General features: G+C 69.6%; 56 protein-coding genes and 1 riboswitch (1 of these 57 running past the window's edge). Of the genes, 29 read left to right on the forward strand and 27 right to left on the reverse strand.

The genetic code is table 11. From position 1 onward, the window contains the following. Positions 1 to 170: helix-turn-helix domain-containing protein (locus tag BGO46_RS04920; RefSeq protein WP_299985683.1), on the forward strand; the 170-nt coding region annotated here is incomplete at its 5' end. A gap of 395 nt (positions 171 to 565) precedes the next feature. On the opposite strand, the gene BGO46_RS04925 is transcribed toward BGO46_RS04920, so the two are convergent. Both BGO46_RS04925 and BGO46_RS04930 read right to left on the reverse strand, forming a co-directional pair. Next, positions 566 to 907 (reverse strand): YciI family protein, encoded by a 342-nt coding sequence (locus BGO46_RS04925; protein ID WP_292677206.1) that lies wholly within the window; start codon positions 905 to 907, stop codon positions 566 to 568. Positions 908 to 1111: 204 nt separating this feature from the next. Then, on the reverse strand, positions 1112 to 2518 hold the full coding sequence (locus BGO46_RS04930; RefSeq protein WP_292677208.1) for an FAD-dependent oxidoreductase: 1407 nt from the start codon (positions 2516 to 2518) through the stop codon (positions 1112 to 1114). Between the two features lie 55 nt (positions 2519 to 2573). On the opposite strand from BGO46_RS04930, the gene BGO46_RS04935 reads away from it, so the two are divergent. Both BGO46_RS04935 and BGO46_RS04940 read left to right on the forward strand, forming a co-directional pair. After that, a complete protein-coding gene (locus BGO46_RS04935) occupies positions 2574 to 2933 on the forward strand; it encodes a zinc ribbon domain-containing protein YjdM (protein ID WP_292677210.1) in 360 nt (119 codons plus the stop codon). Positions 2934 to 2952: 19 nt separating this feature from the next. Beyond that, complete coding sequence (locus BGO46_RS04940) at positions 2953 to 3231, forward strand: antibiotic biosynthesis monooxygenase (RefSeq protein WP_292677212.1); 279 nt, start codon at positions 2953 to 2955, stop codon at positions 3229 to 3231. A 10-nt stretch (positions 3232 to 3241) separates the two neighbouring features. Here the strand turns inward: BGO46_RS04940 and BGO46_RS04945 are convergent, their stop codons facing one another. The 3 genes from BGO46_RS04945 to BGO46_RS04955 all read right to left on the reverse strand — a co-directional run bounded on the left by BGO46_RS04945 (position 3242) and on the right by BGO46_RS04955 (position 4865). Next, positions 3242 to 3736 carry a tetratricopeptide repeat protein gene (locus BGO46_RS04945; protein WP_292677214.1) on the reverse strand — a complete coding sequence of 165 codons (495 nt, stop codon included), beginning with the start codon at positions 3734 to 3736 and terminating at the stop codon, positions 3242 to 3244. A gap of 92 nt (positions 3737 to 3828) precedes the next feature. Then, positions 3829 to 4494, reverse strand: coding sequence for a dihydrofolate reductase family protein (locus BGO46_RS04950; protein WP_292677216.1), 666 nt, complete (start codon positions 4492 to 4494; stop codon positions 3829 to 3831). A gap of 20 nt (positions 4495 to 4514) precedes the next feature. Beyond that, on the reverse strand, positions 4515 to 4865 hold the full coding sequence (locus BGO46_RS04955; RefSeq protein ID WP_292677218.1) for a LysR family transcriptional regulator: 351 nt from the start codon (positions 4863 to 4865) through the stop codon (positions 4515 to 4517). A 122-nt stretch (positions 4866 to 4987) separates the two neighbouring features. Between BGO46_RS04955 and BGO46_RS04960 the strand changes: the two genes are divergently transcribed. Continuing rightward, positions 4988 to 5842, forward strand: coding sequence for a PhzF family phenazine biosynthesis protein (locus BGO46_RS04960; protein WP_292677557.1), 855 nt, complete (start codon positions 4988 to 4990; stop codon positions 5840 to 5842). A gap of 248 nt (positions 5843 to 6090) precedes the next feature. Further along, positions 6091 to 7416, forward strand: a complete 1326-nt coding sequence (locus tag BGO46_RS04965; RefSeq protein ID WP_292677219.1) for a CotH kinase family protein — start codon at positions 6091 to 6093, stop codon at positions 7414 to 7416. Positions 7417 to 7458: 42 nt separating this feature from the next. Here BGO46_RS04965 and BGO46_RS04970 read toward each other — a convergent pair whose 3' ends face one another. Beyond that, positions 7459 to 8946 carry a DHA2 family efflux MFS transporter permease subunit gene (locus tag BGO46_RS04970; protein ID WP_292677221.1) on the reverse strand — a complete coding sequence of 496 codons (1488 nt, stop codon included), beginning with the start codon at positions 8944 to 8946 and terminating at the stop codon, positions 7459 to 7461. A gap of 147 nt (positions 8947 to 9093) precedes the next feature. Between BGO46_RS04970 and BGO46_RS04975 the strand changes: the two genes are divergently transcribed. Together BGO46_RS04975 and BGO46_RS04980 are read left to right on the forward strand one after the other, a co-directional pair. Then, the gene (locus BGO46_RS04975) at positions 9094 to 9744 is read left to right on the forward strand and encodes a DUF1345 domain-containing protein (RefSeq protein WP_292677223.1); all 651 of its coding nucleotides are present in this window, start codon (positions 9094 to 9096) and stop codon (positions 9742 to 9744) included. 28 nt (positions 9745 to 9772) lie between these two features. Next, positions 9773 to 11812: an ABC transporter ATP-binding protein gene (locus BGO46_RS04980; RefSeq protein WP_292677559.1), complete on the forward strand. Its 2040-nt coding sequence runs from the start codon at positions 9773 to 9775 to the stop codon at positions 11810 to 11812. Positions 11813 to 11825: 13 nt separating this feature from the next. On the opposite strand, the gene BGO46_RS04985 is transcribed toward BGO46_RS04980, so the two are convergent. From BGO46_RS04985 to BGO46_RS05015, 7 genes are read right to left on the reverse strand one after another with little or no spacing between them, the layout of a single operon-like run. Then, positions 11826 to 12023, reverse strand: a complete 198-nt coding sequence (locus BGO46_RS04985; RefSeq protein ID WP_292677225.1) for a hypothetical protein — start codon at positions 12021 to 12023, stop codon at positions 11826 to 11828. 23 nt (positions 12024 to 12046) lie between these two features. Further along, positions 12047 to 13015, reverse strand: a complete 969-nt coding sequence (locus tag BGO46_RS04990) for a glycosyltransferase family 2 protein (protein WP_292677561.1) — start codon at positions 13013 to 13015, stop codon at positions 12047 to 12049. Continuing rightward, positions 13015 to 14157, reverse strand: coding sequence for a cysteine desulfurase family protein (locus BGO46_RS04995; RefSeq protein ID WP_292677227.1), 1143 nt, complete (start codon positions 14155 to 14157; stop codon positions 13015 to 13017). Before BGO46_RS04995 ends, BGO46_RS04990 begins: the two co-directional genes overlap by 1 nt. Before the next feature lie 35 nt (positions 14158 to 14192). Further along, a complete protein-coding gene (gene nadC / locus BGO46_RS05000; protein ID WP_292677229.1) occupies positions 14193 to 15062 on the reverse strand; it encodes a carboxylating nicotinate-nucleotide diphosphorylase in 870 nt (289 codons plus the stop codon). Further along, positions 15056 to 16801, reverse strand: a complete 1746-nt coding sequence (gene nadB / locus BGO46_RS05005; RefSeq protein WP_292677231.1) for an L-aspartate oxidase — start codon at positions 16799 to 16801, stop codon at positions 15056 to 15058. The genes nadC and nadB overlap by 7 nt, the downstream gene beginning before the upstream one ends. Further along, positions 16798 to 18105 (reverse strand): quinolinate synthase NadA, encoded by a 1308-nt coding sequence (gene nadA, locus BGO46_RS05010; RefSeq protein ID WP_292677233.1) that lies wholly within the window; start codon positions 18103 to 18105, stop codon positions 16798 to 16800. The genes nadB and nadA overlap by 4 nt, the downstream gene beginning before the upstream one ends. 16 nt (positions 18106 to 18121) lie before the next feature. After that, a complete protein-coding gene (locus tag BGO46_RS05015) occupies positions 18122 to 18817 on the reverse strand; it encodes an NUDIX domain-containing protein (protein WP_292677235.1) in 696 nt (231 codons plus the stop codon). Between the two features lie 160 nt (positions 18818 to 18977). On the opposite strand from BGO46_RS05015, the gene BGO46_RS05020 reads away from it, so the two are divergent. From BGO46_RS05020 to gcvP, 4 genes are all read left to right on the forward strand, one after another. Next, complete coding sequence (locus BGO46_RS05020) at positions 18978 to 20162, forward strand: MarP family serine protease (RefSeq protein ID WP_292677237.1); 1185 nt, start codon at positions 18978 to 18980, stop codon at positions 20160 to 20162. A gap of 69 nt (positions 20163 to 20231) precedes the next feature. Continuing rightward, a riboswitch (glycine riboswitch) is annotated at positions 20232 to 20340 on the forward strand. Positions 20341 to 20491: 151 nt separating this feature from the next. Then, positions 20492 to 21589, forward strand: a complete 1098-nt coding sequence (gene gcvT, locus BGO46_RS05025) for a glycine cleavage system aminomethyltransferase GcvT (protein ID WP_292677239.1) — start codon at positions 20492 to 20494, stop codon at positions 21587 to 21589. Further along, complete coding sequence (gene gcvH, locus BGO46_RS05030) at positions 21586 to 21966, forward strand: glycine cleavage system protein GcvH (protein ID WP_292677241.1); 381 nt, start codon at positions 21586 to 21588, stop codon at positions 21964 to 21966. The genes gcvT and gcvH overlap by 4 nt, the downstream gene beginning before the upstream one ends. Next, a complete protein-coding gene (gene gcvP, locus BGO46_RS05035; protein ID WP_292677243.1) occupies positions 21963 to 24887 on the forward strand; it encodes an aminomethyl-transferring glycine dehydrogenase in 2925 nt (974 codons plus the stop codon). The genes gcvH and gcvP overlap by 4 nt, the downstream gene beginning before the upstream one ends. Positions 24888 to 25032: 145 nt before the next feature. On the opposite strand, the gene BGO46_RS05040 is transcribed toward gcvP, so the two are convergent. Together BGO46_RS05040 and BGO46_RS05045 are read right to left on the reverse strand one after the other, a co-directional pair. Continuing rightward, positions 25033 to 25932 (reverse strand): hypothetical protein, encoded by a 900-nt coding sequence (locus tag BGO46_RS05040; protein WP_292677245.1) that lies wholly within the window; start codon positions 25930 to 25932, stop codon positions 25033 to 25035. Between the two features lie 296 nt (positions 25933 to 26228). After that, complete coding sequence (locus BGO46_RS05045) at positions 26229 to 26993, reverse strand: CPBP family intramembrane glutamic endopeptidase (RefSeq protein WP_292677563.1); 765 nt, start codon at positions 26991 to 26993, stop codon at positions 26229 to 26231. A gap of 204 nt (positions 26994 to 27197) precedes the next feature. Between BGO46_RS05045 and BGO46_RS05050 the strand changes: the two genes are divergently transcribed. The 3 genes from BGO46_RS05050 to BGO46_RS05060 all read left to right on the forward strand — a co-directional run bounded on the left by BGO46_RS05050 (position 27198) and on the right by BGO46_RS05060 (position 32003). Continuing rightward, positions 27198 to 29069 carry an ABC transporter family substrate-binding protein gene (locus BGO46_RS05050; protein ID WP_292677247.1) on the forward strand — a complete coding sequence of 624 codons (1872 nt, stop codon included), beginning with the start codon at positions 27198 to 27200 and terminating at the stop codon, positions 29067 to 29069. A gap of 203 nt (positions 29070 to 29272) precedes the next feature. Continuing rightward, positions 29273 to 30808 (forward strand): ABC transporter permease, encoded by a 1536-nt coding sequence (locus BGO46_RS05055; RefSeq protein ID WP_292677249.1) that lies wholly within the window; start codon positions 29273 to 29275, stop codon positions 30806 to 30808. 1 nt (position 30809) lies between these two features. Further along, complete coding sequence (locus BGO46_RS05060) at positions 30810 to 32003, forward strand: ABC transporter permease (RefSeq protein ID WP_292677251.1); 1194 nt, start codon at positions 30810 to 30812, stop codon at positions 32001 to 32003. On the opposite strand, the gene BGO46_RS05065 is transcribed toward BGO46_RS05060, so the two are convergent. Next, positions 31994 to 32599: a PH domain-containing protein gene (locus BGO46_RS05065; RefSeq protein WP_292677253.1), complete on the reverse strand. Its 606-nt coding sequence runs from the start codon at positions 32597 to 32599 to the stop codon at positions 31994 to 31996. The two genes, BGO46_RS05060 and BGO46_RS05065, sit on opposite strands and share 10 nt — an antisense overlap. Before the next feature lie 29 nt (positions 32600 to 32628). Here BGO46_RS05065 and BGO46_RS05070 point away from each other — a divergent pair, with 29 nt between their 5' ends. Further along, positions 32629 to 34380 carry an ABC transporter ATP-binding protein gene (locus tag BGO46_RS05070; RefSeq protein ID WP_292677255.1) on the forward strand — a complete coding sequence of 584 codons (1752 nt, stop codon included), beginning with the start codon at positions 32629 to 32631 and terminating at the stop codon, positions 34378 to 34380. A gap of 94 nt (positions 34381 to 34474) precedes the next feature. Beyond that, complete coding sequence (gene typA / locus BGO46_RS05075) at positions 34475 to 36382, forward strand: translational GTPase TypA (protein WP_292897048.1); 1908 nt, start codon at positions 34475 to 34477, stop codon at positions 36380 to 36382. 204 nt (positions 36383 to 36586) lie between these two features. Here typA and BGO46_RS05080 read toward each other — a convergent pair whose 3' ends face one another. Continuing rightward, complete coding sequence (locus BGO46_RS05080; protein WP_292677565.1) at positions 36587 to 36928, reverse strand: DUF2200 domain-containing protein; 342 nt, start codon at positions 36926 to 36928, stop codon at positions 36587 to 36589. A 53-nt stretch (positions 36929 to 36981) separates the two neighbouring features. On the opposite strand from BGO46_RS05080, the gene BGO46_RS05085 reads away from it, so the two are divergent. The 6 genes from BGO46_RS05085 (at position 36982) to BGO46_RS05110 (ending at position 41427) form a co-directional block, all read left to right on the forward strand. Further along, a complete protein-coding gene (locus BGO46_RS05085; protein WP_292677567.1) occupies positions 36982 to 37728 on the forward strand; it encodes an AzlC family ABC transporter permease in 747 nt (248 codons plus the stop codon). Continuing rightward, positions 37725 to 38039: an AzlD domain-containing protein gene (locus BGO46_RS05090; protein ID WP_292677259.1), complete on the forward strand. Its 315-nt coding sequence runs from the start codon at positions 37725 to 37727 to the stop codon at positions 38037 to 38039. Before BGO46_RS05085 ends, BGO46_RS05090 begins: the two co-directional genes overlap by 4 nt. A gap of 63 nt (positions 38040 to 38102) precedes the next feature. Next, positions 38103 to 38567, forward strand: a complete 465-nt coding sequence (locus BGO46_RS05095) for a histidinol dehydrogenase (protein ID WP_292677261.1) — start codon at positions 38103 to 38105, stop codon at positions 38565 to 38567. Between the two features lie 23 nt (positions 38568 to 38590). Next, positions 38591 to 38911: a ferredoxin gene (fdxA, locus tag BGO46_RS05100; protein ID WP_292677263.1), complete on the forward strand. Its 321-nt coding sequence runs from the start codon at positions 38591 to 38593 to the stop codon at positions 38909 to 38911. Between the two features lie 6 nt (positions 38912 to 38917). Further along, entirely contained in the window at positions 38918 to 40033 is a 1116-nt protein-coding gene (dapC, locus tag BGO46_RS05105; protein ID WP_292677265.1) for a succinyldiaminopimelate transaminase, read from the forward strand. 101 nt (positions 40034 to 40134) lie between these two features. Next, positions 40135 to 41427, forward strand: coding sequence for a citrate synthase (locus BGO46_RS05110; RefSeq protein ID WP_292677267.1), 1293 nt, complete (start codon positions 40135 to 40137; stop codon positions 41425 to 41427). Between the two features lie 45 nt (positions 41428 to 41472). Here BGO46_RS05110 and ppk2 read toward each other — a convergent pair whose 3' ends face one another. Together ppk2 and dapD are read right to left on the reverse strand one after the other, a co-directional pair. Then, positions 41473 to 42288, reverse strand: coding sequence for a polyphosphate kinase 2 (gene ppk2 / locus BGO46_RS05115; protein ID WP_292677269.1), 816 nt, complete (start codon positions 42286 to 42288; stop codon positions 41473 to 41475). A gap of 19 nt (positions 42289 to 42307) precedes the next feature. Next, on the reverse strand, positions 42308 to 43267 hold the full coding sequence (gene dapD, locus BGO46_RS05120; protein WP_292677271.1) for a 2,3,4,5-tetrahydropyridine-2,6-dicarboxylate N-succinyltransferase: 960 nt from the start codon (positions 43265 to 43267) through the stop codon (positions 42308 to 42310). A 71-nt stretch (positions 43268 to 43338) separates the two neighbouring features. Here dapD and dapE point away from each other — a divergent pair, with 71 nt between their 5' ends. From dapE to BGO46_RS05135, 3 genes are all read left to right on the forward strand, one after another. Then, positions 43339 to 44415 carry a succinyl-diaminopimelate desuccinylase gene (dapE, locus tag BGO46_RS05125; RefSeq protein ID WP_292677273.1) on the forward strand — a complete coding sequence of 359 codons (1077 nt, stop codon included), beginning with the start codon at positions 43339 to 43341 and terminating at the stop codon, positions 44413 to 44415. Next, positions 44397 to 45623 carry a hypothetical protein gene (locus BGO46_RS05130; RefSeq protein ID WP_292677275.1) on the forward strand — a complete coding sequence of 409 codons (1227 nt, stop codon included), beginning with the start codon at positions 44397 to 44399 and terminating at the stop codon, positions 45621 to 45623. Before dapE ends, BGO46_RS05130 begins: the two co-directional genes overlap by 19 nt. Positions 45624 to 45746: 123 nt before the next feature. Further along, positions 45747 to 45920 (forward strand): DUF3117 domain-containing protein, encoded by a 174-nt coding sequence (locus tag BGO46_RS05135; RefSeq protein WP_141379163.1) that lies wholly within the window; start codon positions 45747 to 45749, stop codon positions 45918 to 45920. A gap of 68 nt (positions 45921 to 45988) precedes the next feature. Here BGO46_RS05135 and BGO46_RS05140 read toward each other — a convergent pair whose 3' ends face one another. Continuing rightward, positions 45989 to 46630: a class I SAM-dependent methyltransferase gene (locus BGO46_RS05140; RefSeq protein ID WP_292677277.1), complete on the reverse strand. Its 642-nt coding sequence runs from the start codon at positions 46628 to 46630 to the stop codon at positions 45989 to 45991. 72 nt (positions 46631 to 46702) lie between these two features. Between BGO46_RS05140 and BGO46_RS05145 the strand changes: the two genes are divergently transcribed. Then, positions 46703 to 47089: a Sec-independent protein translocase TatB gene (locus BGO46_RS05145; RefSeq protein ID WP_292677279.1), complete on the forward strand. Its 387-nt coding sequence runs from the start codon at positions 46703 to 46705 to the stop codon at positions 47087 to 47089. A gap of 11 nt (positions 47090 to 47100) precedes the next feature. Here BGO46_RS05145 and BGO46_RS05150 read toward each other — a convergent pair whose 3' ends face one another. Genes BGO46_RS05150 through BGO46_RS05160 form a run of 3 tightly spaced genes read right to left on the reverse strand, consistent with a single transcriptional unit; the run spans position 47101 to position 50047 of the window. Next, positions 47101 to 48246, reverse strand: a complete 1146-nt coding sequence (locus BGO46_RS05150) for a P-loop NTPase (protein WP_292677281.1) — start codon at positions 48244 to 48246, stop codon at positions 47101 to 47103. Further along, positions 48243 to 48779 carry a DUF1003 domain-containing protein gene (locus tag BGO46_RS05155; RefSeq protein WP_292677569.1) on the reverse strand — a complete coding sequence of 179 codons (537 nt, stop codon included), beginning with the start codon at positions 48777 to 48779 and terminating at the stop codon, positions 48243 to 48245. The genes BGO46_RS05150 and BGO46_RS05155 overlap by 4 nt, the downstream gene beginning before the upstream one ends. Then, positions 48779 to 50047 carry a CBS domain-containing protein gene (locus tag BGO46_RS05160; protein WP_292677283.1) on the reverse strand — a complete coding sequence of 423 codons (1269 nt, stop codon included), beginning with the start codon at positions 50045 to 50047 and terminating at the stop codon, positions 48779 to 48781. Before BGO46_RS05160 ends, BGO46_RS05155 begins: the two co-directional genes overlap by 1 nt. An 84-nt stretch (positions 50048 to 50131) precedes the next feature. Between BGO46_RS05160 and BGO46_RS05165 the strand changes: the two genes are divergently transcribed. Further along, positions 50132 to 50746 (forward strand): general stress protein, encoded by a 615-nt coding sequence (locus BGO46_RS05165; RefSeq protein ID WP_292677285.1) that lies wholly within the window; start codon positions 50132 to 50134, stop codon positions 50744 to 50746. 2 nt (positions 50747 to 50748) lie between these two features. Further along, entirely contained in the window at positions 50749 to 51426 is a 678-nt protein-coding gene (locus tag BGO46_RS05170) for an alpha/beta family hydrolase (protein ID WP_292677571.1), read from the forward strand. A 19-nt stretch (positions 51427 to 51445) separates the two neighbouring features. On the opposite strand, the gene BGO46_RS05175 is transcribed toward BGO46_RS05170, so the two are convergent. Both BGO46_RS05175 and BGO46_RS05180 read right to left on the reverse strand, forming a co-directional pair. After that, entirely contained in the window at positions 51446 to 52867 is a 1422-nt protein-coding gene (locus tag BGO46_RS05175; RefSeq protein ID WP_292677287.1) for an aminopeptidase P family protein, read from the reverse strand. Between the two features lie 44 nt (positions 52868 to 52911). After that, a complete protein-coding gene (locus BGO46_RS05180; protein WP_292677289.1) occupies positions 52912 to 53943 on the reverse strand; it encodes an endonuclease/exonuclease/phosphatase family protein in 1032 nt (343 codons plus the stop codon). 100 nt (positions 53944 to 54043) lie between these two features. Between BGO46_RS05180 and BGO46_RS05185 the strand changes: the two genes are divergently transcribed. After that, positions 54044 to 54907, forward strand: coding sequence for a PHP domain-containing protein (locus BGO46_RS05185; RefSeq protein ID WP_292677291.1), 864 nt, complete (start codon positions 54044 to 54046; stop codon positions 54905 to 54907). A 34-nt stretch (positions 54908 to 54941) separates the two neighbouring features. Here the strand turns inward: BGO46_RS05185 and BGO46_RS05190 are convergent, their stop codons facing one another. Together BGO46_RS05190 and BGO46_RS05195 are read right to left on the reverse strand one after the other, a co-directional pair. Further along, complete coding sequence (locus BGO46_RS05190; RefSeq protein WP_292677293.1) at positions 54942 to 55358, reverse strand: SHOCT domain-containing protein; 417 nt, start codon at positions 55356 to 55358, stop codon at positions 54942 to 54944. A gap of 109 nt (positions 55359 to 55467) precedes the next feature. After that, positions 55468 to 56300, reverse strand: the 3' portion of a protein-coding gene (locus BGO46_RS05195) for a DEAD/DEAH box helicase (protein ID WP_292677295.1). 679 nt of this gene lie beyond the right edge of the window; the window shows 833 of its 1512 coding nt (coding positions 680–1512); the start codon falls outside the window, past its right edge — the gene reads right to left on this strand; it ends in the stop codon at positions 55468 to 55470.

Genomic DNA, 56300 nt, shown 5'->3' on the forward strand with positions numbered 1-56300 from the left:
CGGCGCTCAACCTCACTCCGCTCGGCTTCGTCCAACGGCTTCGCATCGAACGAGCTCGGCACCTCTCAGCAACCACGGACTTCACCTCCGCCGAGATTGCGCTACGGGTCGGCTACGCGAACGCCGAGACTCTGCGCTCTCTCCTGCGTAGGGAGCGACGCCGTTCCTGACCTATCGCCATGGCTGTAGCCGGTGTCCTAGCGCTCGACTGGAACCACCTCTCAGCACGTCGCGTCGACGCTCCTGCGTCGCCCCTGGACGACCCACTCGACACGCCCGCAGCACAGGTCATGTGACGTGTCCCGGCTTCCCGGACGGTCCGGGTTGGGTGGCTGTGATGTCGCGGCGTTCTCGTCGAGAGGGTCAGCAGACTTGATCAGGGTCGACTGGGATGAGACGCGAAGGCGGTCAGGTCAGGGCGGCCGAAGCCGGCCGGCGGGGTAGCCTCGGTCACGTCGAGGTCTTTCGGACGGATGGCGTAGGAACCTCCGTCGTCGGGAGACCTCGACGTCTATCTGCGGACCGACGCTCCCGGCCGACCTACACCCTCATCTGGGAAGAGCCGTCAATAGACGCGACGGATCTCCTGCGGCCAGCCGCACGCCTCGGCGATCTTTCCGCCCCACATCTTGGCGGCCTCATCGTCATCGACGTCGACGATGGTCAACCCGCCGATGCGCGCCTCTTTCACCGGCACCGGTCCGTCGGTGACGACGGGCGCACCGCTGGTCGCATCCGCGCCGAACGCGCGGGTCTCGTCTTCGTCGACGCCAGCGGCGAACACGTAGGCACCCGCGGCTTTGATCTCCTCGACGACGGCGTTCGCGAGGGGGCCGCGCGAAGCGAACCACTCCTCGGAGTGATCGCCCACCCACGTCTGGTTGAAATAGATGATGTACTGCGCCATGTCGCTCCTCGTCGAACGAGTCAGCCGGCGCGAAGACCGCGCCGGTGCGACACTACTCCCGGGGCCGTGCGGACGGTGCACCATGTCCCAAAAGATCTCGCTTCGGCGGGGCCGCACCAGCATTATCTGGGACATGGTGCGCAACAAGTGGGACATGGGGTGCTGTCAGTGGGACACGGGCGGGGCGCAAACGAGGGAGGATGCCTACTGCAGCGCCCCGAACAGGTCGTTGAGGGCTTCGGTCATCGACGGATGTGTGTAGATGCCGTCGCGCAGCTGGGCCGCGGTCGCGCCGAGGCGCATCGCGACGGCGACCGTGTTGATCGCCTCGTGCGCGTCGTGCGCGAGCATCGTCACCCCGAGGATCTCGCCCGTCGCGGCATCCGCCACCGCCGTCATCACGCCACGCGTGTCGCCCACGATCCGGGCACGCGGCACCGTCGCCATCGTCGCCATCTCGCGCACGGCCGTCCGCACGGAACGCCCCGTCGCGCGCGCCTCGCGTTCGGTCAGCCCGACCCGCGCGAGCGGCGGTGTCGTGAACACCACGTGCGGCACCGCGACCCGGTCGGCCGTGGAGCGCGCGCCGGTTCCGGTGAGCTGGTCGAGCACGATGCGGTAGTCGTCGAGCGACACGTAGGTGTGCTGAGGTCCGCCGTTCACGTCGCCGACGGCGAAGACGTGCGCGAGGCTCGTGCGCAGGTGCTCGTCGACGACGACGGCTCCACGGTCGTCGGTCGCGATGCCCACGGCATCCAGCCCCAGGTCATCGGTCAGGGGTCGGCGCCCGAGAGCCGCGAGCACGAGGTCGCCCTCGACGGAGGTCGCGGTGCCGTCGGCGGTCGCGTAGTCGACGCGCACGCCCGCGGTCGTGTCGTGCACGCCGGTCAAGCTCGTCGACGTGACGACGCGCACGCCGCTGTCCTCCAGCAGGGCGGTGACGCGCTGCGAGATGTCCTCATCCTCCGCCGGCAGGATGCGCGGTCCGCGCTGGAGGACGGTGACTTCCACGCCGAAGGATGCCTGCATCGACGCGAACTCGACCCCGATGTAGCCCCCACCCAGCACGACCAGGCGGTCGGGCCTGGTCGGCAGCGAGAGCATCTCGGTGCTCGTCACGACGTGCGAGCTGTCGCGCAGGCCCGGGATGTCGGGCAGCACCGGCGCCGCGCCCGTGTTGATCACGATCGTCTCCGCCCGCACGATCAGCTCATCATCGCCCGCCGTGACCTGCAGCGTGTGCGGGTCCGCGAACCGGGCGCGCCCCGTGACGACGGTGGCGGTGTCGGGGGTGTCGAGCATGGCGAAGTTCTTGCCGCGCATGAGGGCGGTCAGCTCGCTCGTCGCACCGACGGCGGCCGCCCAGCGCGCGCTGCCGTCGGCGGGCGCGCCCTCGAGCAGCTCGGGATGCTCGCCGCGGTAGACGAGAGCCTTCGTCGGGACGCATCCGATGTTGATGCACGTGCCGCCGTACATCTGCGCCGACTGCTCGATCATCACGACCCGTTTCCCGGTCTTAGCGAGCGTCGCGGCGAGGGTCTTGCCGCCCTTGCCGAAGCCGATGACGGCGAGATCGACGTCGAGAGGAGCTGCAGAGTCTTCAGAAGCCATGCGCTCAGTCTGACCCGTGAGTCGGGGGACACGCCACCGGTAGACTCACCCTTCGATGTCTGAGAATCTTCCCGACTGCCCCGCGTGCGGCGAGTCGTACACCTACGAGCAGGGCGCGCTGCTGGTGTGCCCGATGTGCGGTCACGAGTGGTCGGCGGATGCCGCGCCCGAGGCGACCGGCGCCGAGACCGTGATCACGGATGCCGTCGGCAACCCGCCCGCCGACGGCGACTCCGTCACGGTCGTCAAGGACCTCAAGGTCAAGGGCGCCGGCGGCGGCACCGTCAAGGTCGGCACTAAGGTCAAGGGCATCCGGCTGATCTCGGACGGCGTCGGCGACCACGACATCGACGCGAACGTGCCCGGCTTCGGCCGGATGCAGCTCAAGTCGAGCGTCGTGAAGAAGGTCCTCTGACCTGGGCGCTCGCGCAGTCATGAGCGATGCGATCGAACTCACGGGCAGACTCGTCTGCGCGTCGCCCGCAGAGGCGGAGGTCGTCATCCGTCACCTGCCGCGGCACGTCGAGCTGACCCGCTCCGAACCGGGCTGCGTGCGGTTCGAGGTCGAGCGGACGGATGATCCGCTCGTGTGGAGCGTGTCGGAGCGCTTCGTTGACCGCGCGGCGTTCGACGCCCACCAGGCGCGCGTCCGCGAGAGTGAGTGGGGTCGGGAGACCGCGGCGATCGCGCGCGACTACGTCATCGAGGGCTGACGACGCGGCGTCATTCCGCGTTCTCGGTGAGGGCAGCCGCGTAGGCGCGCATCGAACGCTGATACCGGGGGAGAGCGTCGATCTGCGCTTCGATCGCGACGCGCAACGCCTCGTCGACACGTCCCGCGCTGTGCAGGGCCAGTGCCAGCATGACGCGGGGCGCGGTGCCCGTCGACGGATGCGCGGGTGCCGCCTCGAGCACGGCGATCGCCTCGTCGAATCGGCCGAGATTGCGCAGGGTCGACCCGTACTGCACCGCGAGCTGCGCATGCCGGTCATCGTCGAGGCCGAGTTCCAGCGCCCGCTCGTACTCGCCGCCGGCTTCGGCCTCGAAGCCCATGGAGTCATACATCCCGGCGAGTTCGAACGCTGCTCGGCCGTCACCGGCGGGGCAGGATGCGGCGAGCACCCGCATGGCTTCGACGCCCTCCTCGCGTCCGAGCGAGTCGGCCCGATTCCAGAGCTCGGTGACGGAAGCTTCCCACTGCGCGATGTCGACGGTCATGCGATCGAGTCTCGCAGAGCGACCGCGTGAGCTCGTCACAAGTGGATGCCCGGGGTCGATGATGTGCAGGTGCGCATCGAACACGCGCCGCGTCAAGCGTCGGCCCTACGCGTGAGGGTCAGATGGGTGACCCCGCTGGGCGAGGACACCGCCTCGATGTCGTAGCGCTCGTCGAGTGCTTCCAGCCCGTGCCACAGCCGCTCGCCGCGGCCGAGCAGGATCGGCACCTGCACGATGTGGGCCATGTCGACCAGGCCCGCCGCGAGGAAGTCCCGCAGCATCCGCACACCACCGCCGATCCGCACGTCGAGGTCGCCCGCCGCTTCGCGAGCGAGTGCGAGGGCCTCGTCGGGGGTTGCTTCGATGAAGTGGAAGACGGTGCCGCCCTCCATCTCGATCGAGGGTCGCGGGTGATGCGTCAGGACGAACACCGGCGTGTGGAACGGCGGGTTCAGTCCCCACCACCCGCGCCACTCGTCGTCGGTGCCGAGATCCGTCCACGCCCCCGTCGACGGGCTGAACTTCCCGCGTCCCATGATCTCGGCTCCGACGCCGGATGCGTGGCGCCGCGCGAACGCGTCGTCGACGCCGGTGGAGCCGCCCTGTTCGCCGACCATCTCACCCCAGAACCGGGTCGCGGTCATCCACTCGTGCAGTCGCTCGCCGGCGTGCCCGAACGGAGCCTCGAGCGTGAGGCCCTCGCCCGTGCCGAAGCCGTCGAGCGAGATGGAGAAGTTGTGCACAACGACCCGTGACATGGATGCCTCCGTGATGTCGGTCAGCGCCCCTGGCGCTTCTTGTATGGCTTGGGCTGGCCCTTGACGATCGGGGCGCGGCCCTTGCCCTTGGATGCCTTCGCCTTGCCACCCGCCGGTACGGTCGGCTTCGCGGCCGGAGGCGGCGTGGCGGCGATGCGCGCGCGTGGCTCGTCGAGCAGCAGGGCGCCGGCGGGCGTCAGCTGCCAGCCCGCGCCCTGGCGGGCGAGGGTCGCGTGCCCGACCTCCTCGTCGAGCTTCTCGACCGTCGTGTACAGCGCGGCCAGCGGGAGCCCCAGCGCCGCCGCCGCGCGCGGGAAGTGCAGGTCGGCGTCGACGAGGGCCACGAACCGCCGCAGCGCGGTGATGTTCATCGACGGTCCTTCCGGTGGGTCTCGCCTCAGGCTACCCGGCGAGTGGGTACCTCGCCGCCCCGGTCCACGGATCCGCAATCGGCCCCGTCACGCACTGCACGGGCACCCGTACGCTGTCGATCATGACGACGCCCGAGATCCTGCGTTACGCGGCTTTCACGACGCGACCCGATGGCGGCAACCCCGCGGGCATCGTGCTCGACGCGACTGGGCTTGACGACTCTCAGATGCAGCAGATCGCCGCCGACGTCGACTTCGCGGAGACCGCGTTCGTGACGGGCACGACATCCGACGGCGCTGTCTCCATCCGCTACTTCTCGCCGATCGCCGAAGTTCCCTTCTGCGGGCACGCGACGATCGCCACTGCGGTCGCCCTTGCGGAGCGGGGACGGACGGATGGCGGTGAGATCCGGTTCGCGACGCCCGTCGGGCCGCTGCAGATCGCGGTGACGACGGATGCCGCGGGCGTGCGCGCCGCGTTCACGAGTGTGGCGCCGTCGGTGTCGCCGCTTTCGGCGGACGACCTCACGGCGATCCTGCGCCTGCTGTGTCTCGAAGCTGCCTCGCTCGACCCGAGCCTGCCGCCGCGGATCGCGAATGCCGGCAATCCGCATCCGCTTATCGTGCTTGCAGATCGTCCGGCATTCGATGCGTTTCGCTTCGACGCGTCATCGGTGCGAGCCCTCATGGACGATCGCGGTTGGCCGGCCACGATCACCGTCGCGCACCGGGTCAGCGTTGACCGGTTCGCCGCGCGCAATCTCTTCCCTGTCGGCCGCATCTCGGAAGACCCGGCGACCGGTTCCGCCGCGGCGGCGCTCGGTGCGTACCTGCGCGCGCTCGGCGCGGTCGAGACGCCCGCGCGGGTCACGATCGAGCAGGGCGGCCACGTCGGTCGGCCCGGCGTACTCACCGTCGACATCCCCGACTCCGGCGGCATCGTGGTCAGCGGCACGGCCGTGCAGATGGCGCCCTGAGAAGCCCTCGTGTCCGCTACGGGCGTAAGCTGAGGGCATGGCGACTTCGAACCTTCCCACCCCGACGCTGCAGCCGATCTCCGACGAGCAGAACCTGCTCACGGTCATCGAGGACGGCGCGTCGTGCTGCGGCGGCGGGTGCTGCAGCACCAACTGATCCGTCCCCCAGGGCAGTTGCGGGGCAGACGCTCCGCGCGACGATAGCGCGCGCATAGTCCGCGCTGAAGCGTGATGGCTTGACTGGATCGATGTCCGATCGCCGTCACCCCCTCCTCGCTGTCCCTCTCGCCGTCGTCCTGACCGTCACCGTCGCAGGCTGTGCCGTGACGGCGACGACGTCGTCTTCCGCCTCGTCGTCGACATCGACGTCGACGACGGTGGAGACCTCGACCGACACCTCGGCATCCACCCTCTGGGACAGCTCGACCGTGCACGAGATCTCGGTCGACTACGACGCGTCCGACTACGACGCGATGATTCAGGCCTATCTCGATTCGGGTGACAAGGAGTGGATCTCCGCGACCGTCGTGATCGACGCCGTCACCTACGAGAACGTCGGGCTCAAGCTCAAGGGCAACTCGACGCTGCGCAGTCTGTCGACGGATGCCGACGCGACGCTCAGCTCGCAGAACCCCGAAGACCTGCCGTGGATCATCCGTCTCGACAAGTACTTCGACGGGCAGAACTTCGACGGGACGACGGAGCTCGTCGTCCGCGGCAACTCGACCGAGACCTCGCTGAACGAGGCGGTCGCCCTCGGGCTGCTCGAGGACACGGGCCTCGCCGCCGAGCAGGCGATCGCGGTCCGCTTCAGCGCCGACGGGTCGGAGGAGGCGCTGCGTCTCGTGATCGAGAACCCCGACGACGAGTGGACCGAGCGTGAACTCGGTGACGGTCTGCTCTACAAGGCGGACGCCAGCGGCGACTACAGCTATCGCGGTGACGACCCGGCCTCGTACGACGACGTGTTCGATCAGGAGGCGGGCGAGGATGACCTCACGCCGCTCATCGACTTCCTGCAGTGGATCAACGAGTCCGACGACGCGACGTTCGCGGCGGAGCTGGACCAGCACCTCGACGTCGACGCGTTCGCGACGTATCTGGCCTTCCAGGAGCTCGTCGACAACTTCGACGACATCGACGGGCCCGGCAACAACTCGTACCTCTACTACGACCCTGACACCGGCAAGATGACCGTCGTCAACTGGGATCTGAACCTCGCGTTCGGCACCTCGAACGTCGGCGGTGGTGGAGGGGGCGGCCAGATGGGCGGTGGTGGTCGCGGCGGCGCCGGCGCGGATCGCACCGATGGTGCCGCCGTGACCACCGCCGCGCGCGGTGGTGGCGGGGGCGGGTCGAACATCCTCTCCGAGAGGTTCCTCGCGAACGCCGACTTCCAGCAGCTCTACCAGGACGCGCTCACGACGCTGCAGGCCGAGCTGTTCGATTCCGGTACGGCATCCGAACTGCTCGAGGCGTGGACGACGACCCTGACCGAGGGTGCGTCCGACCTCGTCGACGCCGCGACGATCGCCTCCGACGCTGCCGCGATCTCGGCGAAGTTCCCGTCCTGACCGGGCCGCAGCGGGTGGCTGGCAGCCCGGTCAGGAGGCGGGTCAGTGCCCTGCCGGCATTCCGTCCGGAGCGTCGGCGGGCTTGCGGATGAGGAACGCGCTGATCAGCAGTGGCGTCGCGATGATCGCACCGAGCAGGAACGCACCGCGCGCTCCTGCCGCGCCGGCGGCTGCCGCCCCCGCGCCGGATGCCGCGGCGTTGGCACTGACCGACGACATGACCGTGATGAGCAGGGCGATGCCGGCGGCGCCGGCGACCTGCTGCACGGTCGAGACCGTCGCACTGCCGAACGAGTAGTACTTGGGCTCGAGCGACCCGAGCGACGCGGTGAACAGCGGCGTGAACGACATCGCCAGACCGATCGACAGGAGCGTCTGGGTGACCACGAGCATCCACACCGGCGTCGTCTCGGTGAGCGTCGTGAACCACCACAGGATGACGAGCACGCCGATCGTGCCTGGCACGAGCAGCACACGGGTGCCCCAGCGGTCGTAGATGCGGCCGATGACAGGACCCAGGAGGCCCATCGCGAGCGCACCCGGCAGCACGACCAGGCCCGACTCGGTCGCGGACAGACCCAGTGTGCCCTGCAGGTAGAGCGGCAGCGCCGTGATCACGCCGAAGAACGCGAGCGACATGACGGCGAAGTGCGCGACCGACAGCGAGAAGTTGCCCGAGCGGAAGATGCGCAGGTCGAGCAGCGCGTCGTCGACCCGCTGCAGCACCAGTTGGCGCCACACGAACAGACCGAGCGAGACGATGCCGACCGACAGCGAGATCACGAGGGTCGCGGTCACGACCTGGTCCGCCGCGGCGGACGCACCGCTCTCGGCGCCGCCGATCTGACTGAGCCCGTAGACGAGGCCGCCGAAGCCGAGCGCCGACAGGATCACCGAAAGGATGTCCAGCGGCGCGTGCGAGGTCTCGCCGAGGTTCTGGATCCAGCGCACGCCGACGATCAGCGCCGCGAGCGCGATCGGCAGGACGATCGCGAAGATCCAGCGCCAGCTGAGCGTGTCGAGCACGATGCCGGCCATCGTCGGGCCGATCGCGGGCGCGAGCGAGATCACGACGCTGACGCGGCCCATCATGCGCCCGCGCAGGTGCGGCGGCACGACGTCCATGAGGGTCGTCATGAGCAGCGGCATCATGATCGCCGTGCCGGATGCCTGGATGACGCGCGCGATCAGCAGCACCGTGAATCCGGGCGAGACAAGTGCGACGAGCGTGCCGAGTGAGAACAGCCCCATCGCCGTGGCGAACATGGCCCGGGTCGAGAAGCGGCGCAGCAGGAAGCCGGTGGTGGGGATCACAACCGCCATCGTGAGCATGAACGCGGTCGTGAGCCACTGGGCGTCGACGGCGGTGATGCCGAGATCACCGATGAGGTGCGGGATCGCGACGCCCATCGTGGTCTCGTTGAGGATCGCGACGAAGGCGGCTGCCAGCAGCAGCCAGATGACGCGGTTCTCTTTCGCGCCCACCGTCGTGGGCGGGGTATGGACGGAGCCGGTGGGAGCGGAAGTCATGGGTCTCCTCGGATCGGCGCGGATCAGCGGTGCAGCAGAATGTGCGGAAGGCGGGCAGGGGAGGCCGTGCCCGGGATCCGGGACGAACTCCAAGGGTAACCGCCGGGTCGGACATGCTATTCCCGATCCCGGTGAGACGATCGCGCCATGGCATCGCATCGTCACTCCCGCCTCGCCGTGCGCGGACCCGTCTCGATCGCCGCCGGCGTCGTCGTCGCCGCGGCATCCGTTCCGTTCCTCGGCTGGATCGTGGGCCTGCTCGCCGGCTGGAGCGTGCTCGCGATCGTAAACGTCGCATGGCTGCTGAGCACGATCTGGCCGATGGATGCCGCGCAGACCCGCGCCCACGCGACGCGGGACGACCCCGGGCGGGCGACGGCCCGCGTCATCGCGCTGGTCGGCAGCCTCGCGAGCCTCCTCGCCGTCGTCGCGGTGCTGATCCGCCAGCACGGTCAGCCGGCGATGACATTCGCCGTGGCCGGCATCGCGATCATCGCGGTCGTGTCGTCGTGGGCGCTCATCCAGGTCGACTACCTGCTGCGCTACGCGCACCGTTACTACGCGCACGGCGAACTCTCCGGCGCAGCGCGCGGCATTGACTTCAATCAGGAGGAAGACCCGATGTACTCCGACTTCGGCTACTTCTCGGTCGGTCTCGGCATGACCTATCAGGTGTCGGACACCAACGTCACGACGAACGAGATCCGCCGGATCGTCGTCGCCCAGACGCTGCTCGCGTACCTGTTCGGAGCGGTGATTCTGGCATCCGTCATCAACCTCGTCGCGGGGCTCGGGTGATGCGCGTGGCTAGAGTGACCGCATGAGTATGGGCGGCCACGGCGGCGGAATGGGCGGACGCGGGCCGGGGCCGGGCAGGGGTATGGATGCCGCGGCGCAGCGCAGACTCAACGCCGAGGCGCCGAAGATCCCGCACCTGGGGCGCCGCGCGATGGCGCTGTTCCGCCCGTATCTCGGCCGGATCCTGATCACCGGCATCCTCGTCATCGTGGGCGCTGCGATCGCCGTCATCCCGCCGTTGATCGTGCAGCGCATCTTCGACGACGCGCTCTTTCCGGTCGACGGATCGGCGCCCGACCTCGGCCTGCTGTGGCGGCTCGTGGGCATCATGGTCGGCCTGTTCCTGCTGTCGGCCGCGCTCGGCGTCACCCAGACGTGGTTCACCGCGACCGTCGGCAACGCCGTGACGGGTGACCTGCGCGTGAAGCTCTTCGACCACCTGCAGGCGATGGAACTGGGCTTTTTCACCCGCACGAAGACCGGCGTCATCCAGTCGCGCCTGCAGAACGACGTCGGCGGCGTCTCGGGTGTGCTCACCAACACGGTGACGAGCATCCTCGGCAACGTCGTGACGGTGATCTCGGCGCTCGTCGCGATGCTCCTGCTCGACTGGCGGCTGACGATCATCGCGGTCGTGCTCATGCCGATCCTCATCTTCGTGCAGCGGCGCGTCGGACAGGGGCGGGCCCGCATCGCGGGGCAGACGCAGGAGTCGCTGTCGGAGCTCACGAGCATCACGCAGGAGACGCTGTCGGTCTCCGGAATCCTGCTGTCGAAGTCGTTCAACCGGCAGCGCGCCGAGTCGACGCGGTTCCGCGACGAGAACGCCAATCAGGTGCGGCTGCAGGTGCGGCGGGCGATGAGCGGACAGGGGTTCTTCGCGGTCGTGCAGGTGCTGATGGCATCCGTTCCCGCCGTCATCTACCTCGTCTCGGGGTACTTGATCACGGGCGGCGACGGCGCGGCAGTCATCACGGCCGGCACCGTCGTCGCGTTCACGACGGTGCAGGCGCGGCTGCTGCAGCCGCTGATGGGACTCATGCGCGTCGCACTCGACGTGCAGACCTCGGGGGCGCTGTTCGCGCGCATCTTCGAGTACCTCGACATGGTGCCCGCGATCCAGGATGCCCCGGGTGCCATCACCGTCGCTGCCGCGCCCGGACCGATCGGGCGCATCGAGTTCCAGGACGTCACGTTCCGCTATCCCGATGCGACGGCCGAGGCGCGGCCGACCCTCGACGGGGTGTCGTTCGTCGCCGAGCACGGCCAGCACGTGGCGTTCGTCGGACCCTCGGGTGCGGGCAAGACGACCGTGCTCTACCTCGCGCCGCGCCTGTACGAGGTGTCGGGCGGGAGCGTCCTGTTCGCGGGGGAGGATGTCCGCCGGCTGACGCACGAGTCGATCATCGACCACATCGGCATCGTGTCGCAGGAGACGTACCTCTTCCACGCGACGATCCGCGAGAACCTGCGCTACGCGAAGCCCGATGCGACGGATGCCGAGATCGTCGCGGCCTGCACGGCGGCGAACATCCACCACATCATCGAGGGGTTCGCGCAGGGCTACGACACGGTCGTGGGGGAGCGGGGCTACCGGCTCTCGGGCGGCGAGAAGCAGCGCATCGCGATCGCCCGCGTGCTGCTGAAGGACCCGCCCGTGCTGCTGCTGGACGAGGCGACGAGCGCGCTCGACACCGTCTCGGAGCGTGTCGTGCAGGAGGCGCTCGAGGCAGCGGCATCCGGTCGCACGACCCTGTCGATCGCGCACCGCCTGTCGACCATCGTCGGCGCCGACGTCATCCACGTCGTCGACGCAGGGCGGATCGTCGAGTCGGGCACGCACGCCGAGCTGCTGGCCGCGGGTGGCCTCTACGCCGAGCTCGCCGCCGAGCAGATGGCCGCGGCGCGGATCGAGGGCATGGATACCGGGGCACAGCCGGCGGCGCTGCCCGACCGGCGCGCCGATCGGGCGCCGGCGGGCGCCGCGGGTGAGGACGCCGCGCGACTCGTGGCCGACCCGCCCGATCCGGAGCACATCGCACCCGCGGACTGGGCGGGCGCCGAGTAGACCCGCGGTTCGATCAGGGTGCTTCGTCGCCCCAGTCCTCGGAGCCGATCGCGTCGGTCGGCTCGGGGGTCGCCTCGCGGTCCTTCAACACCTCGGGCGTCGGGTTGACGAGCTCCTCCGGGGACTGGCTCTGCAGGTCGTCGATCTCTTTCCGCAGCTTGGCGAGGTCAGGGACGGCGGGCGTCTCGGGCAGGTTCTCGGGAGTGCTCATGCCGCCACCCTAGTCGGGTCGGATCACCAGAGGGAGGCGGCGGCGCGGAGGTCAGCCGTCGCGGCATCCAGCTCGACGGCGTCGAGTGCGGCGCGAGCCGTGAGCTCGCGCACGAACGCGCCGAGTGCGCGACGGTACGCGGCATCCGGATGCGTCTGCGCGATGCGCACGAGCGACGGGGTGTCCATCTCGAGGATGAGGCGCACGCGGGCGCGCGCAGCCGTGCGCTGCTCGGCCGCGTCGAGCACGGCGATGCCTCCGCGCATGGCTTCGAGGTAGTCGGCCAGCACGGGCAGCGTGCCCTTGCCCTGGGTGATCGAGGTGCCGTCGGCGCGCTCGCGCCAGTGCACGACGACGTCGGGCAGGACGTCGATCGCGCGCGCATGCACGTACAGGCGCTGCGTCACGATCTGGTCTTCGTAGAGCTTGCCCTCGGGGAAGCGCAGGCCGTGCCGGCGCCACAGCTCGATGCGGCTGACCTTCGACCAGGCAACGATGTTGCCCGACACCTCGGGGTGGTCAGTCAGGGTGGTGCGCGTGCGCGCGGGAACGGTCGCCGCGGTGACCCAGGGCTGCACGACGCCCGCGCGGTAGGCGCCGCCGGCGTCTGCGCGCAGCCGCACGTAGGCGCCGACTGCGATGTCGCTGCCCGATGCGGTCAGGGCGCCCGTGAGTACCTCGAGGGCCGTCGGCGTCATGACGTCGTCGGCGTCGAGGAACCCGACGAACGGCGTCTCGACGAGGTCGAGCCCCTGGTTGCGGGCGGCGCTGAGGCCGCGCGAAGTGTCGTTGCGGACGAGCGTGAAGCGCGGGTCGGATGCCGCGGCATCCGCGAACAGCTCGCTCGTTCCGTCGCGCGAGCCGTCGTCGACGAGGATCGCCCGCCACGCCGTCAGCGTCTGCGCGCGGAGCGAGTCGAGCGCTTCGGCGGCGTAGGCCGCGACGTCGCGTCCGGGGACGATCACGGTGACGACGGGGGGAGCGGGGAGGATCACGCGCCCGATCGTACCGCCGCGACGGAGGCTGCCAGCGCGTCGGCGACGGATATGACGTCGCCCCGCTCGCGGTGGTCGAACGTGAACCGCACGGCGGTCTGGGCGACCTCGGGGGCGATGCCGCACGCGAGCAGGACGTGCGATGGCTCGTCGCTGCCCGCCGCGCACGCCGATCCGCTCGAGGTCACGAACCCGCGCCGCTCGAGTTCGAGCAGCACCGCCTCGCCGCTCGTTCCGGCGAACGTGAAGCTCGCCGTGCCGGGGAGGCGACGCGTCGGATGCCCCGTGAGTCGCGCGCTGGGGACGCGCTCGAGGACGCGGGCGATGAACGCGTCACGCAGCGCGCTCACGCGGGATGCGGACTCGGCGCGCTCGGCCTCGGCGAGTTCGAGGGCGGTTGTGAGCCCGATGATGCCGGCGAGGTTCTCCGTGCCGCTGCGGCGGTCGCGCTCCTGCCCGCCGCCGTGGAGGACGGGCTCGAGCGGCAGCCGCGACCGCACCGCGAGCAGGCCGATGCCCTGCGGTGCGCCGACCTTGTGTCCCGCCAGCGACAGCGCGTCGGCGCCGGTGCCGGCCAGCGGCAGCCAGCCGGCGGCCTGGACGGCGTCGAGGTGCAACGGCACGCCGGCCGCTGCGGTGACGGATGCCAGGGCCGCGGCATCCTGCACCGTGCCGATCTCGTTGTTGGCGTACCCGATGCTGACGACGGCCGTGTCGGGGCGGATCGCCGCGGCGAGGTCGTCGGGGTCGACGGTGCCGGTCGCGTCGACGGGTAGGCGCGTGACGGCGAAGCCGTGCACACGCTCGAGGTAGTCGCACGAGGCGAGGATCGCCTCGTGCTCGATGGCGGTCGTGATGACGTGCACGGGTGCCCGACGGCGCAGGGCCGCGCCGATTGCGAGCCCCTTGACGGCGAGGTTGTCGGCCTCGGTGCCGCCCGAAGTGAACACGATGTCGGCGGGGCGGAAGCCGAGCACGCGCGCCACGCGCGCGCGGGCGTCGGCGAGGGCCGCGGCGGCGGCCTCGCCGACCGTGTGGTGGCTCGACGGGTTGCCGAAGCGCTCGGTGAGGTACGGGAGCATCGCCTGCAGCACCTCCGGGCGGACGGGGGTCGTCGCGGCGTGGTCGAGGTAGCGCATGGTTCGTTGCTGGCTGTTGGCGTGTTCGTCGTTCGTCAGGCGTCCAGGCGCACGTCGAGGCCGAGGTCGAGCGCACGCGCGGAGTGCGTGAGCGCGCCGACCGAGATCACGTCGACGCCCGTTGCCGCGATCGCGGGGACGCTCTCCAGGGTCACGCCGCCGGAGGCCTCGACGATCGTGCGGCCCGCGATGCATTCGACGCCCGTGCGAAGGTCATCGATGCTGAAGTTGTCGAGCATGATCGTGCCGACGCCGCGCGGGCCGGTGCCCGCAGCGAGCACCGCGTCGAGCTGATCGAGGCGGTCGATCTCGACCTCGAGATGCGCCGTGTGCGGGAGCGCGGCGCGCGCGGCCTGCAGCGCGGCCGTGATCGAGCCGTGCTGGGCGACGAGGACGGCGAGGTGGTTGTCCTTCGCCATGACGGCATCCGACAGGCTGAACCGGTGGTTGTGCCCGCCGCCGCTGCGAACGGCGTGCCGTTCGAAGCGGCGCAGTCCCGGCGTCGTCTTGCGGGTGTCGGCGATGCGGGCGGCGGTGCCGCCCGCGGCGGCGACGTAGGCCGCCGTGAGGCTCGCGATGCCGCTCATGCGCTGCGTGAAGTTCAGCCCGATGCGCTCGGCCGTGAGCACTCCCCGCGCGGGGCCTGCGACGGTCGCGAGCACGTCGCCGGCGATGAACACGTCGCCGTCGGCGGCGTGCAGCCGCACCGCGATGCTCGGATCGGTGAGGGCGAACGCGGCGGCGAAGACTTCGCCGCCGCTGAACACCCCCGCCTCGCGCGCCCGGAGCTCGGCCGTCGCCACGGCATCCGCCGGAATCAGCGTCTCGCTCGTGAGGTCGCCCCACGGGGCATCCTCGTCGAGCGCCGCCTGCACGACGGTGTCGATGTGGCTTCGGGTCAGCATGCTGCTGCCTCCTGTGGAGCGTGGGCGGTGGCGCGTGGGTCTGTGGCGGGGGCGTCGCCGCAATAACTCAGGAGATCCTGCGTGTCATTGCCTGATTCGGGGCGACTCGGGGCTCGAGCGGGTGAGAGTTCCTGAATTGTTGCGGTCGCGCTGTCGCGCCGCGCGTGCGCGCCGACGGATTCGGGGCGGGCGAGCGCGGCCGCGACGACCGCGGCGGCGACCTGTAGCAGGTTCTCGTCCTCGAACTCGGCCTCGGTGACGGGCGTGCGAGCCTGTCCCCGCCACGCCGCGATGACGGATGCCGCGTGCTCCAGCCCCACCCCGTCGCGGACGAGCCCGGCATCCGCCCACATGAGCTCCTGCAGCCCCGCCCGCGTGAACGGCGCGCGAACCGACGCAAGTTGTCGGTCGGGAGGCGCCTGACCGACAGCGCGCGTCGCTTCGGCGGCCGGGCCTGCCCACGCGCCCGACGCGACGTCGGCGGCGACGACGTCGCCGGCGCGGGCGCCGAAGACGGCACCCTCCAGAAGGGAGTTTGATGCCAGGCGGTTCGCGCCGTGCACACCCGTGCGGGCGACCTCTCCGACCGCGTAGAGGCCGGGCAGCGACGTGCGCCCGAACAGGTCAGTCGATACTCCGCCCATCAGGTAGTGCGCGGCGGGGGTGACGGGAATCGGCTCGCGCGCCCAGTCCCACCCGCGGTCGCGCACGGCGGCGTCGATCGTCGGGAACCGGCGCGCGAGGAACGCGGCCGTGCGCTTCGCGCTCGGGGCCTTGCCCTCAGGGCCGAGGGCCGTCGCGTCGAGGAGCACCGGTCGCCCATCCTGGGCGGCCATCACGTCGGCGATCGCCCGCGCGACGACGTCGCGGGGGGCGAGTTCGGCATCGGGGTGCACGTCGAGCATGAACCGGCGGCCCTGCTCGTCGCGCAGCACCGCACCCTCGCCGCGCACGGCCTCGGACACGAGGAACGGCGCGACCTCGCCCTCGCCGGGGAGGACGGTCGGGTGGAACTGCACGAACTCCAGATCCGTGACGGCGGCCCCCGCGCGCAGCGCGGCCGCGATGCCGTCGCCGGTCGCGACCGGCGGGTTGGTCGTGTGCGCGTACAGCTGCCCCGCGCCGCCCGTCGCGAGCACGACGGCATCCGCGTCGATCCGCACTCGCTCGCCGATGATCCCCGCGCCTGCCGAGGGGTCGTCCCCGACGAGCAGCTCGACACCCACGACGCGCCCATCCTCACACACGAGATCGATGAGGAACGCGTGCTCGATGACCTCGACGGCGCTGCCGCGCAGCCGCGTGACGAGGGCCTTCTCGATGACGGTGCCGGTGGCGTCTCCGCCCGCGTGCAGGATGCGGGGGTACGAGTGTGCGGCTTCGAGGCCCTGCACGAGCGCCCCGTCGGCGGCGCGGTCGAAGGCGACGCCGAGCTCGATCAGCTCGCGGATGCGGTCGGGTCCCTCGTCGACGAGCACCTGCACGGCGGTCGGGTCGCTGAGCCCCGCGCCGGCGACGAGCGTGTCGTGGATGTGCGCGGCGGCGCTGTCGTCGTCGAACATGACGCCCGCGATGCCACCCTGGGCGTATCGCGTGTTGGCGTGCTCGAGCACGTCCTTCGTCACCAGGGTGACGCGGCATCCGCCGTCTGCGGCGTGCAGCGCGGCGATCAGCCCCGCGATGCCCGACCCGACGACGACCACGCGCGCGGCGCCGCTGTGAGCCTGTCGAAGGGTCACGGCTTCGCCGCCAGCATCCGCTCGAGCGCCGTCCGCGCGGGGTCGGCGACGTCCGCCGGCACGGTGATGCGGTTCACGACGCGGCCCGCGACGAGCTCCTCGAGCACCCACGCGAGGTATCCGGGGTGGATGCGGTACATCGTCGAGCACGGGCAGACCACCGGGTCGAGGCAGAAGATATCGTGCTGCGGAAATTGTGCCGCGAGCCGCTGCACGAGGTTGATCTCGGTGCCGACCGCGAAGGTCGTCGGCTCTGTCGCGGCGGCGATGGCCTTGCGGATGTAGTCGGTCGAACCGGCCTCATCCGCGGCATCCACCACCGCCATCGGGCACTCCGGGTGCACGATCACGCGCACGCCGGGGTGCTCGGCGCGGGCCCGCTCGATCTGGTCGACGGTGAAGCGGCGGTGCACCGAGCAGAAGCCGTGCCAAAGGATGACCTGGGCATCGGCGAGCTCGTCCTCCGAAGAGCCGCCGAGGGGCTTGCGCGGGTTCCACATCGGCATGCGCTCGAGGGGCACGCCCATCGCCTTCGCGGTGTTGCGGCCGAGGTGCTGGTCGGGGAAGAACAGCACGCGGCGCCCGAGCGCGAACGCCCATTCGAGGACGGTGCGGGCGTTCGACGACGTGCACACGATGCCGCCGTGCCGCCCCACGAAGCCCTTGATCGCGGCCGACGAGTTCATGTACGTGACGGGGATGACCGGCACGAGCCCGTCCTCATCCACCGCGTTGAGCGGGCCGTAGATGTCGGCGAGCTGCTCCCAGCAGTCCTCGACCTCGTCGATGGATGCCATGTCGGCCATCGAGCACCCGGCGGCGAGGTTCGGCAGGATCACCGCCTGGTCGTCCCGCGACAGCAGGTCGGCGGTCTCGGCCATGAAGTGCACGCCGCAGAAGACGATCGCCTCGGCCTGCGGCTGCGTCAGCGCGGCGTTCGCCAGCTGGAACGAGTCGCCGACATAGTCGGCGTGCGCGACGACCTCTTCGCGCTGGTAGAAGTGGCCGAGCACGACGACGCGGTCGCCGAGCGTCTGCTTGGCCGCGCGGATGCGGTCGTGGAGTTCTTCTTCGGATGCCTCGCGGTACTCCGGGGGCAGCTCGCCCTGGCGCGGGGCGCCCGTCGGGATCACGTCACCCATCGACGAACCGGGGCCGTACCCGGGGCGCGTGTCGAAGTCCCAGGGTCCTGCCGCAAGATCGGTGTTGCACGTCTCGGCGGTCGAGGCGCCCGCGACGATCGCCTGGATGCCGTGGTCGACGCTCGCGTCGATGGGGCGGGGGTGGATCTGCAGGAGGCTCATGGCGATTCCTCTCGGGTCATTGCGGCAGCGGCCCGCGCTCGGCGAGCTCGACGTCGTGGTTGTAGCGGTACAGGCGGGCGGGCCGGTGGCTGCCGGTGCGGAAGTCGTCGGTCGGGATGAGCGTGTCGGAGCTGTCGACCTGGCGGCGGAAGTTCGCCGGGTCGAGGCGCTTGCTGAGGATCGCCTCGTAGACCTCCCGCAGCTCGGCGAGGGTGAAGAGCTCGGGCAGCAGGCCGTGCGCGATGCGGCTGTAGCCGACCTTGTTGCGCAGACGCCACAGCGCGTAGTCGACGATCTGGTTGTGATCGAACGCAAGCTGCGGCAGGGCGGTCGCGTCGAACCAGGCGACGTTCTGCGGCGCCGGCTGCGCCGAGACGTCTTCGCGCACGAGGGCCCAGTAGACGATCGAGACGACGCGGCTGGGGGAGCGGTCGACCGCACCGAAGGCGTAGAGCTGCTCGAGGAAGCTCGGCGCGAGTCCCGTCGTCTCGCCGAGGGTGCGGGATGCCGCGACCTCGAGGTTCTCTTCGGTGCCGAGCCAGCCGCCGGGCAGCGCCCACCGACTGTCGTGCGGGTCGCGCGTGCGCCGCACGAGCGGGATCACGACGGTCGGGCGCTCTCTGCCGGACCGCCGCTGCAGGCTGAAGATCACGGTCGACACGGCGACGCGGATCGCATCGGTGGATGCCGCGTGCTCGGGCTGTCGTGCCATCGTGGTTTGTGTCTCCATGACCATAACTCCGGGATCATCTTATGGTCATGGTGACAAGAAGTGCAAACCGGGCCGAACGTGCATATCGGATGCCACCGAGCAGGCATCCGCCACACAGACACGCCGCTTAGGGTGAGGGCGGGCGAACGCAGGAGGCAGCGTGCTGGTAGTGGACATCGTCGTGGTCGCGGCGCTCATCGTCGCGTTCGCGGTCGGGCTGAGCCGCGGATTCGTCGCATCGCTCGGCACGATCGTGGGCCTCGTCGCGGGCGGCTTTGCCGCGGTGTGGCTCGTGCCGCTGCTGACCGCCGCTCTCGCGGATGCGGCTCCCGACCTGACCTGGCGTCCGGCGCTCTCGGCCGCGGCGGCCGTGCTGCTCGTGGTCGGCGGTGCCGCGATCGGGTCGGCGATCGGCGCGGCCCTGCGCCGTGGTGTCGATCGCGCCAAGCTCAGCGTGATCGACCGAGGGCTCGGCGCTGTCGTCGGCACCGTTGCGACCGCGCTCGTGCTGCTGATGGCGGGCCAGGCGGTCGTCGCGACGGGCACACCGGGGCTCTCGACCGCGATCGCGTCGTCGCGCGTTCTCCGTTGGGTTGATGACCTGACGCCCGAGCCCGTTGATTCGGCACTCGCGCAGGTGCGGGGGCTCGTGCTGGATGAGGGCCTGCCGACGCTCGGCGAGCTGCTCGAGATCCAGACGACGACGACCTCTCCGCCGGTCGCCCTCGACGATCCGGCGCTGCAGACCGCCGCGGCATCCGTCGCCCGCATCAGCGGCACCGCCTACGCGTGCGGGGTGTCGATGACCGGCTCGGGCTTCGTCGTCGCCGACGACCTGCTCGTCACGAACGCGCACGTTGTCGCGGGCATCACGCAGGCACTCGTCGAGCTTCCCGGGCGCACGGCGCGCGAAGGCCGGGTCGTCTACTTCGACCCGGTCGACGACATCGCACTCGTCGCGGTTGACGGGCTCGATGCAGCCGCGCTGCCGCTGAACGATGACCTCGCGCCGGGCGATGCCGCCGTCGTGCAGGGGTATCCGTACGGCGGACCTTTCACGAGCATGAGCGCGGCCGTCCTCTCGCGCGGCACCGTCGCGGTGCCCGACATCTACGACGCGAGCTCTGCGCCGCGCGAGATCTTCGCGCTGCAGGCTGACGTCGCACCGGGCAACTCCGGCGGGCCGCTGTTGACCTCAGACGGTGAGGCGGGCGGGATCGTCTTCGCGCGCGGCGAGGATGGTGCCGGCCGCGGCTATGCCATCACGATCGCCGAACTCGAGCCCGCGCTGCAGGCGACGACGGCGGGCTCCGCGACCGTGTCGACGGGATCCTGCACGTCCTGAGCGTGTGATGTCGGGCGTGCGTTGTCGGGCACAGCGGATATGCTGGGCGCACAACAGAACACAGGCCGCATGACGCGCGCGGGAGAGCCCCGGCATCCGCTTCTTCGGAAGCAGAGCCGAGCACCGAAGGAGCAAGCCTCCCCGCCAATCTCTCAGGTCCGCGTACCGCCCGCGTCCGGCCGCTCTGGAAAGCGATGCTCCGGCATCCGCCGACGGTGAAAGCCCTGCGTTTCTTCGGATGCGAGGGGCGAAACTCTCAGGCCCATGACAGAGGGGGAGTTCACGTCCGTCGATCCCGGCGGGCGCCAGCCCGCGAACCGGGAGAACTCATGTCAGACCTTCGCACGACCCCGCTCTACGACAGGCATGCCGCCCTCGGCGCCTCGTTCACGGACTTCGGCGGGTGGAACATGCCCGTCCGCTACACCTCCGACCTGGCCGAGCACCACGCGGTGCGCCAGGCGGCCGGCCTGTTCGACATCTCGCACATGGCCGAGTTCACGGTGGTCGGCTGGGGCGCCGCAGCCGCGCTCGACTACCTGCTCGCCGGTCGCATCTCAACGATGAAGCTCGGCAAGGCCAAGTACTCGCTGCTGCTCGACGAGCACGGCGGCGTCATCGACGACGTCATCGTCTACCGGCGCGGTGACGACGACTTCCTCGTGATCTCCAACGCCGGCAACCGCGCCCTCGTCGCCGCGGAGTTCGCCAGGCTCGTCGGCGACGTCGCGATCACCGACATCTCCGACGACTATGCGCTGATCGCCGTGCAGGGCCCCCGCTCCCGCGAGATCGTCGAGGCGACTCCGGGGATCATCGTCGGCGGGCTCGCTGAACTCGGTTACTACGCGTGGGCCGGCGGCACATATTCCGGTACCGACATGTTCGTCGCCCGCACCGGCTACACCGGCGAGGACGGCTTCGAGCTGCTCATCCCGAACGCCCTCGCCGCGGACCTCTGGGACGCACTCCTCGCCGCCGGCGAGCCGTTCGGTCTCGTCCCCGCCGGGCTCGCCGCGCGCGACACGCTGCGCCTCGAAGCCGGGATGCCCCTGCACGGCCACGAGCTGTCGACCGACATCCTGCCGGCGCAGGCCGGGCTCGGCCGCGTCGTAGCGATGGACAAGGATGCCTTCGTCGGCAAGGACGCCCTCGCCACGGCATCCGCCGATCTGCCCGTCCTCGTGGGCATCGCCGCCGAGGGCCGCCGCGCCGGCCGCGCCGGATACGCCGTGCTGGATGCCGACGGCACGCCCGTCGGTGAGATCACGAGCGGCGTGCTCAGCCCGACGCTCGGCCACCCGATCGCGATGGCGTTCATCCCACCCGCCCTCGCCGTGATCGGCACCCCGCTCTTCCTCGACGTGCGGGGTACCCGCATTCCCGCCACTGTGACCGCTCTGCCTTTCTACCGGAGGACCGCATGACCGACCTGACCGCACTCAAGTACACCGACGAGCACGAATGGGTCGCCCTCGCCGGCGATGTGGCGACGGTCGGCATCACCGATTACGCCGCCGACAAGCTCGGCGACGTCGTCTACGTCGACCTCCCCGCGGTCGGCTCGACCGTCACCGCGGGCGAGGTCTGCGGCGAGATCGAGTCGACGAAGTCGGTCGGCGAGCTCTACGCGCCGCTGACCGGTGAGGTCGTCGAGGTCAACGACGCCGTCGTCGACGACCCGGCATCCGTCAACGGCGACGCGTTCGGCGCGTGGCTCGTGAAGATCCAGGTCGACCCGGCCGACGCGGACGCGCTCATGGACCGTGACGCCTACGTCGCCTTCACGGGCGGCGAGGCGTGACCGGGTTCTCCGAGCGCCACATCGGGACGGATGCCGCGGCGCAGCAGCAGATGCTCGCCGCGCTCGGCTACGAGACCGTCGACGCGCTCGTCGAGCGTGCCGTGCCGGCATCCATCCACGTCGACCCCGGGCGTGACGTGGACCCCGAGGTTGTCGAGGGGCGGATCCCGCCTGCCGCAACCGAGGCCGAGACCCTCGCCGAGCTGCGCTCGCTCGCGGCACTGAACCGCCCGGCGCGGTCGATGATCGGGCTCGGCTACTACGACACGCTGACGCCCTCGGTGATCTCGCGGAACGTGTTCGAGAACCCGTCCTGGTACACGGCCTACACGCCGTATCAGCCCGAGATCTCGCAGGGACGCCTGGAGGCGCTCATCAATTTCCAGACGATGGTGACCGACCTGACTGGACTCGCGACGGCGAACGCGTCGATGCTCGATGAGTCGACGGCCGTCGTCGAGGGCATGCTCGTCGCGCGCCGTGCCTCGAAGTCGCGCTCGAACGTGTTCCTCGTCGACGCCGACGCGCTGCCGCAGACCAAGGCACTGCTCGCGCACCGCGCCGCCGCCCTCGGGATCGTCCTCGTCGAGGTCGACTTCTCCGCGTCAGCGTCGGGCCCCACGTCTCGGTGGTCGAGTGCCGACGCGTCGGCGTCGGTGTATCGAGACCCGTTCGGCGCGTTCATCCAGTACCCCGGCGCGACCGGCCGGGTCTGGGACCCGTCCGAGGTCATCGCCGCCGTGCAGGCGCAGGGCGGACTCGCGGTCGTCGCGGCCGATCTGCTGGCGCTCACCCTGCTGCGCTCGCCCGGCTCGCTCGGCGCCGACGTCGCGGTCGGAACGACCCAGCGCTTCGGCGTGCCGATGGGCTTCGGCGGTCCGCACGCCGGCTACATGGCCGTCCGTGCCGGGCTCGAGCGCCAGATGCCCGGGCGCCTGGTCGGAGTGTCGCAGGATGCCGCGGGCAAGCCCGGCTACCGCCTCGCTCTGCAGACGCGTGAGCAGCACATCCGGCGCGAGAAGGCGACATCGAACATCTGCACCGCGCAGGTGCTGCTCGCGGTCATGGCATCGATGTACGCCGTCTATCACGGGCCCGATGGCCTGCGCCGTATCGCAGCCGACGTGACGACGAAGGCGCACCTGCTGCGTGACTGGATCGCGGATGCCGGTGCCGAGGTCCTGCACGACGACTTCTTCGACACGATCGTCGTGAAGGTCCCGGGCCGCGCAGAAGAACTCGTCGAGCGGGCGCGGGCGCGCGGGTTCCAGCTGTGGTTCCGCGACTCCGACTCGGTCGGCATCTCGGTCGACGAGACGACGACGCTCGGCGATCTGCACGCCCTCGCGCAGGTGTTCGGCGGGCCCGAGCACCGCGTGTTCGGCTTCGTGGACGGCACGAGAGCCGACCTGCTGCCGGCAGGTCTGCGGCGTGAGGACGAGTTCCTGACGCATCCGGTGTTCCACGTGCACCACTCCGAGACGGCGATGATGCGCTATCTCAAGCAGCTCGCCGACCGTGACTACGCGCTCGATCGCGGCATGATCCCGCTCGGATCGTGCACGATGAAGCTCAACGCGGCGACTGAGATGGCCGCCGTGTCGTGGCCCGAGTTCGCGCGCGTGCACCCGTTCGCGCCGGTCGACGATGTCGCGGGATACCTCGTGCTGATCGAGCAGCTCGAGTCGTGGCTCGCCGAGATCACGGGGTACGACGCCGTGTCGCTGCAGCCTAACGCCGGTTCGCAGGGCGAGCTCGCGGGGCTGCTTGCGATCCGCGGGTACCACCACTCGCGGGGTGAGACGGGGCGCGACGTGTGCCTGATCCCGTCGTCGGCGCACGGCACCAACGCGGCATCCGCCGTTCTCGCCGGCATGCGCGTCGTCGTCGTCGCGTGCGACGATGCCGGCAACGTTGACCTGACCGACCTGCGTGCGAAGATCGCGGCGCACGCGGAGTCGCTCGCGGCGCTCATGATCACGTATCCGTCGACGCACGGTGTGTACGAGCAGGATGTCGTCGAGCTGTGCGCCGCCGTGCACGAAGCGGGCGGCCAGGTGTACGTCGACGGCGCGAACATGAACGCGCTCGTCGGGTTCGCGCGGTTCGGCGACTTCGGCGGCGATGTGTCGCACCTGAACCTGCACAAGACGTTCGCGATTCCGCACGGCGGTGGCGGGCCCGGCGTCGGTCCGGTCGCGGCGAAGGCGCACCTCGCGCCGTTCCTGCCGTCGCACCCGCTCGCGCAGCGGGCGGAGCACGCGGGCGGCTTCGTGTTCGACGGGGGACCGGTGTCGGCGGCGCCGTACGGCTCGGCATCCATCCTGCCGATCTCGTGGGCGTACATCCGGATGATGGGCGCCGAGGGGCTGCGCGAGGCGACGGGAGCTGCGGTGCTCGCGGCGAACTACATCGCGACGCGCCTGCGCGAGCACTATCCCGTGCTGTACACGGGCGAGGGCGGGCTTGTCGCGCACGAGTGCATCCTCGACCTCCGGCCGCTCAAGGAGCAGACCGGCGTGACGGTGGATGATGTCGCCAAGCGGCTGATCGACTACGGGTTTCACGCGCCGACGATGTCGTTCCCGGTCGCGGGGACACTCATGGTCGAGCCGACCGAGTCGGAGGATCTCGGAGAGATCGAGCGGTTCATCGAGGCGATGATCGCGATTCGCGCGGAGGCGGCGCGGGTGCAGGCGGGCGAGTGGCCGGCATCCGACAACCCGCTCGTGAACGCGCCGCACACGGCCGAGTCGGTCGTCGCGGGGGAGTGGACGCACCCGTACACGCGCGAGGAGGCGGTCTACCCGGTGCACGCCCTCGTGCGCACCAAGTACTGGCCGCCCGTTCGCCGCATCGACAACGCCTACGGCGACCGCAACCTCGTCTGCGCCTGCCCGCCCGTGGACGCCTTCGCGTAGCGCGCCGTGCGGCGGCGCGCGGCGCGTCGCCCCGGGTCGCGCCGCCGCGCCGGGTCGCGCCGTGCGCCCCCGCCACATCCGCGAGACTTCAGTGGTGCACCGAGACAGCACGCCCTGCGTGCAGTTTGGGTGCACCACTGCTGTCTCACCGGTAGTTCGGGGCGCGATAGCCGAGCGCGGCGGTCAGCGTGCGCAGCTGGCGCGTGTCCTCCGGTCGCACGAGAGGGAGCCCGACGGCGAGGAGCTTCGCCTTGAGCTGGGCGGACAACGCGACATCGGCCCATTCCCAGTGCGCTGTCGCACGGATGCCGCGGCTCAGGAGGCGCGCGTCGCGGACGTTTCGCTGGTGGAGTGCGTCGCGCGCATCACCGAGTTCGCCGCTGTACTTGATGCCGCCATCTGCTTCGCCGGCGATCGCCCATGTGGGCCAGAGGAAGTCCAACCGATCGCCGTCGCCGTCGGCGCCGCGTACCCACTGCTGCAGTTCGGGCTCGGGGAAACCCAACCACTCGATGACCGCAAGGCTCACGTGCTCGAGCGTTGACTCGGGGACAGCGGAGGCGCGGTCGATCACCCAGCGGGCATGGCGACGGCCGCGCGAGGAGGAGCGCCCCTCGTTCACCGCTGCGAGAATGTCACGGCTGATGGTGGGATCGCTGCTCAGTACTGCGCCGGCGACTGCGAGCCCGATGGCGTTGTGGCGCACCCGTGCAATGTCGACAGCCAGTTCCGGACCGGTGACGACGGCCATACCGGCGAGTTCGGTGTGCTCTGGCATCCGTTCGCGCGTATGGAACCGCACCCCCGCGACCGCGCGCGCCGTAACGGCACCCGGCCGGGCGACGATGTGGACCTCACGGGGCTCGAGGAAGACGGGATGCCCACGCAGCGCCGCCGCCGACTCGCCGCAGAAGATCGCGCCGGGGTAGAGCAGCGCCGTCGCGTGCACGCGTGCCACATAGCGTTGCCACGGAGCGAGGGAGCGCCATTGCGTCGTCGCGGCGTATACCCCGCGCGCCACGATGGTGAGCTCACCCGCGCGCACTGCGCGGTCCGAGTGCGGCGCGTCGCCGCGTCGAATGAGCGTCACCGGGCAGGGCGCCGCAGTCAGGAGCGAGTTCGTCATGCGCCGAGTGTGGCGCCCACGGGATGCCTGTGGGGCGCGATCCCCGGCATCCGTGGACAACTCGGCTATCGACTCGCCTGTGGATAACCCGCCCGAGCGGCGGCCCTCAACACCGAAACTGCAGTGGTGCACCGAGACTGCACCGCCCACGTGCTGTTTCGGTGCACCACTGCAGTCTCGCGGTCGGGGGGTGCGTGCAGCGCGCGCCGCCCCCGTCACGCCCCCGCAGCGAACACCCCGGGCCACCAGGCGGCGGCGAGGGGGTAGCCGATGAAGGCGATCACGTCGATCAGGGTGTGGGCGATCACGAGCGGCATCACGCGGCCCCAGCGGTGGTAGACCCAGCCGAACACGACGCCCATCGCGAAGTTGCCGAACAGCGGGCCCCAGCCCTGATACGCGTGATAGCTCCCGCGCAGCGCGGCGGTCGACAGGATGATCGTCCAGGTGCCCCAGCCGAGTCGGCGCAGCCGGTCGAACAGATACCCGATGAAGATGACCTCTTCGGTCAGGCCCGCCCGCAGCGCGGCCAGCAGCAGCAGCGGAATCGTCCACCACGAGCTGTCGAGCGGCGAGGCATCCACCTGCACCGTGATCCCGAGCGCGCGGCCGGCGGCGTACAGGCCCAGCCCCGGCACGCCGATGACGAGCACCAGCAGGATGCCCGCACCCAGATCTTTCCCGAACACGCGGAAGTCCAGCCCGATGCGCCGGAACGCCGAGACACCCGGCTCCCACAGCAGATAGATGACGAGGGCGATCGGCACGAACGCGAAGAACTGCGCGACGAACTGGTAGAGGACATCCCAGAACTCCACGGCGCTCGCGCCCGGATTCAGCGACGTCGACTGGTCGCCGAGCGCCTGCTCGCGCGTGAGCGCCTGGATGAGCGCCAGCACCGAGTACACCGCCGAGCGGCCCACCGACAGGGCCAGGACGATGCCGATCTCCCACCAGATCCGGGTGTGCGAAGCGCGCAGACGATCCGGGGGACCGCTGAGCGGATCGGTGGCTTGTGTGTCGGTCACATTGTCAGAATGTCACAGCCGTGTTGAATTCAGTAAAGGATTAGTAACGGTTTGTGGCGTCGGTTGGGAACCCCGCGGCACGGTGCTTATGGTGTGACGTATCCGTGCCCGGGGCTCTCGCGCTCCGGGTGCACCACCCTTTGCACAGGAGGAAATGTGAAGATCGCACGTCTTGCGGCGGGCGCGAGCATCGTGGCGGTGGGAGCACTCGTGCTCTCCGGCTGCGGCAACCCGTATCAGTCTGAGGTCCAGGAAGGCACCGAGATCTTCGTTGCCTACAACGAAGGCTTCATGGCGTTCAACTCGAACAGCTCGGCCGGTAACAACACCGCCAACGCGAACGTCAAGTACATCACTGACGCCGCATCGTCGTGGGCGTACTACAACAACACCCCCGAACTCGTGAAGAACACCGACTTCGGTACCTACGAGGCGACCAGCGAAGACCCGCTGACGGTCGACTACAAGATCACCGCCGACGCCGTGTGGTCTGACGGTGTGCCGATCGACGAGGCCGACATGCTGATGGCGTGGGCTGCGATGAGCGGCAACGTCGACGGCGGCTGGGCTCCGGCTGCCACGACGGGCTACAGCCTCATCACGCAGATGCCGGAGATCGCCGACAAGGAGATCACGCTGGTCTACGACGAGCCCTACGTCGACTGGGAGCTCATCCAGCCGCTCGGCGTCGCGGCACACGGCACGTACGCGCTCGCGTACCCCGACGAGTACGCCGACGTCCAGGCCGCGTGGGACACCTACAAGTCCTCCGACTCGGACGACGACTTCACCAAGTACACGGACGCCGCCAAGAAGTTCGCCGAGACCGCGAAGCAGAAGGTCATCGACGCGATCCAGAACGACGACACCGAGGTGCTCGACAAGCTGGCCACCGCGTGGAACGCCGACTACGTCTACACGAGCATGCCCGACAGCCCGGCCGCGTTCCTGACCGCCGGTCAGTACAACCTGCTGGACACCAAGGAAGACGAGTACACGACGCTCGTCGCCAACCCGCTGTTCACGTGGGGCGACTCGCCGAAGTACGAGAAGATCACGATCCGCGCGATCTCCGACTCGACCACCGCTCTGCAGGCCCTGCAGTCCGGTGAGCTCGACATCTGGACGGGTCAGCCGACCTCGGACATCCTCCAGCTCGCGAACAACATCGACACCGCTGAGGTGCAGACCGGTATCCAGGCCTCGCACGAGCACGTCGACCTGACGTTCAACAACGGCGGTCCGTTCGACCCCGCCACCTACGGTGGCGACGAGGCCAAGGCCCTCAAGGTGCGCCAGGCGTTCCTGAAGACGATCCCGCGCCAGGAGATCGTCGACAAGATCATCAAGCCGCTGAACCCGGATGCCACTGTCCGCAACACCCACCTCGTGAGCGCTGCCGACACCGTGCGCTACCCGATCCTGAGCGAGAGCAACGGCTCGGCCGACTACGCGGACGTCGACATCGACGGCGCGAAGGCGCTGCTGGCCGAGGCCGGCGTGACCGGTGACGTCGAGGTCGGCTTCTGGTACCCCGAGGGCAACGTCCGTCGTGGCCAGGAGTTCGAGCTGATCGCCGCATCGGCGGCCAAGGCCGGCTTCAAGCTGGTCGACGAGTCCGAGCCGAACTGGGTCTTCACCGACCCCGAGGCTGAGCCGATCAACTCGCACGACGCGACGATCTTCGCGTGGTCGCAGACCTCGCTGGCCGTCGGTGGATCCGACCAGATCTACGCGTGCTACGACGACCCGATGGCCAAGGGCGGCAACTACAACGGTTACTGCAACCAGGAAGTCACCGACGCTCTCGCGACGCTGAACGTGACCTCCGACGAGGACGCGCAGACCGAGCTGCTCAAGACCGCTGAGGCCGGAATCTGGGCGGATGCCGCGTCGATCCCGATCTTCCAGTTCCCGGGCCTGCTCGTCTCGAGCGACCGCGTGACCGGTGTGAAGATCATGCCGCTGAGCCCCGACTACTTCTGGAACTTCTGGGAGTGGGCGCCGGCTACGGCTGCTGCCAACTGATCCCATCTGCGGGTCGGGTGCGTGAGCACTCGACCCGCAGATCATGATCGAATCAACTGTGGGTGCCGGGGTGACCCCTCGGCACCCACAGTCATGTCGGTGTCGCTGATCCGCGCGGCCGACGCGTAGTAGTTTTGAGGCTTACCCGCCTCGTCCGCGAAACGGAACATCATGTCCTCGGTAACCCACCTGAAAGGTCGCACGTGCTGACCTTCATCCTGCGACGGCTCGGCGCGATCCTGCTGGTCCTGCTCGTCGCGTCCTTCGTCGTCTACACCCTGTCATCGATCGGTACTGACCCGCTCAACGACCTCAAGGGCAGTAGCGCCGCCAACCGGCAGGAACTCATCGATCAGCGCATCGAGAAGCTGCACCTGGACGTCCCCGTCGTCCTGCGCTACTTCACCTGGCTCGGCGGCGCCTCGAAGTGCCTCATCGGCCAGTGCGACCTCGGTATCGCCTTCAGCCGCAGCGATCAGCAGGTCACCGCCGCTGTCTCCGCTGCCGCGAACTCCACGATCCAGCTGGTCACTGCCGCGACGATCATCGCGATCATCGCCGGTCTCACGATCGGCATCCTGACTGCACTGCGGCAGTACTCGGGCTTCGACTACACCGTCACGTTCCTCACCTTCATCGTCTACTCGCTGCCGATCTTCTGGATCGCGGTGCTGCTGAAGGAGTTCGGTGCCATCCGCTTCAACGAGTTCCTGGCTGATCCGAATATTTCGATCTGGGCGATGCTCATCACGGGACTGATATCCGGCTTCGTTTTCATGAGCATCCTGGGGGGCAACGCGAAGAAGCGTCTGGTCACATTCGGGACCGCCTTCGTTGCGACGGCCGCGCTGATGGCGCTGCTGCAGATCACCGACTGGTTCGCCCGCCCGCAGATCACGATCATCGGTGTGATCATCACGGGCCTGGCCGCAGCAATCGGCGTCACGGCGATCTCGACGGGTCTCGCGAACCGCCGCACGCTCTACGCGTCGCTGGTCGTCGTCGCCATCTGGATCGCGCTGTATCAGCCGCTGCAGTACCTGTTCTTCTACGTGCCGCAGGGCTGGATGCTCATCATCATGTACGTGGTGGCGATCGCCCTCGGCATCGGCGTGGGTCTGCTCATGGGCGGGGATGGCCGGAAGGAAGCGGCGCGCACCGCCGCGATCGTGAGCTTCATCACGTTCTTCACGATCGTCGTCGACCGCGTCATGCTGGTCTACCCCGACTACCTGAAGAAGATCCCGCAGTCGGGCGTCATCGCCACGATCGGCTCGCAGACCCCGAACCTGTCGGGTGACATGTGGTTCCAGTTGCTCGACGGCTTCGCGCACCTGCTGCTGCCGACGATCGCGCTGGCGCTCGTCTCGATCGCGGCCTACACGCGCTACGCCCGTTCGAGCCTGCTCGAGGTCATGAACCAGGACTACGTGCGCACGGCGCGAGCGAAGGGTCTCAGCGAGCGCACGGTCGTGGTGCGACACGCACTGCGCAACGCGCTCATCCCGATCGCCACGATCGTCGCCTTCGACATCGGCGCACTCATCGGCGGCGCCGTCATCACCGAGACGATCTTCGCCTGGAAGGGCATGGGCTCGCTGTTCGTGAGCGGCCTCGAAAAGGGTGACGTCAACCTCGTGATGGGCTTCTTCGTCGTCACGGGCGTCCTGGCGGTCGTCTTCAACCTCATCGCGGACCTGCTGTACTCCGCACTCGACCCCCGAATCCGGGTGAGCTGACATGACCACGACATCACTACCGGCGGGCGCGCCGCAAGACCGCGGCTCCGAGCAGTCGCTCGAACAGCAGGCCCTCGCCGGCCTCAGCCAGGGCCAACTCGTCCGCCGCCGGTTCTTCCGGCACAAGGGCGCCATGATCGCCCTCGGTGTGCTGATCCTGACGATCCTGCTCGCGTTCACCTCCGTCGGCACCGTCGTCGGCGGCACCGGCAAGCTCGAGGCGGGCCCGACCGGCGATCTGCAGATCAACGGGTGGCGCATCCCGGGCTGGTGGCCACTGGACTGGTTCACGGCGTACCCGATCGTCAACGGCGGCGCACCGACGCTGACGCTGTTCCCGTTCTCGATCGGCGAGCACCCGTTCGGTCAGGACACCCTCGGCAAGGACGTCTTCGCGCAGGTCATGCGCGGCACGCAGCAGTCGATCACGGTCATGCTGCTGGTCGGCATCGTGTCGCTCGTGCTCGGCGTTCTGCTGGGTGCGCTCTCGGGCTTCTACCGCGGGTGGATCGACTCGCTGATCATGCGCTTCACCGACGTGATCATCATCCTGCCGATCATCGTCATCGGCTCGATCATCGGTCGCCTGCTCGGCGGTGCGAACGCGTGGGTCTTCGGTCTGTTCCTCGGCATATTGAGCTGGACGGGCCTGGCGCGACTCGTCCGCGGCGAGTTCCTCTCGCTACGAGAACGTGAGTTCGTGGATGCCGCGCGTGTCGCCGGCGCGACCAACGGTCGCATCATCTTCCGCCACATCCTGCCCAACGCGGTCGGCATCATCATCGTCAACACGACGCTGCTGATGAGCGCCGCGGTGCTCACGGAGGCCGCACTGAGCTTCATCGGCTTCGGCATCCAGTACCCCGATGTCTCGCTCGGCCAGATCATCTCGACCTATCGCGAGGCGTTCCGCACGCGGCCGTGGCTGTTCTGGTGGCCAGGTCTGTTCATCATCATCCTGGCGCTGTGCATCAACTTCATCGGCGACGGTCTGCGTGACGCCTTCGACCCGCGTCAGCAGTCGAAGATCGGACGCAAGTCGGCCAAGGCCGTCGGGGCGATCCCGTCGGTGCAGGCGGTCATGATGGTCGAGGGCCCGACGAGCACGGATGACCCGGAGGCGCGCGTCATAGACCAGTTCGAAGGCCTACCCGGGCCCGACCCGAAACCGCGTCCGACGGACGATCAGCCGTGACTGCTCAGCTGAACCAGGCTGTAGACGGCCGCGCCCAGCAGCGCCACCGTGACGACAGCGGGCAGCACAGCCCACGTCGTGGTGGTGCCGCCGGGGCGCGCCGGCTCGCCGGAGCGCGCGAAGGCATCCAGGTGCCGCATGACGATCGCGGTCGCATCGCCCGACTGGGTGCCCAGGGCATCCGACGGGCGTCGGGTCTCGTCGTCGCCGAAGGTGTTGCGCACGTCTTCGCGGCGGGTGCTGAGCGCCTGCCGCGCACCCGGCGCGGGTGCTGCCCAGGCGCGGATCACGGTACCGCTGTGCGTGCGCACGGTGAGGGCGTAGCGCGACTCGACACGGTCGACGTCGCCCCACGGCACGCGGTGACTGCGCAGCGGGTTGCGGATCTCGACGAAACCGTCGGTCACGATGACGCACGGGCGGATGTACAGGGCGTACGCGAGCCACGCGAAGGCGAAGATCGGCCAGCTCCACAGCAGCAGACCGCCGAATCCATCGGTGACAAGCAGCCAGATGAGCGCCACAGCGCAGATGGCGATGGCGACGGCGGCGAGAACCACGCCGCCGCGCGGACGAAAGACAACCGGGCGGGACACCTGCCCATCCTGACACGGGAGGAACGGCGATGACGGCGACAGGGAAGGGCAGCTCGCCCGAGCGCAAGCGCGCGGGCTCGCGCGGATACGTTCCCGGCGAGATCTACGACGGGCCCGCACTGTCGGTGAAGGACCTCAACGTCGAGTTCTGGGTCGGGTCGCAGTGGGCCGCCGCGGCGAAGCACGTCAGCTACGACCTGATGCCCGGAAAGGTCCTCGCGATCGTGGGCGAGTCCGGCTCGGGCAAGAGCACGAGCTCGATGGCGATCATGGGTCTGCTGCCCAAGAACTCGCGTGTCACCGGCAGCGCACTGCTGGCCGGCGCCGAGCTGATCGGCACCCCGCCCGAGAAGCTGCGCAAGGTGCGCGGTGAAGGCATCGCGGCGATCTTCCAGGAGCCGATGACGGCGCTGAACCCCGTCTACACGATCGGGTTCCAGATCTCCGAGACGCTGCTCACGCACCGCCCCGGGATGACGCGCAAGCAGGCCAAGGCCCGCGCGATCGAACTGTTGGGGCTGGTTGAGATGCCCGACCCCACCAAGGCGTACAACTCGTACCCGCACCAGCTGTCGGGCGGTCAGCGCCAGCGCGCCATGATCGCGCAGTCGATCTCGCTCGACCCGCGCGTGCTCATCGCCGACGAGCCGACCACCGCCCTCGACGTGACGGTGCAGGCCGAGATCCTCGAGCTGCTCCGCAACCTGCACCAGAAGCTCGACTCGGCGATCATCCTCATCACCCACGACATGGGCGTCGTCGCCGACATGGCCGACGACGTCATGGTGATGAAGGACGGCGACGTCGTCGAGCACGGACCCATCGAGCAGATCTTCGGCGGTGCGAAGCACCCGTACACGCAGGCGCTCATGGCATCCGTCCCGCACCTGGGCCTCGGAGAGGCGACGCCCGACGAAGACCGGATCAGTGAGGATGCCACGGCAGCCCTGTTCCTCGACAACGTCGCGATCGACTACCCGAAGCGCGGCCGCGTGCCCGCCTTCCGTGCCGTCGAGGGCGCGAGCCTGAAGATCCAGCCCGGCGAGGTGCTGGGGCTCGTCGGCGAGTCCGGTTCGGGCAAGACCACGATCGCCCGCGCGATCGTCGGGCTCGTCCCGATCGCCGAGGGCACGATGCGCGTGGCCGGGCAGGAGATGGTCGGCGTCGACGCCAAGCAGCTGCGCAGCGTGCGTCGCAAGCTCGGCATCGTCTTCCAGGACCCGGGCTCGTCGCTGAACCCGCGCTGGCCCGTCGGCATCTCGATCGGCGAGCCGCTGGAGCTCGCCGGCCGGGGTCGTGAGGAGACCGGCAAGCGTGTCGTCGAGCTGCTCGACCTCGTCGAGCTGCCGCGCGATTTCCGCAACCGCTACCCGCACGAGCTGTCCGGTGGCCAGCGGCAGCGCATCGGCATTGCCCGCGCCCTGGCGCTCGACCCCGAGGTGCTCGTCGCCGACGAGCCCACGAGCGCCCTCGACGTTTCGGTGCAGGCCCGCGTGCTCGAGCTGCTGCAGAACATCCAGAAGGAGAAGCAGTTCGCGACGCTGTTCGTGACGCACGACCTCGCCGTCGTCGACCTGCTCGCCGACCGCATCGCGGTGATGCAGCACGGAAAGATCGTCGAGCAGGGCACGAAGGAGCAGATCCTGCGCAACCCGAAGGATCCGTACACGCAGCGACTCCTGGCCGCTGTGCCGGTGCCCGACCCGGCCGAGCAGCGCCAGCGTCGCGAAGCGCGCAGCGCACTCCTCGCCGAGCAGGAGCGGTACCGCCCGGCCAGCTGAGAGCAGGTGCGAACGGATGCCCCGGCATCCGCGAGTAGAATGGGATGCCCCCTTTCTGGGGAGCATCCCATTCTTCTTCCTCAAGGACACCCTTATGGCGCACGCCCTCCGTCCGGATCTCCGCAACGTCGCTATCGTCGCGCACGTCGACCACGGCAAGACGACCCTCGTCGACGCCATGCTCCGCCAGACCGGATCGTTCGGCGAACACGCCCACGTCGAAGAGCGCGCGATGGACTCGAACGACCTCGAGCGTGAGAAGGGCATCACGATCCTCGCCAAGAACACGGCGATCACCTACAACGGCATCCACACCGAGGTGCCCGTGACGATCAACGTCATCGACACCCCCGGCCACGCCGACTTCGGTGGCGAGGTCGAGCGCGGTCTGTCGATGGTCGACGGCGTCGTGCTGCTCGTGGATGCCTCGGAGGGCCCCCTTCCGCAGACCCGCTTCGTGCTGCGCAAGGCGCTCGAGGCGAAGCTGCCGGTCATCCTGCTCGTCAACAAGACCGACCGTCCCGACGCCCGCATCGCCGAGGTCGAGGAAGAGGCGCACGATCTGCTGCTGGGTCTTGCCGGCGACCTGGTCGACGACGTGCCCGACCTCGACGTCGACGCGCTGCTGGACGTTCCGGTCGTGTACGCGTCGGGTCGCGCCGGCGCGGCATCCCGCAATCGTCCCGAGAACGGTGAGCTGCCCGACAACGCCGATCTCGAGCCGCTGTTCGAGGCGATTCTCGAGCACGTTCCCGCACCCGCGTACGACGACGAGGCGCCGCTGCAGGCGTGGGTCACGAACCTCGACTCGTCGCCGTTCCTGGGTCGCCTCGCCCTGCTGCGCGTCTTCAACGGCACGCTGAAGAAGGGCCAGACCGTCGCGTGGGTCCGTCATGACGGCTCGCACACGAACGCCCGCATCACCGAGCTGCTGAAGACGAAGGCGCTCGAGCGCTTCCCGGCCGAGTCGGCCGGCCCCGGCGACATCGTCGCGATCGCCGGCATCGAGGAGATCACGATCGGTGAGACAATCGCCGACCCCGACGACGTGCGCCCGCTGCCCGCCATCACGGTCGACGACCCCGCCATCTCGATGACGATCGGCACCAACACGTCGCCCCTCATGGGCAAGGTCAAGGGCCACAAGCTCACCGCCCGCATGGTGAAGGACCGCCTCGACCGCGAGCTCATCGGCAACGTGTCGCTCAAGGTCGTCGAGATCGGCCGCCCGGACGCCTGGGAGGTGCAGGGCCGCGGCGAGCTCGCTCTCGCGATCCTCGTCGAGAACATGCGCCGCGAGGGCTTCGAGCTCACGGTCGGCAAGCCGCAGGTCGTGACGCGTCGCGGCGAGGACGGCAAGCTCAAGGAGCCGTTCGAGCACCTGACGATCGACGCGCCCGAAGAGCACCTCGGCGCCATCACGCAACTCATGGCGGCGCGCAAGGGTCGCATGGACTCGATGGTCAACCACGGCACCGGCTGGGTGCGCATGGAGTTCGTCGTGCCCTCGCGCGGCCTCATCGGGTTCCGCAGCGAGTTCCTCACGATGACGCGCGGCACGGGCATCGCCAACGCGATCTCGCACGGCTACGACGACTGGGCCGGCCAGATCACGACGCGCCAGAACGGCTCGATCGTCGCCGACCGCTCGGGTGTCGTGACGCCGTTCGCGATGATCGCGCTGCAAGAGCGCATGAGCTTCTTCGTGCAGCCCACCGAAGAGGTCTACGAGGGCATGGTCATCGGCGAGAACTCGCGCGCCGACGACATGGACGTCAACATCACGAAGGAGAAGAAGCTCACGAACATGCGTTCGTCGACGTCGGACTCCTTCGAGTCGATGACCCCGCCGCGCACCCTGACGCTCGAGGAGTCGCTCGAGTTCGCCCGCGACGACGAATGCGTCGAGGTCACGCCCGAGAAGGTGCGCATCCGCAAGGTCGTGCTGGATGCCACCGAGCGCGGCCGCGCCGCCGCGCGCGCGAAGCGCCAGGACGCCTGAGGTCGCGCGCCCGCGCCGCGCGCGCTGAAGTTGGCGCGTGACGCGGGTATGGGACGCGCGTTGCCGCGTGTTGCGCCAACTTCCTTGAGTGGCGCTGCGCCGCGCGCGCTGAAGTTGGCGCGTCGCGCGGGTATCTCTCGGGAGTTCCCGCGTGTTGCGCCAACTTCGCGGGAGAGCGCACCGGGCCCACCGAGCAGGCGAGGGTCAGGCGCGGAGGATCTTCTCCATCGCCTTGCCCTTGGCGACCTCGTCGACGAGCTTGTCGAGGTAGCGGATCTGCTGCATCAGCGGGTCGGTGATCTCCTGCACCTTGACGCCGCAGACCACGCCCGTGATGAGGCTCGCGTTCGGGTTGAGTGAGGCATCCGCGAAGAAGTCGCGGAACCTCGTGCCGGATGCCACGTGCGCGTCGATCTCGCTCTGCGAGAAGCCCGTCAACCAGCGCGTGACCTCGTCGACGTCCTCCTTCGTGCGGCCGTTGCGCTCGACCTTGGAGATGTACAGCGGGTACACCGAGGCGAAGGTCATGTTGTAGACGCGTTCCATCCTGTCCATGCCCGCAAGGCTATCTCGCCGGCGCTAGGCTCTGGCGGGTGACGATGGATGCCGCGACTCGACGTGCGCTGCGTGACGGACTCGGGGTCGCGCTCGCGACGAGCGCGTACGGCATCTCGTTCGGGGCGCTCGCGGTGGCATCCGGCCTGGACATCTGGCAGACCTGCGTGCTGAGCCTCGTCATGTTCACAGGCGGATCGCAGTTCGCCTTCATCGGCGTCATCGGCGCAGGGGGACTCGCCGCGGCCCCCGCCGCGATCGCCTCGGCAGGACTGCTGGGCGTGCGCAACGTCGCGTACGGTCTGCGCATGGCCCCCGTCATCGGAACGACGCGGCTGCGCCGGCTCGTCGCGCCGCACTTCACGATCGACGAGTCCACCGCAGTCGCGCTCGCGCACACCGAGCCGCGGGCACGCAGTCTCGGCTTCTGGGTCACCGGCATCGGGATCTACCTCGGCTGGAACGTGACCACCCTGCTCGGTGCGCTCGTCGGCGACGTGCTGGGCGATCCACGCGCGTACGGACTGGATGCCGCGGCGGCGGCCGCCTTTCTCGCGCTGCTGTGGCCGAGACTGCGGCAGCGGCAGGCGATCGCCGTGGGCGTCGCTGCGGCGGTCGTCGCGGCGGCGCTGACGCCGGCGCTGATGGCGGGGATCCCGGTGCTCATCGCCGCGCTCGTCGCGGTCGTGGTGGGGTGGGCCAACTGGCTGGCCCCTCGACAGGCTCGGGGGTCACAAACGCGCGGGTCAGGGGAGCCCGACGACGTTCCCGAGTTGGGTGGTCTGCCGTGACGATGTGGACGGCGATCGCGCTGGCATCGGTCGTCTGCCTCGCGCTGAAGGCGGTGGGCTACCTGATCCCGCCGCGGTGGTTCGACGCGCCCGCGCCTTCGCGCATCATCGATCTGCTGACCGTCGCGCTGCTGGCGGCGCTCGTGGCGGTGCAGACGCTCGGCGTCGGACAGCAGATCGTCGTGGATGCCCGGGTGCCGGCCGTGCTCGTCGCGGCGGGACTGCTCGTGCTGCGTGCGCCGTTCCTCGTCGTCGTGATCGCCGCCGCCGTCGTCGCGGCGCTGCTGCGCCTGTGGGGCGTCGCCACCTGAGCAGCGCGACGCAGCCACACCCGTTCGCAGGGTACGCAGAGACCCGGCGCCTAGAATTGGCGCGTGGGTTTCTCCTGGACGCGGGTTGGCACGTGGGCGATCGCGGCGGTGATCGGAATCGTGTACGGCGTCGCCGGCACGATCGGTCAGGCCGCGATGTGGGGCCCGATCCCGCTCGGCCTGATCATCGCCGTCATCGGCGTCGGCGCGCTCATGCTCGCCGTACGCGTGCTGATCGCCGACCGGTGGGCTGCGCTCGCGACGGGGCTGGGCATCATGATCGCGTCACTGGTGTTCTCGGGCAAGGGTCCGGGCGGTTCGGTCGTCGTGCCGGCGCCGGCAGAGAACGAGGTGTCCACGGGCATCATCTGGACGATCGCCGTGCCCATCGTGACGGCGCTCATCGTGGCCTGGCCCGCGTTCGCGGCGCCGCGCACGTCGGATGTCACCGGCGACAGCACCGCCACCGGCGACACCACCGCCGCCGGCGACACCGCCACCGGCGGCGCGGAGCACCGTCCGCTGTAGCCACCCCGGGATAGACTCGGGGGGTGACATACGTGATCGCCCTCCCGTGCGTCGATGTGAAGGATCGTGCCTGCATCGACGAGTGCCCCGTCGACTGCATCTACGAGGGTGAGCGCTCGCTGTACATCCACCCTGACGAGTGCGTCGACTGCGGTGCCTGCGAGCCGGTGTGCCCCGTTGAGGCCATCTATTACGAAGATGACCTGCCCGACGAGTGGCAGGACTACTACACCGCCAACGTCGAGTTCTTCGACGACATCGGCTCGCCCGGCGGTGCCGCCAAGACCGGCGTGATTCCGAAGGATCACCCCATCATCGCCGCGCTGCCGCCGCAGGGACACTGACCTCGGATGGCCGTCCGCGACCTCGACGACTACCCGTGGGACGCCGTCGCACCCTACGCGAAGCGCGCCGCTGAGCATCCCGGCGGTCTCGTGGACCTCTCGATCGGGTCTCCGGTCGATCCCACGCCCGACATCGTCGCCGACGCGCTGCGCGCCGCAACCGACGCGCACGCCTACCCGCAGACGATTGGTACGACAGACCTGCGCGCGGCGATCGGCGCCTGGTATGCGCGGCGGCGCGGGGTTCCCGGAGTGACGGCCGCTGAAGTGCTGCCGACCGTCGGCTCGAAAGAGCTCGTCGCGCTGCTGCCGCTGCTGCTCGACGTCACGGCGGGCGACATCGTCGTGCATCCGCGTGCCGCCTACCCGACCTACGCCGTCGGCGCGAACCTCGTCGGCGCGACGCCGGTGGCATCCGACGACCCCGCGCAGTGGCCCGAGGGCACGAAGCTCATCTGGATCAACTCGCCGGGCAACCCTGACGGGCGCGTGCTCGGTGTCGCCGAACTGCGCGCCGCCGTCGCGCGGGCCCGCGAACTGGGTGCGGTCATCGCCTCTGACGAGTGCTACGCCGAGCTCGGCTGGGACGGCGATGCGGTGGATGCCGCCGGCGCCAGCAGCGTGCCGAGCGTGCTCGATCCGCGGGTGACAGACGGCGATCGCCGGGGCATCCTGTCGGTCTATTCGCTCAGCAAGCAATCGAACCTCGCCGGTTATCGCGCGGCGTTCATCGCCGGCGATGCCGATCTGCTCGCGCGGTTGCTGACAGCACGCAAGCACCTCGGGCTCATGCTGTCCGCTCCTGTGCAGGCCGCCATGACGGCGGCGCTCGGCGACGACGCGCACGTCGCCGCGCAGCGCGAGCGCTACCGCGCGCGACGCGCCGTGCTGCGGCCCGCTGTGGAGGCTGCGGGGTTCCGCATCGACCACTCCGAGGGCGGGCTCTACCTCTGGGCGACCGAGGGGGAGGATGCCTGGACCACGATGGGGCGCCTCGCGGAGCGGGGCATCCTGGCAGGCCCCGGCCACTTCTACGGCGAGCACTTTCCGCAGCACGTCCGGTTCTCGCTCACGGCGTCGGATGAGCGCATCGCCGCGGCGGCGGAGCGGCTTCGTTCGTAGGGTTCCTCTCACTGATCGCGCGTTCCTTTGGCATGGATCTGAGTAGGCCGTGAGGCGCACTAGGCTGTAAACGACCCCCGAAACGACCGCAAGGAGGCTTCGTGAGCGACACGGGAAACCCCCAGACCGCGACTGTCACGGTCGGCGACAAGACCGCACAACTTCCGATTCTGACCGGCACCGAGGGATCTCCCAGCGTCGACTTCTCGAGCTTCACGAAGCAGACGGGGCACACGTCGCTCGACTACGGGTTCGTCAACACGGCGGCCACCAAGTCGGCGATCACCTACATCGACGGCGATGCGGGCATCCTGCGCTACCGCGGCTACCCGATCGAGCAGCTGGCGAAGAACAGCACCTACCTCGAGGTCGCGTGGCTGCTGCTGTACGGCGAGCTGCCGACGGCCGACCAGCTGGCGAAGTGGGACGACGAGATCCGCCACCACACGCTGCTGCACGAAGACCTGAAGCGCTTCTTCTCGTCGCTGCCGCACACGGCGCACCCGATGTCGGTGCTGTCGGCCGCGACAGCCGCACTGTCGACGTACTACGAGGGGCAGTCCGACCCCAACAATCCCGAGCACGTTGAGCTCAACACGATCCGTCTGCTGGCGAAGCTGCCCGTTATCGCGGCATACGCGCACAAGAAGTCGATCGGTCAGGCGTTCCTGTACCCCGACAACACGCTGAGCTTCGTCGACAACTTCCTCAAGCTCAACTTCGGCAACCTCGCCGAGATCTACGAGGTCAACCCCGTCACTTCGCGGGCGCTCGAGCGTCTGCTGATCCTGCACGAGGACCACGAGCAGAACGCGTCGACCTCGACGGTGCGCCTGGTGGGTTCGACGGGGGCGAACCAGTTCTCGTCGATCTCGGCCGGCATCAACGCCCTGTACGGGCCGTTGCACGGCGGCGCGAACGAAGCGGTGCTCGACATGCTGGCGCGCATCCGTGACTCTGGCGAGAGCGTGCAGCGCTTCGTCGAGCGGGTCAAGAACAAGGAAGACGGCGTGAAGCTGATGGGCTTCGGGCACCGCGTCTACAAGAACTTCGACCCGCGTGCTCGCCTCGTCAAGGAGTCGGCCGACGAGGTCCTCGCCGAGCTCGGCGTGCACGACCCGCTGCTTGATCTCGCGAAGGAGCTCGAAGAGGTCGCCCTCAGCGACGACTACTTCAAGCAGCGTCGCCTGTACCCGAACGTCGACTTCTACACGGGCGTCATCTACAAGGCGATGGGCTTCCCGACGCGCATGTTCACGCCGCTGTTCGCGATCGGACGCCTGCCCGGCTGGCTCGCGCACTGGACCGAGATGCAGAACGACCCGCAGACCAAGATCGGCCGCCCGCAGCAGCTGTACACCGGCTCCGCGAAGCGCGACTACCCGGGCGCCTGACCCACAGGCTGACGTACCTGAGCGTGCCGGGCATCCTGACCCGGATCACTCCGCCGCGGCGTCATCCGGGCGAACGGTCGCGACGTAGTCGGGCACGTAGTTCTGCAGCTCGCGTGGTGGGCGCTCATATCCACGAGACGCCGGGCGCGGCGGGATCGCGATCGGGTCGCGCTCGACGGCTTGGTAGGGGATCTGCGACAGCAGATGGTGGATCATGTTGAGCCGCCCCCGCTTCTTCTCCTCGTTGTCGACCTCGAACCACCGCGCCTCGGGGATGTCGGTGTGCACGAACATTGTGTCTTTGGCACGCGAGTAGTCTTCCCACTTCGTGATCGACAGCACGTCATTGGGGGAGAGCTTCCACCGTCGCATCGGGTCTTCGTTGCGTGAGCGGAAGCGCTTCTCCTGCTCGACGTCCGACACGCTGAACCAGTACTTCAACAGGAGGATGCCGTCTTCGACGAGCATCCGCTCGAAGATCGGCGTCTGGTGCAGGAACCGGTGGTACTCCGCATTCGTGCAGTAGCCCATGACGTGCTCGACACCGGCACGGTTGTACCAGGATCGGTCCATCAGGACGATCTCGCCCGCAGCAGGCAGATGCGCGACATACCGCTGGAAGTACCACTGCGTCTTCTCGCGCTCGGTCGGCGTGGGCAGGGCGACCACCCGCGTGATGCGCGGGTTGAGATACTGCGAGACGCGGCTGATTGTCGAGCCCTTGCCCGCGGCATCGCGCCCCTCGAAGATCACGATGATGCGCGCGCCGGATGCCTGCACCCACGCCTGCATGTCGACGAGCTGCGCCTGCAACGCCTTCAGTTCGCGTTCGTAGACCTTCTTCTTCAGCCGCTCACTCATGTGCTGAGCGTACTCACGCTCAGGCGTGCAGCGCCTCGTTGAGCGTCACACCGGTGCCCTCGCGGCGCACGGCCTCGATCGCGCCCGAGAGCGAGTTGCGGCGGAACAGGATGCCGTTCTGACCTGACAGCTGCGCGCCCTTGACGATCGGGCGCGTGCCGTCGTGCAGCGGCGCCTCGTTCGCGAGCACGATCTTCGACCCGGCCGTGACGTACAGGCCCGCCTCGACGATGCAGTCGTCGCCGAGCGAGATGCCGATGCCGGCGTTCGCCCCGAGCAGGGTGCGCGCGCCGATCGACACGCGGTGCGTGCCGCCGCCCGAGAGCGTGCCCATGATCGACGCGCCGCCGCCGATGTCCGAGCCGTCGCCGACGACGACACCCTGCGAGATGCGGCCCTCGATCATGGATGCCCCGACCGTGCCCGCGTTGAAGTTGACGAAACCCTCGTGCATGACGGTCGTGCCCGGCGCGAGGTGCGCGCCGAGGCGCACGCGCGAGGCATCCGCGATGCGCACACCCGCCGGCACGACGTAGTCGGTGAGGCGGGGGAACTTGTCGAGCCCCTGCAGTTGGATGCCGGCGCGCTGCAGTTGCGGGCGCAGCCGCGCGAAGGCGTCCGGGTGCACCGGACCGGCGTTCGTCCACGCGACGTTGGGCAGATGACCGAAGATCCCCGTGAGGTTGAGCTCGTTCGGCGCGACCAGCAGGTGCGACAGCGCGTGCAGACGCAGGTACGCATCGCTCGTGGCCTGCGGTGGGGCATCCAGGTCGATCTGCACGACGACGACCTCGACGCTCACGTCGCGGCGCTCGTCGCTGCCCGCGGACGCCGCGAGCTCCGTCGTGTCGACCTCGTCGGGCGCCGTGCCGAGTGCCGGCGCGGGGAACCAGGTGTCGAGCACCGTGCCGTCACCGGCGATCGTGGCGAGGCCGGCGCCCCACACCCAGCGCTGTTCGCGGAAAGTCGAGTCGGTCATGCCCTCCAGCGTATCGGGGCCGGGCGGCGGACACGGCGCTGGGCACGGCGCCGCTGGATAGACTCGAGGGCATGCCTCGCCTGGATCTCTCTGCCGGATCTGTCGACCTCACACGCGCGATCTGCGACATCCCGAGCGTCTCGGGCGACGAGCAGACCCTCGCCGACGCGATCTTCGCCGAGATCGACCCGCTCGACCACCTCGAGGTGTACCGCGACGGTGACACGATTGTCGCCCGCACGAACCTCGGGCGCGCGCAGCGGGTCGTCATTGCCGGCCACATCGACACCGTCCCGATCAACGCGAATCTGCCCACGCGCGTCATCGAGCAGGACGGCGAGCCGTACCTGTGGGGCCGCGGCGCGGTCGACATGAAGGGCGGCACCGCGGTGCAGTTGAAGCTCGCCGCCGAGCTTGTCGCACCCCGCGTCGACATCACCTGGATGTGGTACGACCATGAAGAAGTGGATGCCGACCTCAACGGCCTGACGCGGCTCGCGCGCACGCGCCCCGATCTGTTCGCGGGCGACTTCGCGATCCTCGGCGAGCCCTCGAACGGGCAGGTCGAAGGCGGCTGCAACGGCAACCTGCGGGCGATCGTCCGCACCCACGGCGTGCGCTCGCACAGCGCGCGCGCCTGGATGGGCGAGAACGCGATCCACGCGGCCGCGCCGATCCTCGCCCGCCTGGCCGAGTACCGGCCGCGCGAGATCGAGGTCGAGGGCCTCGTCTACCGCGAAGGCCTCAACGCCGTCCGCGTCTCGGGCGGTGTCGCCGGAAACGTCATCCCCGACCTGTGCGAAGTCGAGGTCAACTACCGCTTCGCACCGAGCCGCACGCTCGAGAAGGCCGAAGCACACGTGCGTAGCGTGCTCGAGGGCTTCGAGGTCGAGATCGTCGACCGCGCCGCCGGCGCGCGGCCGGGGTTGGATGCCCCGCTCGCGCAAGAGTTCCTGGCCGCGGTCGGAGCCGAGCCGCGACCGAAGTACGGCTGGACCGACGTCGCACGCTTCTCGGCCATGGGCGTGCCGGCCGTCAACTACGGGCCCGGCGACCCGAGTCTTGCCCACCACGACCACGAGCGCGTGTCGTTCGCGCAGATCGAGGACGTCGAGCGCGGACTGCGCGCGTGGCTGACCGCCCCGTGACCAGCGATACTCTGCTCGCGGCGGCACGACGAACCCGCCTGCACCCCGCCCTCGCGGTCGGGATCGTCTACGTCATCGCCCGGCTGATCACGACGACCTTCCTGATCATCGGGGTCGAGATCGCGAACCGCGAGTCCGGCGGAGGAGAGTCGCTGCAGTCGCTGTCGATGCGGTGGGACGGGCAGTGGTACTGGTTGGTGGCGGACTCCGGCTACCCGAGCACACTGCCGCTTGACGGCGACGGCAATGTCACCCAGAACGCGTGGGCGTTCCTGCCGCTGTACCCGGCGCTGATGCGCGTGTTCGCGGTCGTGTTCGGCGGTCAGTACCCGGTCGCGGCGGTCTTCATCTCGCTCGTCGCGGGCTACCTGGCGTGCCTCGTCTTCTTCCATCTGCTGCGCGACTCGCTCGGCCGCACCGCCGCGATGTGGGCGGTCGCGCTGTTCGCCGCGGGGCCACTAGCGGTGCTGTTCCAGATGGCGTATGCCGAGAGCCTGTTCCTGCTGTGGCTGATGCTTGCCCTGCTGGCGCTCGTCCGCCGCCGATTCGGGTGGCTGCACGCGCTCATCCCGCTCATGGGATACACGCGGCCGGGGGTGCTCGCGTTCGCACTGCTGCTCGGGCTCTACGGCATCCGGCGGTGGCTGCGGCGTCGCGACGACCCGCTGCCGGCGACGCAGGTCGTGCACATCGTGATGCTGGGGTTGCTCGCCGCCGTCGTCGGGTTCTCATGGCAGGTGATCGCCGGAATCGTGACCGGCGACCCGTCGGCGTATCTCGAGACCGAGTTGTCGTGGCGGCGGGGCTGGACCGGCGGCGACGGCACGTTCGTGCCGCTGTCGGGCTTCATCGAGGCATCCGCCATCTGGTTCCGCATCTGGGGACTGCCCGAAGTTCTCGGCTATGTCACACTCGGCGTGCTCGTCGTCGGCGTCGCCGCCGTGCTGCTGCTCGAACCGCACGTGCGCCGCCTCGACACCGAACTGCGACTGTGGTCGGCGAGCTACCTCACCTATCTGCTGCTGGTGTTCTTCCCACAGTCGAGCATCTTCCGTCTGCTGTTGCCGCTCGCGCCGCTGTACGGGGCGGTGGCCGTGCCCAAGAGCACGGCCTGGCGCGTGTCGATGCTCGTGCTCGGGCTCGTCGGTCAGTGGTGGTGGATCTACGAGATGCTCGTGCAGGGCAAGACGTTCGCCCAGATTCCGTGACGCCCGCATGACGCCGCGCGACGCCGCGCGACGCCCCACGGCGGGGCGTGTCGCAGGTGGGCACCCGTGTCTGCGGGAACCGGTAAACTTGGAGTGTTGTCCGCAGAGGAAAAGGAGCCCGCAATGGCAGCCATGAAGCCGCGAACCGGAGACGGACCTATGGAGGCCGTGAAGGAGGGGCGCCTGATCATCGTGCGTGTTCCCCTCGAGGGCGGTGGACGCCTGGTCGTTTCGGTGAACGACGACGAGGCCAAGGAACTCCACGGCGTGCTCGGCGAGGTCGTCGGCGCCGCCTGACCTCCCTTCTGTCGCGTGCGAACGGCCGGTCTTCGGACCGGCCGTTCGCAGTATCTGCGGTCGTGCGCTCAGCGCGCGTCGGCGGCCACGGTCGTCAGCTGCAGCAGGCCCTCGCCGACGATCGAGAGGGCACCGAGGACGGCGGGGGAGTTCTGCGTCTCTTGGATGAGCGAGCGATACGCGCTGGTGAGCGGGTCACGGCGCACCGGGTCGGCGACGGCGCCACCGGCGAGCACCCGCGGCACGAGTACCGTGCCCCCGGCGCGGACGAGGCGCAGCCCGTGCTCGACGTACTCGATGACGCCTTCGGGGTCGGCGTCGACGAGGACGATGTCGTACGAGGCCTCGTTCATGCGCGGGAGCACGTCGGCGGCGCGTCCGGTGATGAAGCGTGCACGGGCGGGCGCGATCTTGGCATCCGCGAACGCCGTGCGCGCCGCGGCGAGGTGCTCGGGTTCGTTGTCGATCGTGGTCAGGGTGGCGCGCGGCGAACCGTGCATCAGCCACAGTCCCGAGACTCCGGCGCCCGTGCCAATCTCGACGATGTTGAGCGCCGACGTGGCGGCGGTCACGACCGCGATCTGTGCGCCGACGGCGGGGCTGATGGGGTCGGCGCCGAGTTCGACGGCGCGTGCGCGCGCCCGCTCGATCGTCTCGGGTTCGACGGTGGCCTCGAGGGCGTAGCGACGGATCGCGTCTGATTCGGCCATGAGCACTCCTTTCCGCCCAGCGTACGGTGCCGGTGCGCTCTGACACGGCAGGCGCACGGGTAACCTTGAGGCATGTTCTTCGGCTACGACATGGAGAAGTTTCTCCTGCTCCTCGTCGTCGCCGCGCTGCTGATCGGCCCGGAGCGTCTGCCGAAATACGCGGCGGGGCTGTCGAAGCTCACCGTCCGCGCCCGCGAGTGGCTCTCCGGCGCGCGCACGCGCGTCAAGGAAGAGATGGGCGACGACTTCGACGACATCGAGTGGCGCAAGCTCGACCCGCGTCAGTACGACCCGCGCCGGATCATCCGCGACGCACTGCTCGACGACGCGCCCGTACCTGTCGTGCAGGCGGCCGCCGCCGGTGCGGTCGTGTCGCAGGCCGCGGCGCCTGCAGCGCAGGCGTCCGCCGCCGTCTTCACTCCCTCGGCGGACGTGCCGTTCGACGAGGAAGCCACCTGAGGCAGCCGCGGTCAGCGCGGGCTGAACGGCAGCGAGCGACCCGCGAGACCGCGGGGGGTGCGCGCCAGCGCGTCCGCGACGTGCGCGATGGCTTGCGCCGCGGCATCCGCCGGGTCGCCGATGACGACCGGCACGCCCTCGTCGCCGCCGCGGCGCAGCGCGACACTGAGTGGCACCGAGCCGAGAAGGGGAACCTCGGTGGCATCCGTCGACAGCGCGGCGGCGACGGCCGCACCGCCGCCCGAGCCGAATAGGTCGAGCGTCGTGCCGTCGGGCAGTGTCATGGCGGCCATGTTCTCGACGACGCCGATCACGCGCTGACCGGTCTGTCCTGCGACGAGACCGCTGCGGACGGCGACGTCGGATGCCGCGGTCTGCGGCGTCGTGACGACGAGCACGTCAGCGTGGGGGAGCAGTTGCCCGACCGAGATCGCGACGTCGCCCGTGCCGGGCGGCATGTCCAGCAGCAGGATGTCGAGGTCGCCGAAGAAGACGTCGGTGAGGAACTGCTGCACCGTGCGGTGCAGCATCGGCCCGCGCCACGCGACGGCGGATGCCGGCTGGTCGCGCGGCAGGAACATGCCGATCGAGATCGTCTTCACGCCGTAGGCGACGGGCGGCAGCATGAGGTCGTCGATGCGTGTCGGCTGCGGCGGCAGTCCGTCGGGCTCGACGAGGCCGAGGAGCGCGGGGATCGAGAACCCGTGCACGTCGGCGTCGATGAGGCCGACCGCGAGGCTCCGCTCCGCGAGCGCGACGGCGAGGTTGGCCGTGAGCGTCGACTTGCCGACACCGCCCTTGCCACTCGTGACGGCGATCACGCGGGTGAGCGAGTCGGGGCCGAACGGCATGACGCGGGTGCGGCCGCCACGCAACCGCTCGGTGAGCGCGGCGCGCTCGGCGGGCGTCATGACGCCGACGGTGAGCTCGACCGTGGTGACGCCGGGGACGGACGCCGCGGCATCCCGCACGTCACGCTCGATGCGGGCCGCCGCGGGGCATCCGACGATCGTCAGCGCGATCGCGACGTGCGCCGTCGAGCCGTCCACACGCACGTCGCGCACCATATCGAGCTCGGCCAGAGGCCGGCGGATCTCGGGGTCGGTGACCGCCCCGACGGCGCGACGGACGTCGTCGGCGGTGCCCGCGGCGCTCACGGCGCCTCGGTGGTCTTTGTGGCCGGCTGCTCGCGCGCGTCGAGCTGTTCGAGCAGCGCCTTGAGCTCTTGGCGCAGCACATCGCGGGTGACGACCTGCTCGGAGACATCGGTCAGCGCCATGCGCAGCGCGACGACCTCACGGGCCAGATACTCGGTGTCGGCGAGGTTGCGCTCGGCGCGCTGCCGATCCTGCTCGATCTGCACCCGGTCGCGGTCATCCTGCCGGTTCTGCGCGAGCAGGATCAGGGGAGCGGCATACGACGCCTGCAGCGACAGGATGAGGGTGAGGGCGGTGAAACCCAGCGCGGCGGAGTCGAACCGCCACCAGCCGTTCGCCTCGGCGAGCACCGTGTAGGTCATCCAGATCAGGCAGAACAGCGTCAGCATGAGCAGGAACGCGGGCGTGCCCATCGCGCGGGCGATCCACTCGGTGAAGCGTCCGAACCGGTCGCGGGAGGGGCGCGGCGTGCGCGTCAGGACGCCCGAGCGCCCGCGCGGAGCCTCGAGGGTGACTTTGGGCGTGCGCGCCATCATCGGGCGACCCCCTGTGCCGGCTGAACCTGATCACCGTCGTGCGAGCGCCAGTCCTCGGGCAGCAGGTAGTCGAGCACGTCGTCGATGCTGACCGCGCCGACGAGGCGGTGGGCCTGGTCGACAACGGGGAGCGACACGAGGTTGTAGCTGGCGAGCATGCGCGCGACTTCGGCGGCTGAAGCGGTCGCCGGCACCGGGTCGACCGTGTCGTCGATGATCGAGCCCAGGCGCTCGTGCGGGGGATACCGCAGCATGCGCTGGAAGTGCACCGTCCCCAGCAGCCGGCCCGTCGGCGTCTCGTACGGCGGCAGTGTCACGAACACGGCGGCAGCGAGGGCAGGATGCAGCTCGTGGCGGCGGATCAGTGCGAGCGCCTCGGCGACCGTGGCATCCGCCGACAGCACGATCGGTTCGCTCGTCATGAGACCACCGGCCGTGTCGGGGCCGTACTTCAGCAGTGCGCGGACGTCTTCGGCCTCCTCGGGCTCCATGAGCTCGAGCAGCTCTTCGCGCTGGTCCTCGGGCAGCTGGGCGAGCACGTCGGCGGCGTCGTCGGGCTCCATCTGATCGAGGATGTCGGCGGCGCGCTCGTCACCGAGGGCCTCGAGGATGTGCACCTGGTCGTCTTCGGGCATCTCTTCGAGGGCATCCGCGAGGCGGTCGTCGCTGAGCTCTTCGGCGACTTCGAGCAGCCGCTCGTCGGGCAGGTCGAGCAGTGTATTGGCGAGGTCGGCGGGCTTGAGCTCGGAGTAGGTAGCCACCAGCTGCTCGGCGGACTGGGCTCCGCCGGGCGCGAGGTCCTCGCGCACGTCCTGCCAGTCGGCGAACGTCGTCGGGCCCTTCGCGAACGGGGAGGCGCTGGTCTTGGGCTTGCGCAGGAACAGTTGGCCGATGTCCCATTCGCCGAGTCGGTCGCGTTCGATCGCGACATCCTCGATGACGGCCTCGCCCGAGCCGTCGGTGAAGAACACCTTGCGGCCGAGGAGCTCGGTCATGACGCGCACCTCGCCGCCGCGCTGCTGGAAGCGGCGCACGTTGATGAGTCCGGTCGTGATGACCTGGCCCGCGGCGATCGAGGTGACGCGTCCGATCGACATGAAGACGTGCCGGCGGCCGGGGATCTCGACGACGAGCCCCACGACGCGGGGCGGATCGTCTTTTCGGTAGATGACGACGACGTCCCGGACTTTGCCGAGCCGGTCGCCCGCGGGGTCGAAGACGGAGCAGCCGACCAGGCGTGCCACGAAAACCCTCTGCGTACTCACTGCTCCAGCGTAGCCCGCGGGGAGGCCCCGTTGCGGGCCGTCGAAGCACGGCGGATGCCCCGTGTCGCGTGACAAGATGGACGGATGAGCATGATGGGCGGTACTCCGCAGGAGCACGGTGAGAAGATCGCCGACTACCCGACGTATCAGGGCGCGCAGCAGGCCGTCTCGCAGCTCATCGCGGCCGACATCCCGGCCCGCGACATCGCGATCGTCGGGCACGGGCTGCGGTCGATCGAGACCGTCACCGGACGTCTCGGCTACGCGGCCGCGGCGCGCTCGGGCGCGATCAACGGCATCCTGCTGGGTCTGCTGTTCTCGGCCATTTTCGTGCTCGGCACGCCCAACGCCGCCATCCAGCTGTTCGTCGGTGTGATGTTCGTGGGCATCGCGATCGGCATGCTGCTGAGTCTCGTCACCTACGCCCTGCTGCGTCGCCGCCGCGACTACACGTCGGTCACGCAGGTGATCGCCGACCGCTACGAAGTGACGGTGCTGCCGCGTAGCATCCACCGTGCGCGCGAGATCGTGGGGCACACGGTGGTGCCCGTCGCACCGCCCGTGGTGGACCTCTCGACCCCGCCGCAGTACGGCGAGCGGATCGACCCGGCTGCGGGTGCCGAGGGGCCGGGGGTCGCGTCGTCGCCGGGGGAGCAGCCGACCGAACCCGCGCCGCGCGGCACCGACGACACCCCGTGACGATGGTCGAGGTCGCGCTGCCGAGCGGCACCGTCGCGATCCCGCTCGAACTCGAAATGCCGGCGTCCTCGCCGGCCGCGGTGGTCGCGCTCGCGCACGGTTCTGGCTCGGGGCGCGAGCACCCGTTCCTCGTGGGGCTCGCCGCGGCGCTGCGCGAGGCCGGCTACGCGACGGCGCGGTTCGACTTCCCGTACCGCGCCGCGGGTCGACGGATGCCCGGGCCCGCCGCACACGCGATCGCCACGTGGTCGGCGGTGACGGCGGAACTCGCCCGGACGCTGCCGGCTGTGCCGTTCGTCGCCGCGGGCAAGTCGTACGGCGGACGCATGGCATCCATGGCTGCCGCCGACGGTGTCATCGACCCGGCCGCCCTCGTCTACCTCGGCTACCCGTTCCACCCGCCCGGCAAGCCGGAGGCCCCCCGCGGTGCGCATCTGCCGGCGATCGCGGCGCCGCAACTATTCGTCGAGGGCACGACCGACCCGTTCATCCAACCGCTCGACCAGTTCACCGACGCGGTCGCCACCTGTCAGGATGCCGAGATCGTCTGGATCGCCGGTGGCGGGCACTCGTTCGAGATGAAGGGCGCCCGCCGGCCCGCCGACGAGGTCGGCGCGCTGATCGCGGCATCCGTCCTGCAGTTCCTGCGGACGCGCGTGGCCCCGCCTGCTCGCGGCTAGCGCGAAGCCACCCCGCGGGTCAGCGCAAGCGCGCGATCCACGCCTCGACGTCGTCGGCGGTGCGCGGGATGCCTGCGGAGAGGTTCTCGACGCCGTCGGCGGTCACCAGGACGTCGTCTTCGATACGCACGCCGATGCCGCGGTACTCCTCGGGAACGGTCAGGTCGTCGATTTGGAAGTAGAGCCCGGGCTCGATCGTGAAGACCATGCCTTCTTCGAGCACGCCGTCGTAGTACATCTCGCGCCGCGCCTGCGCGCAGTCGTGCACGTCGAGGCCGAGGTGGTGGCTCGTGCCGTGCACCATATAGCGGCGGTGCTGGCCGCCCTTGTCGGCATCCAGTGCCTCCTCGGCGGTCACCGGCAGCAGGCCCCACTCGGCGGTGCGTGCGGCGATGACGGCCATCGCCGCTTCGTGCACGGCGCGGAAGCGCACGCCCGGCTTCGCGACGGCGAAGGCGGCGTCGGCGGCCTCACGGACCGTCTCGTAGACCTTGCGCTGCACGTCGGTGAACGTGCCCGACACGGGGATGGTGCGGGTGATGTCGGCCGTGTAGAGGCTGTCGACCTCGACACCGGCGTCGACGAGGATGAGGTCGCCGGGCACGACCGCGCCGTCGTTGCGGGTCCAGTGCAGGTAGCACGCGTGCGGGCCGGATGCCGCGATCGTGTCGTACCCCTCGCCGTTGCCCTCGGTGCGGGCCCGGTGGTGGAAGACGCCCTCGACGGCGCGCTCTCCGCGCGGGGTCGCGATGATGCGGGGCAGATCGGCGACGATGTCGTCGAACCCGCGCGCGGTGACCTCGACGGCGAGGCGGAGCTGTTCGATCTCGTAGGCATCCTTGACCAGGCGCAGCTCCGACACGAACCGCGTCAGATCGGCGTCTTCGTCCAGCACGAGGTCGTCCGCGGTCGCGGTGAAGTCATCGATGTGCGCCGTCGCGACGCCGAGGTCGGAGGCCACACCGTCCAGCGCCGGGCGCGGGCCGATCCAGAACTCGCCGATCGTCGCGTCGCCGTAGAACTCCGCCGTCGTGCGGTCAGCGCGTTCGCGGAGATACAGCGTCACGTCGTGGCCGGCCTCGGTCGGGTCGAACACCAGCACCGAATCGGGCACAGCGTCGCTTGCCCACCCGGTGAGGTGCGCGAACGCGGAGTGCGCGCGGAACGGGTAGTCGGTGTCGTTCGAGCGCTGCTTGTAGCCGCCCGCGGGCAGCACGAGCCGCTTGCCGGGGAAGGCCGCCGAGACGGCGTCGCGGCGCGCGGCGGCGAACGGAGCCTGCGCCCGCTGCGGCGGCGTGCCGCCCTGCCGCGGCGCCCACCCGGTCGAGATCGCGTCGAGGAACCCGCGCGGGAAGGGCTGCTTGCGGTTCTGGTTCTCGGTGGGGGTGTCGGCGGTGGTGGCGCCCTCGGGAGCGATCGTGTCGGACTCGTTCGTGCTCATGCATCCAGTGTCCCACTTCGTCCGTCGGGCGGGATGCCGAGCGGTCAGCCGGCGGGCTCGAACTGCACGACGAGGGGACGGTGGTCGCTGCCGCTGTCATCGAGCGAGCCCAGCACGACAGATCCGGTCGCCGTCCAGGCACCCGTCGCCAGAACGTGATCGATGGGGGTGCCCACGAGTTCGGGCCACGACGTCGACCACGTGCCGACGGCGCCCGTGCCGGTGGCGGAGGCGGCATCGTGGCACCGCCCGAGATCGGCGTCGTCGACGCCGAGGCGGGCCATGTTGTCGACCGTCGCGTTGAAGTCGCCCGCCATGATGACGTTGTCGCTGGCGCATTGGTCGGCGAGCCAGGTCAGATCGCTGCGCCAATGGTCCATGTCGTCCTGCCGCGGAGCGACGGCGTGGGCCGCGACGATCGTCGGGCCGTTGCCGTCGACGGGCATCGCGACGACGGTCGGCACGGTCGTCGTGTTGCTCGCGTCGCCCGAGGTCGATTCGACGACGGCGTAGTCGCCCAGCGATGGCGAGATCAGCAGCGTGGTCGAGTTCGCCGCCCAATCGGGGTACCCCTCGAGTTCGCCGAAGTTCTCATGGTGCGCCCACATCGGCGAGCCCATCTCGCGCATCGCGACCGCGACGGCCTCGCCGGTCTCGATCGTCGTCTCGGGCAGCGCGACGATGTCGGCCTGCATCGCGATCGCGGTCTGCGCGATCAGGTAAGCGTCGGTCGCGTCACCGGCGGTGTTCCACGTCATCACTCGGATCGCGGTGTCGGTCTTCAGTGGAAGAGCCTCACTGCCCAGCCCACGGGATGCCAGGATGCCGCCGTTCGCGATCGCTGCGATCGCCGCGATGATCGCGATGGATGCCGCGAACGCGCGCAGCGGTCGGATGAGCGCGACCAGCAGCATCAGCACGCACACGGCGGCGAACGCGACGACCATCACGCCCCGCAGCGACACGATCTGCGCGAACGGGAAGGTGCGCTCAAGGCGGAAGAACTGCGGCCAGGTGACCACCGCGGCGACGATGGCTCCCAGCACGGTCAGCAGGAGTCCGAGCAGTCGCAACACGTCGGCGACTCTACGTGAGCAGGCTGAGAAGACCGTGCATTCCGCTGCGCGTATGTGTCGCCTGCGCCCTCCGCAGGCTGGTGCCGGATACGCTCGGAGGATGGCGCCGCACGGGACTTTCCGCGGTCCGAGTGACCTTCACCTGCACTCGGACCACTCCGACGGCACCGAGCCGCCGGCAGCCGTCATGGCCGCCGCGCATCGCGCAGGTCTGCGCACAGCAGCGCTCACCGACCACGACACGACGTCGGGCTGGGCGGAAGCGGGCGAAGCCGCGACCTCGCTCGGCATGACGCTGCTGCCCGGGATGGAGCTGTCCGCGCGACACGAGTGGCGCAGCGTCCACGTGCTCGGCTATCTCTTCGATCCCGACGATGCGGGCGTACGCGCCCTCACCGATCGGATCCGCACGTCGCGCCTGACCCGCGCCCGAGAGATGGCGGAGCGCATCGGGCGCGACCTCGATCTCACGTGGGAGGACATCGAGGCGCAGACCGCCGAAGGCGCGACGGTGGGCCGCCCGCATCTCGCCGACGCGCTCGTCGCGAAGGGGCTCGTCCGTGATCGGGGCGAGGCGTTCGCGGGCATCCTGCACCCGGGCAGCGACTACTACGTCGCGCTGTACGCACCCGATCCCGTCACGGCGGTCGCAACGATTGCGGATGCCGGGGGAGTGCCGATCATCGCGCATCCGGCCGGGCGCGCGGGACTGCTGCCGGATCGCGTGACGACGGCGATGCTCGATGCGGGACTCGCGGGCTTCGAGCTCGGTCACCGCGAGAACGCGGAGCCGGCGCTGGCCCGCCTGCGCGCGCTCGTCGCGCGCCGCGATCTCATCGTGACGGGGTCGAGTGACTACCACGGGGCCGGCAAACCGAACCAGCCCGGAGAGTTCACGACGAGCGACGACATGGTTGCGCGGATCATCGCCCGCGCTACAGGAAGCGCCCCCGTCTTTCCGTGAGGAAGGACGAGGGCGCCTCTCGACAAGACCTCGGTCAGGCGAGCGCCTTGGCCTTGAGCGCCTCGAACTCGGCCTGCGTGATGGCGCCCGAGTCGAGCAGGCTCTTGGCCTGCGCGATCTGGTCGGGCGCGCTGGTTCCCGCGACCGACTTGATGTAGTCATCCTGCGCGGCCTTGTACTGCTGGGCTGCGACGGCCTGACGCTCACCCATGCTGCCGCCACGGGTGATGAGGTAGACCAGCGCTGTGATGATGGGGAAGAAGATCAGGAACAGGATCCAGATCGCCTTGCCCCAGCCGCCGAGCTTGTTGTCACGGAAGATGTCGCCGACGATCGCGAAGAGCGCGAACAGGTACGACACGAAGATGAACACGGCGAAGAACCACCAGATGAGGTCCCAGAACGAGCCCCAGAACCCTTGGTATTCGACGGTGGCGTCGATGAAGCGCATGACGTGCCTTTCAGGAGGATGCGGGGGCACAGCGCCACCCGCTGCTCACACTAGCGAGGTCGCGGTGCGGCACGCATTTGTTCTCGCCCGTCGCGGGGGAGAAGCCTGATCAGACGCCCGCGACGGGCGCGCCGCCCGTCGAGCCGCCGCGGCGGCGACGACGGCGACGCGCCGGAGCCGGGCGGCCGTCGTGGTGCTCGCGGCCTTCACCGTCGTGCGTACCCGTGCCGTCGGCGGAGCGATCCGCGGTGGCGACAGGGGCGGATGCGGAGGCATCCGCTTCGCCGGCTGCGCCCTCGGCGAACGTCGAGCCGACCGGTGTCGCACCCGAGCGACGGCGGCGGCGACGACGCGAGCCGCCCTCGTCCGTGCCCTCGGCGGCGGCATCGGCCGCGCGGGCGGGCTGCTGCGTGCGGATCGTGCCGGTCTTGGCAGCCTTCGCGATGCGGCCCTTCGTGCCGGCGGGGATGTCGAGGTCGGTGAACAGGTGCGGGCTCGACGAGTACGTCTCGACGGGCTCGGGCTGGCCGAACTCGAGGGCGCGGTTGATGAGGGCCCACTTGTGCAGGTCCTCCCAGTCGACGAACGTGACGGCGATGCCGGTCTTGCCTGCACGGCCGGTGCGCCCCGCGCGGTGCAGGTAGGTCTTCTCGTCGTCGGGGATCGTGTGGTTGATGACGTGGGTGACGTCGTCGACGTCGATGCCACGGGCGGCGACATCGGTGGCGATGAGGATGTCCTTCTTGCCGGCCTTGAACGCGGCCATCGAGCGCTCGCGCGCCTCCTGGCTCATGTCGCCGTGCACGGCGCCTGCGTTGAAGCCGCGGTCGTTGAGCTCGTCGACGAGGCGCTGCGCGGCACGCTTGGTGCGCGTGAAGACGACCGTCTTGCCGCGGCCCTCGGCCTGCAGGATGCGCGCGATGATCTCGTCCTTGTCGAGCG

The organism is Microbacterium sp. 70-16 (assembly GCF_001898315.1).
Taxonomy (GTDB): Bacteria; Actinomycetota; Actinomycetes; order Actinomycetales; family Microbacteriaceae; genus Microbacterium.

Bases quoted from the DNA above. Each gene is read 5' to 3' on its own strand.
- BGO46_RS04925 (WP_292677206.1), bottom strand. From the start codon at position 907: ATGGCGCAGTACATCATCTATTTCAACCAGACGTGGGTGGGCGATCAC.
- BGO46_RS04930 (WP_292677208.1), bottom strand. From the start codon at position 2,518: ATGGCTTCTGAAGACTCTGCAGCTCCTCTCGACGTCGATCTCGCCGTC.
- BGO46_RS04935 (WP_292677210.1), top strand. From the start codon at position 2,574: ATGTCTGAGAATCTTCCCGACTGCCCCGCGTGCGGCGAGTCGTACACC.
- BGO46_RS04940 (WP_292677212.1), top strand. From the start codon at position 2,953: ATGAGCGATGCGATCGAACTCACGGGCAGACTCGTCTGCGCGTCGCCC.
- BGO46_RS04945 (WP_292677214.1), bottom strand. From the start codon at position 3,736: ATGACCGTCGACATCGCGCAGTGGGAAGCTTCCGTCACCGAGCTCTGG.
- BGO46_RS04950 (WP_292677216.1), bottom strand. From the start codon at position 4,494: ATGTCACGGGTCGTTGTGCACAACTTCTCCATCTCGCTCGACGGCTTC.
- BGO46_RS04955 (WP_292677218.1), bottom strand. From the start codon at position 4,865: ATGAACATCACCGCGCTGCGGCGGTTCGTGGCCCTCGTCGACGCCGAC.
- BGO46_RS04960 (WP_292677557.1), top strand. From the start codon at position 4,988: ATGACGACGCCCGAGATCCTGCGTTACGCGGCTTTCACGACGCGACCC.
- BGO46_RS04965 (WP_292677219.1), top strand. From the start codon at position 6,091: ATGTCCGATCGCCGTCACCCCCTCCTCGCTGTCCCTCTCGCCGTCGTC.
- BGO46_RS04970 (WP_292677221.1), bottom strand. From the start codon at position 8,946: ATGACTTCCGCTCCCACCGGCTCCGTCCATACCCCGCCCACGACGGTG.
- BGO46_RS04975 (WP_292677223.1), top strand. From the start codon at position 9,094: ATGGCATCGCATCGTCACTCCCGCCTCGCCGTGCGCGGACCCGTCTCG.
- BGO46_RS04980 (WP_292677559.1), top strand. From the start codon at position 9,773: ATGGGCGGCCACGGCGGCGGAATGGGCGGACGCGGGCCGGGGCCGGGC.
- BGO46_RS04985 (WP_292677225.1), bottom strand. From the start codon at position 12,023: ATGAGCACTCCCGAGAACCTGCCCGAGACGCCCGCCGTCCCTGACCTC.
- BGO46_RS04995 (WP_292677227.1), bottom strand. From the start codon at position 14,157: ATGCGCTACCTCGACCACGCCGCGACGACCCCCGTCCGCCCGGAGGTG.
- nadC (WP_292677229.1), bottom strand. From the start codon at position 15,062: ATGCTGACCCGAAGCCACATCGACACCGTCGTGCAGGCGGCGCTCGAC.
- nadA (WP_292677233.1), bottom strand. From the start codon at position 18,105: ATGAGCCTCCTGCAGATCCACCCCCGCCCCATCGACGCGAGCGTCGAC.
- BGO46_RS05015 (WP_292677235.1), bottom strand. From the start codon at position 18,817: ATGGCACGACAGCCCGAGCACGCGGCATCCACCGATGCGATCCGCGTC.
- gcvT (WP_292677239.1), top strand. From the start codon at position 20,492: ATGTCAGACCTTCGCACGACCCCGCTCTACGACAGGCATGCCGCCCTC.
- gcvH (WP_292677241.1), top strand. From the start codon at position 21,586: ATGACCGACCTGACCGCACTCAAGTACACCGACGAGCACGAATGGGTC.
- BGO46_RS05060 (WP_292677251.1), top strand. From the start codon at position 30,810: ATGACCACGACATCACTACCGGCGGGCGCGCCGCAAGACCGCGGCTCC.
- BGO46_RS05070 (WP_292677255.1), top strand. From the start codon at position 32,629: ATGACGGCGACAGGGAAGGGCAGCTCGCCCGAGCGCAAGCGCGCGGGC.
- typA (WP_292897048.1), top strand. From the start codon at position 34,475: ATGGCGCACGCCCTCCGTCCGGATCTCCGCAACGTCGCTATCGTCGCG.
- BGO46_RS05080 (WP_292677565.1), bottom strand. From the start codon at position 36,928: ATGGAACGCGTCTACAACATGACCTTCGCCTCGGTGTACCCGCTGTAC.
- BGO46_RS05085 (WP_292677567.1), top strand. From the start codon at position 36,982: ATGGATGCCGCGACTCGACGTGCGCTGCGTGACGGACTCGGGGTCGCG.
- dapC (WP_292677265.1), top strand. From the start codon at position 38,918: ATGGCCGTCCGCGACCTCGACGACTACCCGTGGGACGCCGTCGCACCC.
- ppk2 (WP_292677269.1), bottom strand. From the start codon at position 42,288: ATGAGTGAGCGGCTGAAGAAGAAGGTCTACGAACGCGAACTGAAGGCG.
- dapD (WP_292677271.1), bottom strand. From the start codon at position 43,267: ATGACCGACTCGACTTTCCGCGAACAGCGCTGGGTGTGGGGCGCCGGC.
- dapE (WP_292677273.1), top strand. From the start codon at position 43,339: ATGCCTCGCCTGGATCTCTCTGCCGGATCTGTCGACCTCACACGCGCG.
- BGO46_RS05135 (WP_141379163.1), top strand. From the start codon at position 45,747: ATGGCAGCCATGAAGCCGCGAACCGGAGACGGACCTATGGAGGCCGTG.
- BGO46_RS05140 (WP_292677277.1), bottom strand. From the start codon at position 46,630: ATGGCCGAATCAGACGCGATCCGTCGCTACGCCCTCGAGGCCACCGTC.
- BGO46_RS05145 (WP_292677279.1), top strand. From the start codon at position 46,703: ATGTTCTTCGGCTACGACATGGAGAAGTTTCTCCTGCTCCTCGTCGTC.
- BGO46_RS05155 (WP_292677569.1), bottom strand. From the start codon at position 48,779: ATGGCGCGCACGCCCAAAGTCACCCTCGAGGCTCCGCGCGGGCGCTCG.
- BGO46_RS05165 (WP_292677285.1), top strand. From the start codon at position 50,132: ATGAGCATGATGGGCGGTACTCCGCAGGAGCACGGTGAGAAGATCGCC.
- BGO46_RS05170 (WP_292677571.1), top strand. From the start codon at position 50,749: ATGGTCGAGGTCGCGCTGCCGAGCGGCACCGTCGCGATCCCGCTCGAA.
- BGO46_RS05175 (WP_292677287.1), bottom strand. From the start codon at position 52,867: ATGAGCACGAACGAGTCCGACACGATCGCTCCCGAGGGCGCCACCACC.
- BGO46_RS05185 (WP_292677291.1), top strand. From the start codon at position 54,044: ATGGCGCCGCACGGGACTTTCCGCGGTCCGAGTGACCTTCACCTGCAC.
- BGO46_RS05190 (WP_292677293.1), bottom strand. From the start codon at position 55,358: ATGCGCTTCATCGACGCCACCGTCGAATACCAAGGGTTCTGGGGCTCG.